At 65.1% G+C, this 57,671-nt stretch carries 51 protein-coding genes (2 of these 51 running past the window's edge); 34 read left to right on the forward strand and 17 right to left on the reverse strand.

Going from position 1 to position 57,671, the window contains the following annotated elements; all coding sequences use genetic code 11:
• Both eccCa and ACIBG0_RS11355 read left to right on the forward strand, forming a co-directional pair.
• Positions 1-1,839, forward strand: partial view of a type VII secretion protein EccCa gene (gene eccCa, locus ACIBG0_RS11350; protein ID WP_397031551.1) — the end only. Its footprint begins 2,202 nt before the window's first position; only the last 1,839 of its 4,041 coding nucleotides appear in the window; its start codon lies off the left edge, out of view; the stop codon is at positions 1,837-1,839.
• Complete coding sequence (locus ACIBG0_RS11355; RefSeq protein WP_397031989.1) at positions 1,839-3,284, forward strand: type VII secretion-associated protein; 1,446 nt, start codon at positions 1,839-1,841, stop codon at positions 3,282-3,284. The genes eccCa and ACIBG0_RS11355 overlap by 1 nt, the downstream gene beginning before the upstream one ends.
• Before the next feature lie 70 nt (positions 3,285-3,354).
• Here ACIBG0_RS11355 and ACIBG0_RS11360 read toward each other — a convergent pair whose 3' ends face one another.
• The 7 genes from ACIBG0_RS11360 to ACIBG0_RS11390 form a co-directional block, all read right to left on the reverse strand.
• Positions 3,355-3,648, reverse strand: coding sequence for a WXG100 family type VII secretion target (locus ACIBG0_RS11360; protein ID WP_397031552.1), 294 nt, complete (start codon positions 3,646-3,648; stop codon positions 3,355-3,357).
• 33 nt (positions 3,649-3,681) lie between these two features.
• Entirely contained in the window at positions 3,682-4,017 is a 336-nt protein-coding gene (locus ACIBG0_RS11365) for a WXG100 family type VII secretion target (RefSeq protein ID WP_397031554.1), read from the reverse strand.
• Between the two features lie 377 nt (positions 4,018-4,394).
• Positions 4,395-5,987, reverse strand: a complete 1,593-nt coding sequence (locus ACIBG0_RS11370) for a serine/threonine-protein kinase (RefSeq protein ID WP_397031555.1) — start codon at positions 5,985-5,987, stop codon at positions 4,395-4,397.
• 98 nt (positions 5,988-6,085) lie between these two features.
• On the reverse strand, positions 6,086-7,168 hold the full coding sequence (locus ACIBG0_RS11375; RefSeq protein ID WP_397031557.1) for a hypothetical protein: 1,083 nt from the start codon (positions 7,166-7,168) through the stop codon (positions 6,086-6,088).
• A 124-nt stretch (positions 7,169-7,292) separates the two neighbouring features.
• Entirely contained in the window at positions 7,293-8,486 is a 1,194-nt protein-coding gene (locus tag ACIBG0_RS11380) for a hypothetical protein (RefSeq protein WP_397031558.1), read from the reverse strand.
• Positions 8,487-8,494: 8 nt separating this feature from the next.
• The gene (locus tag ACIBG0_RS11385) at positions 8,495-9,697 is read right to left on the reverse strand and encodes a hypothetical protein (protein ID WP_397031560.1); all 1,203 of its coding nucleotides are present in this window, start codon (positions 9,695-9,697) and stop codon (positions 8,495-8,497) included.
• A 238-nt stretch (positions 9,698-9,935) separates the two neighbouring features.
• Entirely contained in the window at positions 9,936-11,141 is a 1,206-nt protein-coding gene (locus ACIBG0_RS11390; protein ID WP_397031562.1) for a hypothetical protein, read from the reverse strand.
• Between the two features lie 115 nt (positions 11,142-11,256).
• On the opposite strand from ACIBG0_RS11390, the gene ACIBG0_RS11395 reads away from it, so the two are divergent.
• The 3 genes from ACIBG0_RS11395 to ACIBG0_RS11405 all read left to right on the forward strand — a co-directional run bounded on the left by ACIBG0_RS11395 (position 11,257) and on the right by ACIBG0_RS11405 (position 14,336).
• Entirely contained in the window at positions 11,257-12,573 is a 1,317-nt protein-coding gene (locus ACIBG0_RS11395) for an FHA domain-containing protein (RefSeq protein ID WP_397031564.1), read from the forward strand.
• 153 nt (positions 12,574-12,726) lie between these two features.
• Positions 12,727-13,491 (forward strand): PIG-L deacetylase family protein, encoded by a 765-nt coding sequence (locus ACIBG0_RS11400; RefSeq protein ID WP_397031566.1) that lies wholly within the window; start codon positions 12,727-12,729, stop codon positions 13,489-13,491.
• Positions 13,491-14,336, forward strand: coding sequence for an alpha/beta fold hydrolase (locus ACIBG0_RS11405; protein WP_397031567.1), 846 nt, complete (start codon positions 13,491-13,493; stop codon positions 14,334-14,336). Before ACIBG0_RS11400 ends, ACIBG0_RS11405 begins: the two co-directional genes overlap by 1 nt.
• A 357-nt stretch (positions 14,337-14,693) precedes the next feature.
• Here ACIBG0_RS11405 and ACIBG0_RS11410 read toward each other — a convergent pair whose 3' ends face one another.
• Complete coding sequence (locus tag ACIBG0_RS11410; RefSeq protein WP_397031569.1) at positions 14,694-16,139, reverse strand: metallopeptidase; 1,446 nt, start codon at positions 16,137-16,139, stop codon at positions 14,694-14,696.
• A gap of 107 nt (positions 16,140-16,246) precedes the next feature.
• Here ACIBG0_RS11410 and ACIBG0_RS11415 point away from each other — a divergent pair, with 107 nt between their 5' ends.
• From ACIBG0_RS11415 to ACIBG0_RS11440, 6 genes are all read left to right on the forward strand, one after another.
• Positions 16,247-18,853: an FHA domain-containing protein gene (locus ACIBG0_RS11415; RefSeq protein WP_397031571.1), complete on the forward strand. Its 2,607-nt coding sequence runs from the start codon at positions 16,247-16,249 to the stop codon at positions 18,851-18,853.
• A gap of 70 nt (positions 18,854-18,923) precedes the next feature.
• The gene (locus ACIBG0_RS11420) at positions 18,924-20,813 is read left to right on the forward strand and encodes a hypothetical protein (RefSeq protein ID WP_397031573.1); all 1,890 of its coding nucleotides are present in this window, start codon (positions 18,924-18,926) and stop codon (positions 20,811-20,813) included.
• Positions 20,814-20,958: 145 nt separating this feature from the next.
• Positions 20,959-21,402 (forward strand): 50S ribosomal protein L13, encoded by a 444-nt coding sequence (gene rplM, locus ACIBG0_RS11425; protein WP_040686710.1) that lies wholly within the window; start codon positions 20,959-20,961, stop codon positions 21,400-21,402.
• Positions 21,399-21,899, forward strand: coding sequence for a 30S ribosomal protein S9 (gene rpsI / locus ACIBG0_RS11430; protein WP_364346242.1), 501 nt, complete (start codon positions 21,399-21,401; stop codon positions 21,897-21,899). Before rplM ends, rpsI begins: the two co-directional genes overlap by 4 nt.
• 217 nt (positions 21,900-22,116) lie before the next feature.
• Positions 22,117-23,493, forward strand: coding sequence for a phosphoglucosamine mutase (gene glmM, locus ACIBG0_RS11435; RefSeq protein ID WP_397031574.1), 1,377 nt, complete (start codon positions 22,117-22,119; stop codon positions 23,491-23,493).
• A 466-nt stretch (positions 23,494-23,959) separates the two neighbouring features.
• The gene (locus tag ACIBG0_RS11440; protein ID WP_397031575.1) at positions 23,960-24,583 is read left to right on the forward strand and encodes a hypothetical protein; all 624 of its coding nucleotides are present in this window, start codon (positions 23,960-23,962) and stop codon (positions 24,581-24,583) included.
• A gap of 232 nt (positions 24,584-24,815) precedes the next feature.
• Here ACIBG0_RS11440 and ACIBG0_RS11445 read toward each other — a convergent pair whose 3' ends face one another.
• Positions 24,816-26,474 (reverse strand): ABC-F family ATP-binding cassette domain-containing protein, encoded by a 1,659-nt coding sequence (locus ACIBG0_RS11445; RefSeq protein ID WP_397031577.1) that lies wholly within the window; start codon positions 26,472-26,474, stop codon positions 24,816-24,818.
• Positions 26,475-26,648: 174 nt separating this feature from the next.
• Here ACIBG0_RS11445 and ACIBG0_RS11450 point away from each other — a divergent pair, with 174 nt between their 5' ends.
• The 7 genes from ACIBG0_RS11450 (at position 26,649) to ACIBG0_RS11480 (ending at position 31,588) form a co-directional block, all read left to right on the forward strand.
• Positions 26,649-26,846 carry a PspC domain-containing protein gene (locus ACIBG0_RS11450; RefSeq protein WP_397031579.1) on the forward strand — a complete coding sequence of 66 codons (198 nt, stop codon included), beginning with the start codon at positions 26,649-26,651 and terminating at the stop codon, positions 26,844-26,846.
• 113 nt (positions 26,847-26,959) lie between these two features.
• On the forward strand, positions 26,960-27,265 hold the full coding sequence (locus ACIBG0_RS11455) for a DUF6802 family protein (protein WP_397031580.1): 306 nt from the start codon (positions 26,960-26,962) through the stop codon (positions 27,263-27,265).
• 438 nt (positions 27,266-27,703) lie between these two features.
• Complete coding sequence (locus ACIBG0_RS11460) at positions 27,704-28,018, forward strand: hypothetical protein (protein ID WP_397031582.1); 315 nt, start codon at positions 27,704-27,706, stop codon at positions 28,016-28,018.
• A gap of 58 nt (positions 28,019-28,076) precedes the next feature.
• On the forward strand, positions 28,077-29,702 hold the full coding sequence (locus tag ACIBG0_RS11465; RefSeq protein WP_397031584.1) for a hypothetical protein: 1,626 nt from the start codon (positions 28,077-28,079) through the stop codon (positions 29,700-29,702).
• Between the two features lie 49 nt (positions 29,703-29,751).
• A complete protein-coding gene (locus tag ACIBG0_RS11470; protein ID WP_397031586.1) occupies positions 29,752-30,138 on the forward strand; it encodes a hypothetical protein in 387 nt (128 codons plus the stop codon).
• A gap of 423 nt (positions 30,139-30,561) precedes the next feature.
• A complete protein-coding gene (locus tag ACIBG0_RS11475; RefSeq protein WP_397031588.1) occupies positions 30,562-31,011 on the forward strand; it encodes a DUF6640 family protein in 450 nt (149 codons plus the stop codon).
• Between the two features lie 25 nt (positions 31,012-31,036).
• Positions 31,037-31,588 carry a TetR/AcrR family transcriptional regulator gene (locus ACIBG0_RS11480; protein WP_397031590.1) on the forward strand — a complete coding sequence of 184 codons (552 nt, stop codon included), beginning with the start codon at positions 31,037-31,039 and terminating at the stop codon, positions 31,586-31,588.
• Here ACIBG0_RS11480 and ACIBG0_RS11485 read toward each other — a convergent pair whose 3' ends face one another.
• On the reverse strand, positions 31,589-32,446 hold the full coding sequence (locus tag ACIBG0_RS11485) for a dienelactone hydrolase family protein (protein WP_397031592.1): 858 nt from the start codon (positions 32,444-32,446) through the stop codon (positions 31,589-31,591).
• 36 nt (positions 32,447-32,482) lie between these two features.
• Here ACIBG0_RS11485 and glmS point away from each other — a divergent pair, with 36 nt between their 5' ends.
• A complete protein-coding gene (gene glmS / locus ACIBG0_RS11490) occupies positions 32,483-34,363 on the forward strand; it encodes a glutamine--fructose-6-phosphate transaminase (isomerizing) (protein WP_397031594.1) in 1,881 nt (626 codons plus the stop codon).
• 197 nt (positions 34,364-34,560) lie between these two features.
• Here glmS and ACIBG0_RS11495 read toward each other — a convergent pair whose 3' ends face one another.
• Positions 34,561-35,757 (reverse strand): MFS transporter, encoded by a 1,197-nt coding sequence (locus tag ACIBG0_RS11495; protein WP_397031596.1) that lies wholly within the window; start codon positions 35,755-35,757, stop codon positions 34,561-34,563.
• Between the two features lie 138 nt (positions 35,758-35,895).
• Between ACIBG0_RS11495 and ACIBG0_RS11500 the strand changes: the two genes are divergently transcribed.
• Positions 35,896-36,369, forward strand: a complete 474-nt coding sequence (locus ACIBG0_RS11500; RefSeq protein ID WP_397031598.1) for a MarR family winged helix-turn-helix transcriptional regulator — start codon at positions 35,896-35,898, stop codon at positions 36,367-36,369.
• A gap of 467 nt (positions 36,370-36,836) precedes the next feature.
• Here the strand turns inward: ACIBG0_RS11500 and ACIBG0_RS11505 are convergent, their stop codons facing one another.
• Complete coding sequence (locus tag ACIBG0_RS11505) at positions 36,837-37,262, reverse strand: plastocyanin/azurin family copper-binding protein (protein ID WP_397031599.1); 426 nt, start codon at positions 37,260-37,262, stop codon at positions 36,837-36,839.
• A gap of 119 nt (positions 37,263-37,381) precedes the next feature.
• Between ACIBG0_RS11505 and ACIBG0_RS11510 the strand changes: the two genes are divergently transcribed.
• The 7 genes from ACIBG0_RS11510 to tsaD all read left to right on the forward strand — a co-directional run bounded on the left by ACIBG0_RS11510 (position 37,382) and on the right by tsaD (position 44,161).
• Positions 37,382-38,866: an NAD(P)H-hydrate dehydratase gene (locus ACIBG0_RS11510; RefSeq protein WP_397031600.1), complete on the forward strand. Its 1,485-nt coding sequence runs from the start codon at positions 37,382-37,384 to the stop codon at positions 38,864-38,866.
• Between the two features lie 253 nt (positions 38,867-39,119).
• Positions 39,120-40,259: an alanine racemase gene (alr, locus tag ACIBG0_RS11515; RefSeq protein ID WP_397031601.1), complete on the forward strand. Its 1,140-nt coding sequence runs from the start codon at positions 39,120-39,122 to the stop codon at positions 40,257-40,259.
• Positions 40,256-41,329, forward strand: coding sequence for an alpha/beta fold hydrolase (locus ACIBG0_RS11520; RefSeq protein ID WP_397031603.1), 1,074 nt, complete (start codon positions 40,256-40,258; stop codon positions 41,327-41,329). Before alr ends, ACIBG0_RS11520 begins: the two co-directional genes overlap by 4 nt.
• Positions 41,322-41,774 (forward strand): tRNA (adenosine(37)-N6)-threonylcarbamoyltransferase complex ATPase subunit type 1 TsaE, encoded by a 453-nt coding sequence (gene tsaE / locus ACIBG0_RS11525; RefSeq protein WP_397031604.1) that lies wholly within the window; start codon positions 41,322-41,324, stop codon positions 41,772-41,774. Before ACIBG0_RS11520 ends, tsaE begins: the two co-directional genes overlap by 8 nt.
• 88 nt (positions 41,775-41,862) lie before the next feature.
• The gene (gene tsaB, locus ACIBG0_RS11530) at positions 41,863-42,576 is read left to right on the forward strand and encodes a tRNA (adenosine(37)-N6)-threonylcarbamoyltransferase complex dimerization subunit type 1 TsaB (protein ID WP_397031605.1); all 714 of its coding nucleotides are present in this window, start codon (positions 41,863-41,865) and stop codon (positions 42,574-42,576) included.
• A gap of 41 nt (positions 42,577-42,617) precedes the next feature.
• On the forward strand, positions 42,618-43,121 hold the full coding sequence (rimI, locus tag ACIBG0_RS11535) for a ribosomal protein S18-alanine N-acetyltransferase (protein WP_397031606.1): 504 nt from the start codon (positions 42,618-42,620) through the stop codon (positions 43,119-43,121).
• Complete coding sequence (gene tsaD, locus ACIBG0_RS11540) at positions 43,118-44,161, forward strand: tRNA (adenosine(37)-N6)-threonylcarbamoyltransferase complex transferase subunit TsaD (RefSeq protein ID WP_397031608.1); 1,044 nt, start codon at positions 43,118-43,120, stop codon at positions 44,159-44,161. Before rimI ends, tsaD begins: the two co-directional genes overlap by 4 nt.
• 422 nt (positions 44,162-44,583) lie before the next feature.
• Here tsaD and ACIBG0_RS11545 read toward each other — a convergent pair whose 3' ends face one another.
• Positions 44,584-46,119, reverse strand: coding sequence for an Hsp70 family protein (locus ACIBG0_RS11545; RefSeq protein WP_397031610.1), 1,536 nt, complete (start codon positions 46,117-46,119; stop codon positions 44,584-44,586).
• A gap of 714 nt (positions 46,120-46,833) precedes the next feature.
• Here ACIBG0_RS11545 and groES point away from each other — a divergent pair.
• Positions 46,834-47,133: a co-chaperone GroES gene (groES, locus tag ACIBG0_RS11550; RefSeq protein WP_040686722.1), complete on the forward strand. Its 300-nt coding sequence runs from the start codon at positions 46,834-46,836 to the stop codon at positions 47,131-47,133.
• Between the two features lie 88 nt (positions 47,134-47,221).
• A complete protein-coding gene (gene groL, locus ACIBG0_RS11555; protein WP_397031611.1) occupies positions 47,222-48,832 on the forward strand; it encodes a chaperonin GroEL in 1,611 nt (536 codons plus the stop codon).
• 270 nt (positions 48,833-49,102) lie between these two features.
• On the opposite strand, the gene ACIBG0_RS11560 is transcribed toward groL, so the two are convergent.
• The 3 genes from ACIBG0_RS11560 to ACIBG0_RS11570 form a co-directional block, all read right to left on the reverse strand.
• A complete protein-coding gene (locus tag ACIBG0_RS11560; RefSeq protein ID WP_397031613.1) occupies positions 49,103-49,354 on the reverse strand; it encodes a hypothetical protein in 252 nt (83 codons plus the stop codon).
• Position 49,355: 1 nt separating this feature from the next.
• The gene (locus ACIBG0_RS11565) at positions 49,356-49,931 is read right to left on the reverse strand and encodes a sigma-70 family RNA polymerase sigma factor (RefSeq protein ID WP_397031990.1); all 576 of its coding nucleotides are present in this window, start codon (positions 49,929-49,931) and stop codon (positions 49,356-49,358) included.
• 338 nt (positions 49,932-50,269) lie between these two features.
• Entirely contained in the window at positions 50,270-50,563 is a 294-nt protein-coding gene (locus ACIBG0_RS11570) for a WhiB family transcriptional regulator (RefSeq protein ID WP_014981828.1), read from the reverse strand.
• A gap of 624 nt (positions 50,564-51,187) precedes the next feature.
• Here ACIBG0_RS11570 and ACIBG0_RS11575 point away from each other — a divergent pair.
• The 3 genes from ACIBG0_RS11575 to ACIBG0_RS11585 all read left to right on the forward strand — a co-directional run bounded on the left by ACIBG0_RS11575 (position 51,188) and on the right by ACIBG0_RS11585 (position 53,829).
• Positions 51,188-52,051, forward strand: a complete 864-nt coding sequence (locus ACIBG0_RS11575) for a hypothetical protein (RefSeq protein ID WP_397031615.1) — start codon at positions 51,188-51,190, stop codon at positions 52,049-52,051.
• 127 nt (positions 52,052-52,178) lie between these two features.
• A complete protein-coding gene (locus tag ACIBG0_RS11580) occupies positions 52,179-52,757 on the forward strand; it encodes a sigma-70 family RNA polymerase sigma factor (protein ID WP_040686727.1) in 579 nt (192 codons plus the stop codon).
• Complete coding sequence (locus tag ACIBG0_RS11585) at positions 52,750-53,829, forward strand: anti-sigma-D factor RsdA (protein WP_397031617.1); 1,080 nt, start codon at positions 52,750-52,752, stop codon at positions 53,827-53,829. Before ACIBG0_RS11580 ends, ACIBG0_RS11585 begins: the two co-directional genes overlap by 8 nt.
• 217 nt (positions 53,830-54,046) lie before the next feature.
• On the opposite strand, the gene ACIBG0_RS11590 is transcribed toward ACIBG0_RS11585, so the two are convergent.
• Positions 54,047-54,460, reverse strand: coding sequence for a DUF5319 domain-containing protein (locus ACIBG0_RS11590; protein WP_397031619.1), 414 nt, complete (start codon positions 54,458-54,460; stop codon positions 54,047-54,049).
• A 384-nt stretch (positions 54,461-54,844) separates the two neighbouring features.
• Between ACIBG0_RS11590 and guaB the strand changes: the two genes are divergently transcribed.
• Together guaB and ACIBG0_RS11600 are read left to right on the forward strand one after the other, a co-directional pair.
• Entirely contained in the window at positions 54,845-56,389 is a 1,545-nt protein-coding gene (gene guaB, locus ACIBG0_RS11595) for an IMP dehydrogenase (protein ID WP_397031621.1), read from the forward strand.
• Positions 56,390-56,792: 403 nt separating this feature from the next.
• Positions 56,793-57,671 carry the 5' portion of a GuaB3 family IMP dehydrogenase-related protein gene (locus ACIBG0_RS11600; RefSeq protein WP_397031623.1) on the forward strand. Its footprint extends 294 nt past the window's final position, so the window shows 879 of its 1,173 coding nt (coding positions 1-879); its start codon is at positions 56,793-56,795; its stop codon lies off the right edge, out of view.

Consider the following 57,671-nt stretch of genomic DNA (forward strand, 5'->3'; position numbering starts at 1 on the left):
GCCATCGACCGCATCCCGCTGCCGTCCGAGCCGACCCACGATCCCGAACCGCAGTCCGACGACGGCGAACAGATCTCCAACCTCAATATGCTGGCCTCCCGCATCCGCGGCCACGGCCGCCCGGCGCACGAGATCTGGCTCCCGCCCCTGGACGAGGCCCCCACCCTCGACCAACTCATCCCGCGCAGCGTGCTCACCGGCGAATACTCCGCCATCGCCACCCTGCGCGCCCCCATGGGCATTGTCGACCGACCCTACGACCAGCGCCGCGATCCCTTCGTGGTGGACCTGTCGGGCTCACGAGGCAATGTCGCCGTTGTCGGCGGTCCCCAGTCGGGCAAGTCAACGGCTCTGCGCACCATGATCATGGCCCTGTCCCTCACCCACACAGCCGAACAGGTGCAGTTCTATTGCCTCGACTTCGGTGGCGGTACTCTGGCCAGCCTCGAAGGCCTGCCGCATGTGGGTTCGGTGGCGAGCCGTCTCGATGAGGACAAGGTCCGCCGCACAATTGCCGAAATGACCACGGTCGTCCGTCAACGCGAGGCGCGATTCCGTCAACTCGGCATCGAATCGATGATCGAGTTCCGCCGTCTGCGCGCCATGGACCCGGCGAGCAGTCCGGCCGCGGCCGGTGCCCACGAGGATCCATTCGGCGATGTCTTCCTGGTGATCGACGGGTTCAGCTCGATCCGCCAAGACTTCGACCCGCTCGAGCAGCCGATCATGAACCTTGCGGTACAGGGCCTTTCCTATGGCGTGCACGTCGTCATCGCCCTCAACCGCTGGGCCGAGGCGCGACCTGCCCTGAAAGACCAGATCGGCACCCGCATCGAACTCCGCCTCGGTGACCCCATGGACTCCGACCTCGGCCGCAAGTTCGCTTCGCTTGTGCCGCAGGGTCGTCCGGGCCGCGGTATGACGCCCGAGTGCCTGCACATGCTGACCGGTCTGCCGCGCATCGATGGCAGCGCGAATCAGGACAACCTCGGCCAAGCCGTCGCCGATGCGGTGGCAACCATTGCCCGCCTGACCCCGGGCCGACCCGCGCCCGCGGCCAGAATGCTGCCGGAAATGCTGCCGCGCGAGCAGTTGCTGCAACTCGCGGGCAATTGGCCGTCACAGGTCGACCCGGAAGCCAAGTGCATGCGAATTCCGCTCGGCATCAATGAATCCGAGCTGGCACCGGTCTACCTCGACTTCAACGAGAGTCCGCACTTCATCGTCATCGGTGATACCGAAAGCGGTAAGACGACATTGCTCCGGTCGATCATCGAGAGCATCGCGGCCTCGAATACACCGGATCAGGCACGTTTCATCCTCGGTGACTACCGACGGTCGATGCTGGGACTCGTGCCCGACGGATACCTCGCCGGATACGGTTCCACGGCACCGCAGTTCACCCAGAACATGGCTGATCTCGCCGCCTATGTCGCGCAGCGCACACCGGGCACTGACGTCACGCCGCAGCAACTGCGTGACCGCTCCTGGTGGCGGGGTCCGGAACTGTACGTCATCGTCGATGATTACGACTTGGTAGCGTCCTCCAGCGGCAACCCGGTGTCGGCACTGGTCGACCACCTGCCGCATGCACGCGACCTTGGTTTCCACGTGATCATCGCTCGCCGCTCCGGTGGTGCCAGCCGGGCCATGTACGAAGCGACGGTAGCGCGCATGAAGGATCTCGGTTCGGCCGCGCTGGTTATGAGTTGCAATAAGGACGAGGGTGTGTTGTTCGGTAACACCCGACCGGGTATCAAGCCGCCCGGGCGCGGTACCTACGTCACGCGTAACAGCGAAGGTCTGATCCAGTTGGCCTGGATGCCGCCGGCCGAGTGATGTCGAACATCGATCTGGTGGTGACGGACACCCGCGTCTGGGCACGGGGTCCGGCCACTCATTGGGATGCACCGCCCTCGGTGGTACTCGGAAGCGATGGGGATCTCGTTGTCGGAGAGCCGCTTACGCCGCCGACACAGGTGAGTTCCGCGGTCCAGTATGTCGGCGGGGACCGGATAGCTCTGCTGCCGCGCGTACCCGCGGTTGCCGAAACGATGACCGCGGTGGTCGGTACCGTCCTGCGCAACCTCGGTGCCGCGATTCCGTGCGAACAGGTCACCGTCGTGTGCCCGACCGAATGGGGCAGGCGGCGACGTGCGGTCATCGACGATGCCGTGCGGCGCTTCGCGACCAATATTGTGTTCGAGGACATGGCAATACGCGCCGTCGTCGCCGATGCCGGTACCGCGCGCAGCAGGCGCACGGTCGTGTTGGAGTTCGGCCCGCTCTCGACCACAGCGACCGCTGTCGTGCGTAGCCATCAGGGCGTGCACATCGAATCGTGTGAGCACGAACCGAATCTCGCGATATCCGATATCGCACCGGATGCGGCCGGGGTCGACGAGTTGGCCGCACTCCTCGATCGCCTGCTCGGGGGGCACCCCGCCGATGTCGTTCAGGCGGTGGGTGTTTCGGATCCGCCGAAGCTGGATCTGATCAGGTCAGTGGCGCAGCAACTCCGTGGACCGGAGGTCGAGGTCCGTCCGGTAACGGGCGGGGACCTAGTGCGCGGACCGCGCTCGGAACCGGAGTATCAGCCCGAGGTCGCGCCATTGCCGACCGAGGAGTGGATGCAGCCGCTGCGGCAGCGGGCAGCCGCAATGCAGCCGCGTCGGCGCAATACGAAGGTGTACGTCGTGAGTGCCGTGGCTGCGGTTGCGGTGGTGGCGGCCGGGGCCGTCGGTGCGGTGTTCGCGTTCGGCGGCTCGGAGGACCACCCAACCGCCGCACCAGCGAGCACAGCTGTCTCCGCGCGTCCCACGGCGCCGTCGATCAGCGCGCCGCCGTCGACTACGGCCAAAGCAGCGGAAACCGTTGGGCACGTACGCTTTCAGATACCGGCCGGATGGCGATTCGCGCAGGCGCCTGACCCGAGTAAGTCGCGGGTTGATCTCGTCCCGTCGGACGGAACTCGGATGCGCGTCACCCTGATCCAGACGCCAGTCGCAACGGGCACCGGATACGAGCAGGTCGCGGCGAATCTCGAGGCCCAGATGAAGCAGCGGCCGAGTGGTACGGTCAGCGAGCTGAAGCGCGACATCGTATTCGGCGGTAAATCGGGCCTGGCCTACACCGAACAGCCGGGCGACGGCTCAACCGTGAGCTGGCATGTATTGGTGGAGCATGGACTTCAGGTGAGCACCGGATGCCAGTACTTCGGTAGCGGGGACTCGATCGCGCAGACCTGTGAGCAGTTCGCGGCATCCATTCAGACCACGCCGTAATCGCTGTTCCCCAAAAGTAATTCGTGCCCCCGACCAAATGCCGGGGGCACGAATGGTTCCGAGTCGAATCTCAGAAGAGGCCCGCGAGCGCGGTGTCCGTGCCCTGAAGCTCGGAGTTGCCCTTGTCGACGAGCTGAGCGGCGCCCTGCAGGGTCGTGTTCAGCTGAACGACATGCTGGTTCCAGGTCGTCTGGTACTGGTCGAACGCTTCCTTCGCCTGACCACCCTGGGTGTCGAAGAACGCCTTGACCTTCTTCTCGAACGCCTCGAGCTCGTTGCGAATGGTCTCGGCGCGGTTGATGATCTGACGGGCACCGTCGGCGACACCGTCGAAATTGGCTGAGATCGGCTTGCTGCTGCTCATTGTTCAGGCTCCTATGCTGCGTGATTCTGGAATTTAGACCGCAGGCAGGTCGAGGCTGGAAACCTGAGCCTGCACCTTGGAGGCGAAGTCGTTGGTCTGATCGGAGAACGAGTTGCTCATCTTGAGCAGCTTCTCGGAGGTCTCCATCAGCTGGTCGTTCATCTTGTCAGCCTGGAAGTAGTAGCGCTCCATGAAGGCGTTGAACGCGTCGCGAGCCGCACCCTGCCAGTTGGCGCCGTTCGTGATGTTGTCTTCATCGGTCTTCAACTGCCGGATGGCGAGCATCAGGCTGTTGTGCTGCTCCTGGAACTCCTTCGCCTTTGCATTGATACCCTCGGTATCCGCAGCGAAATTCCCTGGTGAAGTCATCGCTTCTGCTCCTGGTTCTGGTTCTGGTCAACGTCCCAAGTGCTAGTTGACCTCTTCATATGGTTGGACGCGTCCTGGGCCCGTTCGGTTCCATCCAGTTCGAAAGAATTCTGGCAGATACACCGCGTCGCACGGGCGCTGTAGCGTTGTCGACCGGCTTCATCACGGTCGGAGGGCCTCAGAGATCCCCCCGGATGTCTCGGACCGCAATGTCGTCGTCTCGGTCGCCACCAGCACACCGATCCCCTCCTTCCCCCTGTTCGCGGCCACTTGAACTGGCGAGTGGGCTGGCTGCGATCACCCTACCGAACAGCGCGCTCTCGCGTCTACAAGACGGATCCCAGTTCGATAAGAGCTGTGGATCACCTCGCGTTGCGCTACTTCACGACCTTGGCGATTGTCGGAACCATCTTGTCCGCCAGCGTGTCCTGCGACTGTGCGGTCCACACCTGGAACGCCTGCACTGTCGTAGGGTCATCGACCACCACGATCTTCGCGTTGCTGGACAGAATGCTCCCCGGCAAGCCACGCAGGCCACCATTCCCGGCTTGGCTATCGGTCCGCAGCACGATAACCACCTCGGAATCGATGTCCGCCGAATAACTAGCGGCCGAAAGTGCACGTGGCGACTTCTCATCGCCGACGGCCTTGTACTTGGTGCTGTAGACGAAGCCCAGGTTCTGCAGGAACTTGGATTGGTCGCTGGGGTTGAGCACCACAGACAGCGTCGAGTTGCCGAAATTGAATGCGGTGACGGTCTTTCCCGAGAATTGCGGGTTGGCGCTGCGCGCTTCGGCCACCTTGTCGCCACTGGCCCCGGAATTAGATCCACCGTTGGTGAGGAAAAATGTTCCAGCCGCGACGGCGGCGATAACAACCACGGCGAGAGCCGCTGGTATCAGGAAGCGGCGGATGGCAGACCGTGGTGCGTGATTTCGCTGCGTCGCGATCAGGCTTTGGTCCGTATCCTCCTGCGGCGCGAATCCGGTAGCAGGTGTTCGGGTTCGAAGGTGGTGGCCGGAGGAGTACGGGTCCCCGGTGACCGGCATCGTCGGGTTGGTCGAATATCCGGCGACAGGCATGCGGTTATCGGTCGAGTACCCGACTTCCGGGGCTCGGAATTGCGCGCCGTAGAGGGCGGCCTCGGCGGCTTGGGTGAACTCGCGACACGTCGCGTAGCGCTGCGTCGGGTCCTTGGCCATCACCTTCTCGATCACCGCATCCAACCCGGGCGGCAGACCCGGTCGAACCGCGCTCAATTTCGGCGGCGGCTCATGGAGGTGGCCCATCATGACCACGGCGGGCATGGTCGACGGATATGGGTTCTGTCCGGTAAGCAGCTTGAAGAATGCGCAGCCAAGGCTGTAGATATCGGCGCGGTTGTCCAGGCTGGTTCCGACCAATTGCTCGGGCGGGGCATAGGCGACGGTGGCCATGAAATTGCCTGTCGCGGTGAGGTCTTGGCCGTCCTCGGAGGATTTCGCGACACCGAAGTCGGTGAGCAGCACTCGTTCCTCATCGCCCTCTTCGGCGGCGGAGAGCAAGAAGTTCGCCGGTTTCACATCTCGGTGCAGCAGCCCGCGTCGATGCGCGTAGTCGAGCCCTTTGCCCACCTCGGAAACGATCCGCAGGGCGCGCTGCGGTGTCATCACGGAGGGGCCCTTCTTAGCCTCGTCCGCGGCATCGACACCGTCGACGTACTGCATGGCGATCCACAGCTGGCCGTTCTCCTCGCCGCGGTTGTACACCGCGACGATATTCGGATGATCGAGTCCGGCAGCCAGATTCGCTTCGCGCTCGAAGCGGGCGCGGAATTCGTCATCGGTGGACAGATCGGCGCTGAGAACCTTCAATGCGTCACGACGGGGAAGGATCGGGTTCTGGGCCAGGTACACCGTGCCCATCCCGCCGCTGCCGAGAACTTGAAGTACCCGGTAGCCGCCTACGATTGCGCCGGGCCGCAACGCCATTCGGTCCTCCTCGATGATGTCGAACGCCCGGACACACGAGCCTTCGTCAGAAATCTAGCAAGTCGTCGGTTGGTATTCGAGTCGCATCCGAACCGCCCTCAGCGGCTCTGCAGCAGGACATACTGCGCGGAGACCTTCTGGTGCAGATCCTGCAGCTGTTTCCCGAACGCCTGCACGACGTACCGATCGACCTGGAACATACACAGATTCATCGAGCCGGTCGGATTCTTGTCGGTTACGCCATCGGCGAAACATTGCACATGTTCGCCGAGTCCGGCCGGTGCGCCGATCATCTTCTGATCGGGCTTCAATGGTTGCCACTTCGTCCAGAGATCGTCGGCATCCTTCCGTGATTTGGTGCGGAAGACAACGGCATCACCGAAGGACACCAGATCGACGCCGTGCTTCTCCAATTCCGGCAGTGTTGTTTGGCTTGCGTTCATCAACGACACGGTCCCGCGGCCGCTGAAAACACCATCGGGCTCCGCGCGGATGGGTCTTTCCGGATTGCTGGGTATGGTTCGGCCGAGCAAACCCTGTGGGTCGAGCGGTATACGGGAGAGTTCGCCGGCCGGAGTCGGCTGGAACTTGTCGAGCAGCGGCAGTTGCACACCGAGCATCTTCTCGACCTGCGATGTCAACGCGGGCAGATCGGGTGCCGAGGTATCGTCCACCACCTTGATGTAGACGACGTACCGGTCGCGCACCGTCCACGAGCCGATAGAGGAAATGCCCGGCCGCCAATGGGCGTACGTATTCGGCTGCTCGATCCCAACAGGCTGATTGTCGGCATTGTAGGTGAAGTCGTCGTGTTCGAGCGTCGGTCCGACTGCTGACGCGGTTTGCGCATCTGGGAACATCAGCACAGCGACACTCAGTGTTCGTCGCTTGTCCTCCTGCGCACCTCCGGTTCGCCACGCGTTGACCCAACCCGCGACCAAATCCTTTGCGACATCATCGAAGGTGTCGTTGATGACGAGGCTGCCGAGCGTCTTGCGGTTGAGGACAATATGCGTCGCGATGCCCCAGGCATCCTCGACGTAGGACGGATCGGCTTCGTAGGGCAACGCTACGTAGTCGGCCAGTCGTTGTGCCTCCCGTGTTCGAGCTTGTTTGTTGCTCTTGGCATTACCCATTTGGCGCGGCTTGGTCTGATAGTTGCCGACATCGAGCTTCGACACGTCCGGCTCCACGCGGACCGGCTGCCCGGTCACCTGCGCGCCACACCCTGCTAATGCCGCGGCCGTGCACAGGGCCACCACTATTCGAACGGCCGTCGGCCTGGTAGCGAGCTTCATGCCTCCCCTAACGCCCGTAAGCAAGTAACTTGTATTGCGCAGCGGCTTTTTGATACGCCTCTTGCACATTGGTTCCCTGTACCTTCGCGACGTATCGGTCGTAGGCGAGATAGCACACCGGCGGATAACTGAGTTCAGAGGTCTTCTTATCCTTGGTGTCGAAACACTTGGCATCCGGCAAGTTCGGTGGCGCGTCGATCGAACGGTATCCATCCGAACGCTGATCGATAAGCGCGGCGATCAGGCGGACGGTGCTGCTGACATCACGAGTGCGGAATACCTTTTCGCCGGAGTATGCGACGAGATCGACGCCGGCGTCATCGAAGGCGGCTTTGGACAGTGCCGGGAAGGTCTCGGAAGGCAGCGCACTGCGGGCGGTCATGAGCCTCGTCCGATCGATCCCGGAAATGCTCATTTGCCGATCTTCGAGCGGCAGAGTCCGGCCGAGTAGGCCGTCCGTATCCAGCGGAAGGGACCCGAGCTGCTCGATCGGCGTCGGCGAATAGTTCTTCAGTGCCTCGATACTCTTGGTAAAAGCGGCCTGGGTGAAAGCAATCAGCGGCGCGGTGTCGACAGGTTCGCTGACCGGATCGGTGATGTACACGTAGAGCAGCATGCTGTCATGCGCGAGGAATGAATCCAGGGTCCGCTTGACTGGCGACCATTTCGCACGGGCGCTCGGGTGCCCAGGGATCGTCACGGTCTCGCCGGGATCCACCTCCGCCTGGCGGTTCGCAAGGCGACGGGCGGCTGTCTCGGCCTTGGTCGCGTCGGAGAATCGAAGCGTATCAATGATTACCGAGCTGCCGACCCACGGGTTTTTGCGTCGCTCGCCAGATGATTCCCACCCGGCGACGAGCCCTTGTGCGAGGTCGGGGAACTCCTTACTCGCGATCGACGTCATGGTTGCTGGGGATTTCAGGGTAGTTCGCCCATCAACGGACGCCAGGCGCTGGAAAGCGAACTTCCCGTCTATTTCGAAAGGCAGCGGTACCGAGTTTCCGATCCGCACCGACTCCAGATTGGCTCCGGAATCCGTTGTGCGCGTGGATTCCATATCGCGTGGCGTTGTCGGATAGTTCCCGGAATCCAGTTTGGATATGTCGATGGTCGGGGTAGTTGTGTCCTTGCTGTCACCGCAGGCGGTGCTCGCCGCAAGGGCCACAGCGATTATCGCGTACAGGCTGTTTCGGAATCGCATAGTCGGACTCATTCGCTCTTGGCCAGGATTGCGTACTGAGCGGCGGCGCGCTGATACAGCACCGGATCCAGGTTTCCGGTGAACGTGCTCCCGATGACGACGGCCGCGTACCTCCCATAGACCACGACGCAATATTGATCGTAATTCCTTGTGTCGTCCCTGGTATCGAGCTTGACGCAGGTAACATCGGGCAGGCCCGGTGGCGACGCGATGATCTCGTCGTTCTTGCCGGTCTTGGCCAGCACGGATTGCAGGTGGAAGGCGCCGGACAGGTCACGCGCGCGATAGAGGATCGCGCCACGACGGCCGACCAGATCGACTCCGCTCTCATCGAATGCCTTGCGCACCTCGATCGGATTGCGTTCGAAGTGCAGTTCGCCGGACGGTTCGAAATAGCCGAAATCACGTTTGCCGATGAACGGGTCGCTGAAGTCCGGGGCCTCGGGAAGGGCGCGGCGCATGATGTTGTCCGGATCCGTCGGCAGGTCGAGCAGATCGTCGAGTGGTACGGGTTGCTGCTGGTCCAATCGAGCGGTCTGCAGGTCGATGGCCTTAGCGATATTGCTGGCGACCATTGTCTGATCCGGTTGGGGTAGAGCAGCATTCGCGACGATCACGTATGGACCGCGCGCGACGAATGAGGTTACCGTCTTGTCGTCGGCCGAGGAGGCCCGCGCATCCGGATGTCCCGGAATGGCCACCGGATGACGGCCCGGATTGCTGTTGGTGAGGTGATCGAACTGGTCGGCGGCGGCTCGCCCGGCCGTGTCGGTCGGGAAACGCAGTACCGAGATGATCAGCTTCTTACGAGTGCGGAGATTACCGTTGGTGCCGGAGACATAAACTCCCGCAAGGAGATTGTTGTCCGTCGCGACGGGACGATATAGTTCGGGAAAGGATTTCTCGCTGATCATCGAATCGGCGTTCGTCATGAACGTCTGATTTGTTGTCTCGCTGATTTCGCTATCGATCTCGAACGGATGAACCAGGTAGTTGAGCATCCGGCGCGCTTCGATCAGCCGCAGGTCGGGGATGCTGGTGATGTCCGGGGCGTAGGCAGTTGGCTCGGGGGCATATGCCCCGGTCTTCAATGCCGCCACATCGACCCGAGCCAGCCCGGGCCCTGGTTGTCCTGTCACAGTCGTCGAACAACTCACGCTCGCTGCGGCTATCACGGCGAGCACCGCGACGAAACCGCCTCGGTACCTCATACTTCCCCCGTTCAGGATGCATTCTCCCCGTTCGTACTCCTCGCGGGATCCTACTTCACACTTGTCGCCAGCGCCGGGGCCATTTCGGGAAGGACATCGACTCGCCGCCACCTCGACCTGGGATTCGAGTATCGGTGCCAGCCTCCCAGCGAGGACCGCTTCCAGCCCGCGGGCCAGTTGCCAACGGCGCGAGCCGGTTAGGGATCGTCCTCCACCGATCCCTCAGACCCGCTGTATATCAGAGACTATTGGCCAGCAGCGCGTACTGCGCCGTCACCTTTTGTCGCACATCCGGTTCCTTATCGCTGGTGACTACACCGACATACCGCTTGTACGGGACATAGCAGCGATACTTGTACTGTCGCTCCGGATCGCCTTTGCTGTTGAGCTGCAAGCACTTCGCGCCCGGAACGTCCTTGGGTGCGTCGATCGGGTCGAAGGTGTCGCGCACCTCGTCGATCAGCCCGTCGATGAATTTCCGCGCGGCCGGATAGTCCCGCACACGGGTGACCGAACCGTTGTCGACGATGGCGAACCGCTCGACTCCGGCCTCGTCCACCAGCTTCTGGGTTTTGCTCTCGTCCTCGGCCGACTGCACGAAGTAACTCGGTCCGTAGACCGCGAAGTTATCGGCATTCGGGGTGTGCCCACGGCGATCGGCGACCACCACGCGCGCCAGCATGCCTTCCGGATCGACCTCGAGGCTGCTGAATTCGTCCTTCGGCGTGGCCTGGAATTTGTCCAATGCGGGGACCTGGGCATCGAGTGTCTTCTCGACCCAGCCCACCAGGTCCGAACTCTCCGCCCGGGGCCGCCCGACGAACAGCGAGATGACGAACTCCTTGTGCGCCATGAAGGTTCCGATATTGGCAATGCCAGGACGCCAGTGGATAAAGGCATCCGGATATTTGTTCGACGTGAGTTTGCGGTTGTCGGGGGAGACGTTGATATCGGCGTCCTCGAGTTCGCGCGCCGCGATCTTCGCGGTGGCCTCGTCCGGGAACCGGAACACGACGTTGGTGATCGCGGTGGTGTCGGCCGACGGCCGGGTCTGACCGGGCGGATCGGGCTTGTCCGAACCGCTGGTGGCGTACCCGGTGAGGTAGTTGCGGTTCACCAGCACCGGCTTGGACGCGGCCGCCACGTGTTCGACGGCATCGTCGATGCTGCTGAGCACCTTGCCTTCACGTCCATAGGTGAGCGACGGGTCGATCTTCGAACTGGCGACCACGGCCTCCGACATCCGCATACCCTCGACCAGCGCCCCATTCGAGCCCGCCGCCTGGTCGTATTTGTGTCGATCGACCGGATAGGTGCCGACCTCGAGTTTGCGCACGTCTTGCTCGGCCGCCAGCGGCGTACCCTGCACCCCGCTGCACCCGGCCAGCACCCCGGTCACCGCGATACATGCCACGGCGAGCGCGATCCGCGAAGTCCTAACCATGACAGGCCCCTCGTTCCTCCCGATGTGCATTCGAAGTTACCGGACGGACGCCGCGGACGGGGACCCCTCAGGGCTTGGTTTGCAATACCCTTGTCGATGTGGCGACGACCCCGCGATGCGCACCTCTGGAAGGCCGATTCCGTTGAAGGATCGGCAGGTTGAGGTCGTTGTCGGAGGTCACGCCGTCGCTCGGGTCGCGGGTGCGGTGGTGGTCGTCGCACATCGCGGGCACGGGCGCCCCACTGCGGACGCACCCGCCGTCATCGCGCTGGAATCGCTGGCCGAACTCGTGCGCGACGCCGCCGAACAGCATCCCGAAGGACCGGGTGCACTGGTCGCGCGCGCGGCAACGCGCTGGCTGATGACGCATGCCGAGCGGATCAGTCCAGGTGAGCCGATCGATTTCGGCATCCTGTCCGCTGCCGAGACCGGCGGGGTGGCGATCTTCCTGCACGGTGGGGTTACCGCGGTGCTCGCCGATGACGGCACAATCGAGCGCTATCGGGGCAGCGATGCTGCCTTCACGGTGGACCGGGTCGCATCGTTGCCCACACGAGCGGTCGCGCTCTTCGTCGACGACCTCGATGGCCGCATTCCGGAGCTGCCAGCTGATCGCGGAATCGGCTGGTTGGTCGAGGGAATCGCACAGGCGGGCGGTGCGATCGTTTGGTCCGATGCGGTGCGTGGTCGATCCGAATCGTCGCGGCCCGAGAGACCACCGACCGCGCGCATCGACTCGGGACCGACCCAGCGTCGCGCGCCCGAACCGCACCCCGTGCCCGAACCACAGCTGACCGAAACCCGCGCCTCGACCGCGATGCTCGATTCGGTCCAGGAACAGGAACCGGTCGACCCGCATCACGCACCGACCCAAATGGGCGGCACCAATCCGGCCCCGCGCCCGGATCCGGATCTGCAACGCAGGCTGGAGGCCACCGCGAAGTCCACTGCACTGACCGTCAAGGTGATGGGATTCAAGTGCGCGCGTGCGCATCCGAGTGATCCGCGCTCGGCGTTCTGCACGGTCTGCGGGATGCCGGTGGATCAAACGCAGCAGCTGATCGAAGTGGTTCGACCGCCGCTGGGCATGCTGGTCCTCGACGACGGCATGACCTACATGCTGGCCGCGGACGCGGTCCTCGGCCGCGATCCGGAACATTCCGAACAGGCCCGCCGCGGCATGGTGCCGTTGAAGGTCGAGGACTCCTCGGGCGGCATGTCCCGCGCGCACGCCGAGGTGGTGCTGGTGAATTGGGATGTGTCCCTGGTGGATCGGGGTTCTACCAATGGCACCCGCACCCGCCTACCCGGTTACCGCGACTGGATCCGCCTACCACCCAACCAGCCGATGGGCCTGATACCCGGCACCGAAATCATGATCGGCAACCGGGTGCTGCGCTTCGAGCCGGCCGCGCCCCCACCGTTCGGCTGAGGGTTGTCCCGCGCATCTGCCCAGCGCGGCAACTGATTTCGTGCGGACATGGGTAACAGGGCACGGCGCCCGGCTCGCCGTTCGCCGCCCGAGCATCGTCGGGCGCGTCTGAAACGCAGGACAGCGGGCCCGCGACGCGCGACGATGGCCGACATGACATTGCCTGCCCTCCCGGAGGAGTCCTTCCAGCGTGTGCTCTGTGTCGTCGCGCATCCTGACGACATGGAGTACGGCACGTCCGCGGCTGTCGCTCGCTGGACCGCGCGTGGCATCGAGGTCGGTTATCTGCTGCTCACCCGCGGCGAGGCCGGCATGCCGAACCGTCCCGAGGAGACCGCTCGCCTGCGCGTCGCCGAGCAGCGAGCCGCCTGCGCCGTCGTCGGCGTCGAGCACCTGACCGTCCTCGAACATCCGGACGGCGTGCTCGTCTACGGCCTCGACCTGCGCCGGGATATCTGCCGGGAGATCCGCCGGTTCAAGCCCGACGTCGTACTCGGCGCCGGTTACGAAATCGAGACGCCCTATGGCTTCGACCAGGCCGACCACCGCGCGGCCGGGCTCGCGACGCTCGACGCGGTGCGCGACGCGGGCAACCGGTGGGTCTTCCCGGAGCAGATCGACGACGACCTCGAACCGCACTCCGTGCGCTGGTACATCGTCCCCGGACTCGCCGGCACCGCGACCCACGGCGTCGAGGTCACCGGTGAGCCGCTGCGCCGCGGCGTCGCCTCCCTCGAGGCGCACGCCGCGTACCTGGCCGCGCTCCCGGACCACCCCGCCCCCGAGGACTTCATCCCGCGGTTCACCGCGCTGAGCGGTAAGGCCATGGGCGTGGAGCACGCTGTCTTGTTCCGCGCCCATGACCTGCAAGCACCACCGGAATTCGCCACCGAAGACACGCAGGACTCGTCGAAGTGATGGCAACGCAGCCTTCGAGCAACGGTCATCTGCCACTCAACGGTCTGAGCATCTATTACGAAGTGTATGGCGAGCTCGGCACGTCGAAGACGTCTCCGTTGCTGCTCATTCCCGGCGGTTTCATGTCCACCGACTCGATGAAGTCGTGGGTGTCCGCCTTCGCGAGCACGCGCACCGTCATCGTCTTCGATCAGCAAGGGCACGGCCGCACCCCGGACACTTCACGCGAGATGTCCTACGAGCAGTTCGCCGATGACGCCGCGGCGCTGCTGCGCGCGTTGCAGGTCGAGCGCGCGGATGCGCTGGGCTACTCGCAAGGCGGCGGGGTCGCGCTGCAGCTCGCGCTCCGTCACCCGAGGCTCGTCGACAAACTGGTCTCGGTGTCGGCCACCTACCGCCAGGACGGCTGGTACGCGTCGGTGCTAGAGGGCATCAGGGGTCTCAGCGCCGCAGCCTTTGCCGGAACATCCGTCGAGAAGGCGTTCAGGGAGCACACCCCGGACGGCGCGGCGTTCGACGCCTATCTCGAAAAGATGAAGATCTTGGGGGTCAATGACCAGAACATCAGCGACGCGCAGATGCGTTCGATTTCCGCGAAGACGATGGTCGTCGCCGGTGATGCGGATGCACTGAAGCCCGAGCATGCGCTGGCAATGTTCGAACTACGCGGTGGCGGCGATGAGGAAGCGGCGGCGTCAGGGGCGCTGCTGAGGGTTCCGCCCGCGCGCTTGGTGATTCTGCCGGCGACGTCGCATCTCGGTATCTTCGGCGAGTCAGCCGTACTGGCGCCGATGGTGACCGCATTTCTCGATGATGTGCTGCCGACGACGCCGAATCTCTTCTAGCCTCCGCCCGCACGGGCGAGCTAGGTCGCCCACACCGGCCCGACATATTGCCGCAGCGCCACGATGACCGTGCCGGGCGAAAGCCGTTCATCTGCCGGGTCATTCCTACATGTATGTCGCCGAGATCGCCCGACCGCGGACTATCCGAGTAGAACAGATTCGACTGCCGATGGACTCAGCGTCACCGCATCCGGAAAGAGCGGAGGCGTCCGGCGCGCACTCGACCACAGGGCAGCGTCGAACTCGCCTGGTATCCCGTGCAACTGGCAGGTCACATCGCACCACTCGCGCGCGGCAGCAAACGCTACTGGCCAGACACATGAGTCCGGCGCCTGAAGGTGCGCAGAGCCGGGGAGCTTATGAATACCGTGACGTGCAGGTGTGCTCGCCGTTGAGCACCCCGGCGCGGAACGCGTCGACCCTGGAGAACCCACTCGGTACGGTCTTGCCCTCGATATCGCTGGCCGCGAGTCCGTCGGCGAGCAGTCCGGAGACCGCCTCGTCGAGATCGCCTGCGGCCAAGACGATATCGCCTTGTGCCTGGGTCCGGCCCGGTTGCGCGAGCTTGCCGGTGACCACACCCGAGAGGCACGCCGCGCGCAATCCGGTCTTCGCACCGACGAGCTGCTGACCGTTGGCCTGCTGCACGGCGAGGGTGTAGCGCGAAATGAAGACGACATAGCCGTTGTAATCGCCGGTCACCTTGACCGGCAACGGATCATTGTCATCGGCATCGGATGTGCCGCGCTGCGCGAGCGCGGGCACATCGGTCGCGATGGTGTTCTTGGCCGGACAATACGAAACCGGCGGTGTGGCAACACCGTTCTTGCAGTCGATCTTCGCGCCGGAGTAGTTGAAGGTCGGCGCCTGTTTCAGCGGCAGGATCACCGCGAGTGCCTTACTGAGCTCGATCAGACTGTCCTTGTCGATCGGATTCTCGCCGTGGCCGGGATCATCCTTGAAGCTCTGCGGCAAGTTGCCGCGGCGGCGGTCTATCTCGTGCATATCTATGGCTTTGCACGCCTTCGGGCCATCGGTGAAGCCGATCTGCACGGCAGTGACCCGCTCGAATGCCGAACCGTGCACGCTCTCGGGATCGTCGGGATTGGAGTCGCGAATGGCGACGGTCGCGGCCAGCACCGAGTTCAGGCCGTCGGAGGTATTGATGGTGAAGTGCTTGGATTTGCCTTCGGCCACATGGCGAATGAACGCACCGGAGAAGCAGTCGGCCTGCTGTTCTTTGACGATCACCGGATCCTTGGGCTGTACGATTTTCGCCAGTGTCTGGATGGCGTGTCCGTATTCATGGGCGAGCACCATGATCACGGCCATCTTGCCGAAGGTGTCCTCGATGGTGGGCAACAGCACCGAGCGATCCCACCCGATCGAGTTGTCCAGTCGGCAGTAGGCGGCGTTCACCAGGTGATAAGTGGATTCCTTACAGAATTCGAGTGCCTGGCTGCGCGGCGCCTTCGCGCTCCATGAGATCAGCTTGTCGACCGGCTTGAATTCCCCTTCGAAATCCTTGCTGTATTCGGCGCGCCAATATGCCTGAATATCATCGATCGCGTTGAGCGCCAGCGCATCCACCTCGCCGCTGTCGCCGTTCACCGCGGTGAGCGAGCTGTCGGGAACGCCTTCACGCGGCCCGTTCGGACCGCTCGTGGTGGGTAGTCCGGCGACCTTGAACGGATCGTCGTAGACCGAAACCGCTCGACCGTGCACCGCACGGGTACAGCCCGCCAACATCGCGATTACGCAGAGGGCTACGGCAATGACTGCGGTCGCTCGGAGTTTCGGCAAGGCTCCCCCTAGTCGGCCGGTCGCACGTTCGTAACGGTCTCCGGATCGGGGCAAAAGGCGCATCGGGGGCACCGCCGAAGTCCGGGTGATGGAATAGTATCCGCTGCATGTCTTCACCGGGGGCGCAGACCATCACCGTGCGCCATGATGGAACCGAACGGGTCTTCGATTCGAATCAACAGGTCACGATGGGTCGCGCACCGGAAGTGACGCTCTTCGTGGACAGTCCGCTGGTCTCACGGGTGCATGCGACGCTCGCCTGGCAGGGCAACAGCTGGGTACTCACCGATAACGGCAGTACCAACGGCGTTTTCGTGGATGCGCGGCGGTTGAATCAGCCGGTGCCGATCAATCGGCCAACGCAGGTGCGCCTCGGTGATGCGATCAGTGGTCCGCTACTGCATCTGCTGCCCGCGACGCCGGCGGCCCGGCCGCCTGCGGCGCAACCGCCGTCCCAACCGCAGTCGTCGGTGCCGCCGGGGTACCAGCATCCGCGACGGACACCGCAGGCGCCACCGCCGTCCCAGCAGCGTCCGGAATACCCGCCACAACCATTTTCACAGCCGCCGTCCCAGCAGCGTCCGCAACAGCAACGCCCAGAACAGCAACCCGCACAAGCACGTTCGCAGCCGCAACCCCAGCAGCCACCGCCCTCCCAACCGCAGCAGCCGAACGTCAATATGACCTTCAAGGCCGACAGTTCGATGTTGCCGCCGGTCCGCACGCGCCCGTCCACAGCGCCGATCGCCAGGGCTGATCGCCTGCCGCCGGGCGGACTCAATATCGGTCGTACCTCCGACAATCAGATCGTCGTCAACGATCCGCTGGCCTCGCGCAAGCACGCCCGCTTGGTCGCGGCGTCCGAGGGCCTGACCATCGAGGACCTCGGCTCGGCCAACGGCACCTTCGTCAACGGACATCGCGAGCAGCGCACGGTGCTGCGCGAGCGCGACATCATCACCATCGGCAATATCGACTTCGTCGTTCAGCAGGGCACACTGGTACATCGGCAGAAGCCGGTCGCCGAACAGGGGCTGCACGTGCACGGCGTCGGGTTCACCGTCGAAGGCAATAAGCAGTTGCTCGTCGATGTGAATATGCAGGCGGGGCGGGGCACCCTCACCGCACTCATCGGACCTTCCGGCGCTGGCAAATCGACGCTGTCGAAGTTGATCGCGGGCAGCACACACCCCTCCGGCGGTGTGGTCACCTTCGAAGGCCGCAACCTGCACGCCGAATACGAGGCGCTGCGTTCCCGCATCGGCATGGTGCCGCAGGATGATGTGCTGCACCGTCAGCTCACCGTGCGTCAGGCCCTCGGCTACGCGGCTGAGCTGCGACTGCCGCCGGACAACTCCAAGGCCGACCGTCAGAAGGTGATCGACGGTGTCCTGCAAGAACTTTCGCTCAACGAACATGCCGACACCAGGGTCGATCGGCTCTCCGGTGGTCAGCGCAAGCGCGCGTCGGTGGCGCTGGAACTGCTCACCGGTCCGTCCCTGCTGATCTTGGACGAACCGACCTCGGGTCTGGATCCGGCACTGGATCGTCAGGTGATGACGATGCTGCGCGAACTGGCCGACGCCGGGCGCACCGTCATCGTGGTCACCCACTCGGTGGCCTGCCTGGACATGTGTGATCAGGTGCTGTTGCTCGCGCCCGGTGGCAAGACCGCCTTCTGCGGTCATCCGGCCAGCGTCGGCGCGGCCATGGGCACCAGCGACTGGGCCGAGATCTTCGGGCGGGTGGCCGCGAATCCCGATCAGGCATTCGCCGCGTATCGGTCCAGGCTGGCCTTCGCGCCACCGCCGCCACCGCCCGCACCGCCGCGGCAGGGGTCCGCGGGCAGTCCGCCGCAATCCGGGCGTGCCAAGCAGTTCTCCACGCTGGCGCGACGGCAGGTGCGGTTGATCTTCGCCGACCGCGGTTATCTGGCGTTCCTGGTGATCCTGCCCTTTATCCTCGGTGCCCTTTCGCTGGTAGTGCCGGGCAGTAACGGTTTCCAGAGCGGTCCGCTGGAGCAAGTACAGAGCGGTAATGAGGTGCTGTTCGTCCCGTCCGGGGGCAGCGAGACGCAGCAGCTGCTCGTCGTATTGATCCTGGGCGCCTGCTTCATGGGATCAACACTGTCCGTGCGCGATCTGGTCGGCGAGCGCACGATCTTCTATCGCGAGCGCGCGGTCGGGCTGCTGCCTTCGGCATATTTGCTCGCCAAGATCGCGATATTCAGCATTACGGCATTCCTGCAGGCGGCGGTGCTGGTCGGCATCACACTGGTCGGTAAGAAGCCGCCGCTGGAGGGCTCGGTGATCCCGAACGGCCCCGCTGAGCTCTATCTCGATATCGCGTTGACCGCGGTGTGCTGTGTGGTCTTCGGCCTGCTGCTGTCCAGTCTGGCGAGGTCCAACGAGCAGGTCATGCCGATGCTCGTGGTGATGATCATGGTCCAGCTGGTGATGGCGGGCGGTCTGATTCCGGTGACCAACCGAGTGGTGCTCGAACAGATCTCGTGGCTGTTCCCGTCACGGTGGGGGTATGCGGCCGGTGCGTCGACGGTGGATATTCGGACACTGTTCGCCAACGCGCAACCCGATGCGCTGTGGAAGCACGAGCCGAATATCTGGTATCTCGATATCGGCCTGCTCGTCGCGATAACCGCGGTGTTGGCGATTATCACCTGGCGCCGGTTGCGGTTGCGGAAGTCGAACGCGTGACGGGCTGCTCAGGCGGGTTCTCACCGGATGCGGTAAGCACGGCGCTCGCGCAACAGGCACACTTATGCCTGTGACGGTGCGAGTTGGGGCAGTACATCTCGGGTGGGATGTGGTGTCCGTTGCCGCGGGCGGCGGCGGGACACCTATCCGCCCCGTGCAAGTAGAAGGTACGTACACGCCGCCGGCATATCTGCTGGCGGATTCGTCGGGTCGGCTGCATACCGCAGGAGTGGAGCGGCAGCGGCCGGATCTGGGGATGGCGATCGCCGATGTGCGCGACATCCTCGGCCATCCGCAGATCGTGGTGGCCGGTGCGACCTGGCCCGCCGAACTGGTCTTCCGTGCCCGCATGTACAACCCGCTCGCGGCCGTCGGCAAATATCTGCGCGGTAAACCGGATCTGGTCGCGCTGCCGTTTCCGGACGGCTGGCCGGACGCCAAGGTCGATGTCTACGTCGACCTGGTCGAGCGGCTGGACGTCACGGTCGAACCGCTGCCGGAAAGCGTCGCGCTGTCGGGATATGTGCGTGCGCTCGGCCTGGTGCGGTCCCCGGACGATCGCAATCCACACGGCATCGGCGCGACAGGGGTGTACTCCGACGGGCGGACCATGCTGGTCGTCGCGGTGCACGGCGACGATGAGCAGCCGACCGAATCGGTCGACGTGCCGGTCACCGCGGAGGCCATGCGCGATGCGCGTTCGGCCGACAATGTGGTGATCGAGGTGATGGCCGCGGCCCGCTCGATCGGCGCGGACACCTCGACGGTGCTGCTGTCCGGCAATGTCTGCTTCAACGACGCACTGCGGTTGGCCTTCCAGAACCACCTCGGGCACCGGCTGCACGTGGCCGATCACCCGATGCACGCGCTGGTGCTCGGGGCCTCACACCTGCTGGTGACCGACAACGAGAACGGTGAGCCGGAGTCGGCGGGGCGCCATGCCGAGCCGGCACCGCCGCCGCGGGCGCGGCAGGTGGACTCGGCGCAGTATCAGGCCGACTCGGCGCAGCAGCAGGCGTTTTCGCCGCAGCAGCAGGAGTTTTCGGCGCAGCAGCAGGCGGAGGCCGCGCAGGCATCGTCGGCGCAGTATCAGGCGGAGGCGTTGCAGGGGCGGGAGGTGTCGTCTCGTTCGGAGCAGGGCAAGCCGGAACAGGGGCGTCCCGACCAAGGGCCGGTGCATTCTGATCAGGGGCAGGTGCGTCCGGAGCAAGGGCAGGGCCCTCCCGATCAGGGGCAAGTCCGGCCCGACCAGGGGCAGGGGCAGGGGCATCATGACACCGGTCGGACACATCCGCCGGTCGTGCAGTACGGGCCCGGATATCCGACGGTGCGGCCGGCGACCGAGCCGACTGGGGAAGAGCCGACCACTCGGGTCACCCGGGAGTCTTTGCCACCGAACCTCGCCGAGTTGGGTAGCCGATTCACCCGCCCGCCCGGGCAGTATCAGGAAGAACAGCGGCCTACCGTCATCGGTCGCCCGCCCACGCCCCAGGGTCCGCCGTCGCAAGGGCCGGTGCCGCCGCTAGGGCCGCGAGGCCCCTACCAGCCGCCGCAGGGCCAACCACCGCAGAGCGGTTCGGAATGGCACCCCCGCGAATCGGACGACGACGACAAACCGCGCAAGGGCAAGCGCTGGGGCAAGTTGTTCGGCGCGCAGGCGGTGGCCGGCGCCGCCGCATTGGCCGCGATGGCCATCCCGTCCGGTGGTGACCGCGTCGAACTGGCCGCTTCGGTCGCCGGGGCCCCGGTCTCCTGCCCGTTGACCCCATACGTCACCAATGAGCAGCGTGCGGGCATTGCCGCGGCTCGCGGATACGATCCGGGTCTGGTGTCGCAACAGGCCGACCCCGGATTCGATGCCGCCGGCGCGGAGTGCGCGCAGCCGAGCATCGACGTCCCCCGCTACGTCGTCCCTGGGCCGCCCGGTGCGATCGACCACGGTCCACCGATCGAGATTTGACCGGTTTCATACCGCTGGGGCATGGCTGGTATCGTTGCCCGTTGGCGTGTGGCACTACGTCGAGCCCCGGGTCTCCACCGGCCGCCGGGAACTCACTCGACTGCACGCCGTGGCTGGCAACACCGACTACAGACAGGGAACCACTGTGCCTACGTACAGCCCCAAGGCGGGTGACGTGACCCGTAAGTGGTACGTCATCGACGCCACTGACGTAGTGCTCGGCCGTCTCGCCGTCCAGGCAGCGAATCTGCTGCGCGGCAAGACCAAGCCGACCTACGCGCCGAACTTCGATGGTGGCGACTTCGTCATCATCATCAACGCCGACAAGGTTGCCATCTCCGGCAACAAGAAGGCCGACAAGCTGATCCACCACCACAGCGGACACCCGGGCGGCCTCAAGTCGCGCACTGTCGGTCAGGTGTTGGAGTCGCGCCCCGATCGTCTCGTGGAGAAGGCCGTCAAGGGCATGATCCCGAAGAACAAGCTCGGCAACGCCATCGCGGGCAAGCTGAAGGTCTACGCGGGCCCGACGCATCCGCACGCCGCTCAGCAGCCCATTCCGTTCGAGATCAAGCAGGTGGCCCAGTGACCGCTCCTGAGGAATTCAACGAGGACTACACCGAGGACGCCAACGTCGAGGTCGTCGAGGAGGACTACGGCTACGAGGCCGAGCCCGCCAGCTACGCCCCTGTCGTGATCGACCGTCCGGTGCAGACCGTCGGTCGCCGTAAGGAAGCCGTCGTTCGCGTGCGCCTGCTGCCGGGTTCCGGCAACTTCGTGCTGAACGGCCGCACCATCGAGGACTACTTCCCGAACAAGGTGCACCAGCAGCTGGTCAAGTCGCCGCTGGTGACCGTCGAGCGGACCGAGTCCTTCGACATCCACGCGCGTCTTGTCGGCGGTGGCCCCTCGGGCCAGGCCGGTGCGCTGCGTCTTGCCATTGCCCGTGCGCTCATCGAGGTCACCCCGGATGACCGTCCCGCCCTGAAGCGGGCCGGCTTCCTGACACGTGACCCGCGTGCCACCGAGCGTAAGAAGTACGGCCTCAAGAAGGCCCGCAAGGCGCCGCAGTACTCGAAGCGCTGATTTTGGCTACGTCGGCCACCGTCATCCGACACCGTGCAGGTGTCGGAGACGGTACGGTCGGCGGGGCACCTGTGCGAGAGCAGGCTTCCAGCACAGCTGGGCGCCTGCTCTCGTGCTGTATCTATTTGCGGCGTTTGCGGGGCCCTGCGTGGTTACGCGGGCTGCCGCCTCCGTGCCCGTCGCGCACGCCGCAGATCTACGATGAGGGGCGAGGGTAGTGGGACGTTTGTTCGGCACCGACGGAGTCCGTGGGCTTGCCAATGAATCGCTGAGTCCGGAACTGGCGCTGCGGGTTTCCGGTGCCGCCGCGCAGATCCTGAGTCGCGGCAAAGAGCGCGCGCTCGCTGTGGTCGGTCGCGATCCACGCGCCAGCGGTGAGATGCTCGAAGCCGCGGTCACCGCCGGCCTGACCGCCGCGGGTGTGAATGTGCTTTCGGTCGGCGTTCTTCCGACTCCCGCTGTGGCTTATCTGACCGGTCTGTACGACGCATGCCTCGGCGTAATGATCTCGGCTTCGCACAATCCCATGCCGGACAACGGAATCAAAATCTTCGCGGCCGGCGGCCACAAGCTCGACGACGCGGTGGAGGACCGGATCGAGGCGTTGATCGCCGAAGGCGCCACGCTGCGGCCGATCGGGGCGGGGATCGGTCGTGTGCTGAACGCTTCCGGCGCCCGCGATCACGGCCTGGTGATCTCGGATCAGTACAGCGAGTCGGGCACGCACGAGCGGTACGTCGAGCATCTGGTCGAGGCGACCGGACAGGATCTGTCCGGGCTGACCGTCGTCGTGGATTGTGCGAACGGCGCGGCCTCCGAGGTCGGACCCGCGGCCTACCGCGCGGCCGGTGCGACGGTCATCGCGATCAATGCCGAACCGGACGGCCTCAATATCAATGACGGTTGCGGCTCAACACATCTCGAACACATCCAGCACGCGGTGCGCGAACACGGCGCTGACCTCGGCATAGCACACGACGGCGATGCGGACCGCACGTTGGCCGTCGATGCCGACGGCGCCGTCGTCGACGGTGACGCGATCCTGGCCATCCTCGCCCTGGCCATGTACGAGACCGGTTCGCTCGTCCAGAACACCCTGGTCGCCACGGTCATGAGCAACCTGGGCCTGCATATCGCGATGCGCGAAGCCGGAATCGCCTTGCGTACCACCGCTGTCGGCGACCGGTACGTCCTCGAGGAGTTGCGCCGCGGCGGCTACAACCTCGGCGGCGAACAATCCGGCCACGTAGTCTTCCCCGATTACGGCACCACCGGCGACGGCATCCTCACCGGGTTGAAACTGATGGCCCGCATGGCGCAGACGCGCCGCACGCTGGCCGATTTGGCTTCAGTACTGCAGACGGTGCCGCAGGTTCTGGTGAACGTTCCGGTCACCGACAAGGCGACGGTCGCCGCGGCCACCGAGATCCGCGAGGCGGTAGCGGAAGCCGAACGCGTGCTCGGGGATTCCGGCCGAATCCTTTTGCGCCCCAGCGGAACCGAGCAACTGGTCCGGGTGATGGTCGAGGCCACCGACCTCGTCCAAGCCCAGCAACTGGCCGACGATCTGGCCAAGCGCGTCGCTGCGGTATAGCCGCGTCAGCGGTAAGGTCGGCCAACCGTACTCCTGATCGCTGGTGCGTGCTCGGTATGGCGGTCGGGTGGGTTTGATGGTTGCATGCGCTGGTCACTGCTGCGGTTCGGTGGGGCAGTCGCACGGTAGCTGGTGCGCGTGGCAGCCGCGCACTGTCGTCTCAGCTGGCAAACCCTGGGCTCGCACCGGGGCGTGCGCCTGAACAGCGCTCATGGGAATCGGGGATGTTTGCTGCGCTGGCTATGGAGGGTAAGCCACGAGTCGGATGATTCTCAGCCCAGCTCGAGCGACCCATCGGCTGGCCGGAATGGTCACCTGGCTGCCTCGCGTGGTCGACCGACAGCACGAGGCTCGAAAGTTCTCTGGCGGCGTGGCGATTTGTCCACAGGAATCCGGTTATCCACAGACTTTCTGTTTGCGCTGGTCGGGCATCGAGGTCGGGTTCGGGATCGCCCATAGTCGGCGTATGCGACCAGGTCTGGAAGAAGTACGGGACAAGCAATTCGGAGTCTTCACCTCATGGCAGGTGCTGTGCGAGTACACCCGCGCGGAAATGCGAACCTTGCTCGACCGAGGCGAATGGGTCCGTGTCTTCCGCGGCGTCTTCCGCGAGTCAACCACCCCACCCTCGGCCCAACTCCGCGTCGAAGCAGCCCGACTATCCATGGGAGTACCAACGTTGATCGCCGCCTATCACACCGCCGCCGAACTACACGGTCTGGTAATACCGCCCAGCCAACCCACCCACGTACTGGGCCGTCAGGATTCGCGCTCCTGCCGCCTGGTCGTGCACCGCGACCGCATCGACAAGGCCGAACTAGAACTAACCCACGGCATTGCGGCCACCAATCCCACCCGAACCACAATCGACGTAGCTCGCACCGCCCCTCGCCCCGAAGCCCTGGCAACGCTGGAATCCGCACTGCGCCTCGGCATCCCCCGCACAGCCCTGACCACCGAACTGCAGCGCCACCACAGACGCCGCGGCTACACCCAAGCCGCCGAACTGATCTCCCTGGCCGACACCCGCGCGCAATCCACGCTTCGCACCCGCCTATCTTGCTCCGTCGCAGCGCTACCAGAATCCTGAGGGTTTGCAGACGCACGTCGGCCATCGGCTCGACATGTGAATTCGTCCCAGATGCGGCAGTTCGGGCCCGCACCGAATGACTCCTGAGGCGTGCTGTCTCGGGCTGCGGTATCACGTTCTGGCGTCACGCCTTCTCATGGCGAGTCCAGGTGGTTCCGTGTCTTCCCGAACCGGTACTCCGCTGCTTCCAGAATCGGGATCAGAGCAGCGCCAGCGCGCGGAAGGAGGTGACCTAGCTTTCGGTGAGGCGGCCGTTGTTCATGTGCCAGCGGCGGGTTGCGGTGATCGAGTCGAGCATACGGCGATCGTGGGTGATCAGAAGCATTGTGCCTTCGAAGGATTCGATTGCCTGCTCGAGTTGTTCGATGGCGGGCAGGTCGAGGTGGTTGGTTGGTTCGTCGAGGACCAGCAGGTTGACGCCGCGGGCTTGGAGTAGGGCAAGTGCGGCGCGGGTGCGTTCGCCAGGGGAGAGGCTTTCGCAGGGGCGCAGAACATGTGGGCCGCGGAGGCCGAATTTGGCCAGCAGGGTGCGGACCTCGGCGTCAGGCCAGTCGGGCATTTCGACGCTGAACGTATCCGCGAGGGCGGCACTGCCGCGGAAAAGTCCGCGTGCCTGATCGACCTCGCCGATTTCGACGCCGGAGCCGAGTGTGGCAGTTCCGTTGTCGGGCTGGATTTTTCCGAGCAGCAGGGCCAAGAGTGTGGACTTACCCGAACCATTGGCGCCGGTCAGCACGATACGGTCGGCCCAGTCGACCTGGGTGGTGATCGGGCCGAGCTCGAACTCGCCCCGGGTGAGCGTCGCATTCGCCACCGTGGCGACCACCGAGCCGCTGCGTGGCGCGGCCGCGATGGACATGCGCAACTCCCACTCCTTGCGCGGCTCCTCGACCACATCCAGACGTTCGATGCGTCGTTGGGTCTGGCGGGCCTTGGCGGCCTGCTTTTCGGTGGATTCGGCGCGCATCTTGCGGCCCGCTTTGTCGGAGTCGAGCTTGCGGGGGTCGCGCGCCTTACGGCGAGCATTGCGGACGCCGTGTTCGAGCCAGTTGCGCTGCATTTGGGCGCGGGTCTCGAGTCCAGCCTTGGTCTCGGCGTACTCCTCGTAGGCCGCGCGGGCGTGCTGGCGGGCGATCTCGCGCTCCATCAGATACGCCTCGTAGCCGCCGTCGTAGATCCCGACCCGCTGCTGTGCGAGATCGAGTTCGACAATGCGATTCACCGTGCGCGCCAAGAACTCTCGGTCGTGACTGATCACCATCAGCGGCACCCGCACGCCGGTCACGAACTGTTCCAGCCGAGCCAGGCCGTCGAGATCCAGATCGTTGGTGGGCTCATCGAGCAGCAGAATGTCGAAGCGGGACAACAGGACCGAAGCGAGTCCGGCGCGGGCTGCCTGGCCGCCGGAGAGTCCGGTCATCACGGTGTCGAGGCCGTTCGCCAGGCTTTTCGCGAGTCCGAGGTCCGCTGCGACCTCCTCGGCCCGCTGATCCAGATCAGCGCCACCGAGCGCGAGCCAGCGCTCCAGGGCCGGTGAATATTCGTCCTCCCCGCCATCGGCCAAACGTTCTGCCGCAGCGTCCATGATGCGTTGCGCTTCGGCGACACCTGTTCGGCGGCAGAGGAATTCGAGCACCGTCTCGCCGGGAATCCGCTCGGGCTCCTGCGCCAAGTACCCGACCGTGGCATCGGGTGGGGACAGCGTGATGCTGCCGGTGGGTGTCGAGCGGTTCGCGAGCATGCGCAGCAGCGTCGACTTCCCCGCACCATTCATGCCGACCAAACCGATCACATCACCCGGCGCAAGGGTGAAATCGAGGTCGTCGAATAGGGTGCGTTCGCCGTGGCCCGCGGACAGTCCGCGCGCGTGCAGAGTGGTGCTCACCAGCATGAGTCTGCCGTGTCCGTGCCGCACGTCGGCACCGAGGGGGCCGTGCTCGGGGTTGCACCCTGAGTCCATAGCCTGCGGAAATCAGGGTCGGGATAGGTCGTGCGACCGATGTGCGGCGCGGTTTTCCCCGGCAGAGTTGATGTCGTAGCCGAACATCATCAGAGAGGGACCACAATGACCGCCCCCGCGCCCACCCGCCGACTCACGCGCTCCAACAACGACAAGTGGATCGCCGGTGTCTGCGGCGGCATAGCCGAATACTTCGGCTGGAACGCCAACGTCGTCCGGTTGCTCTTCGTCCTGTCCTGCCTGCTCCCGGGACCGCAGTTCGTCGTGTATCTGGTTCTGTGGCTGATCATTCCGAAAAAGTGATCCCCGACAATTAGGGGCTGGGCGCTGCGTCCGGGACTCGCGGATGACACTATGGACCGGTACCCACCGATCGACCGCCGTGTCACCCACACGAGTCCCGAGCAGGAGGAGTCATGATCACCTCAGGTGAATTCCCGGGCATGGATCCCGGCATCGACGCATCCTCTTCGCTGGACGGGCTCGGTGAAGTGGAACTGCACCACCCGACCCAGGACATCGATGGCGACGGCACCCTCGACACCATCACCACCACCGGCCCCGAAGCCATGCAGGTGTGGACCGACTGGGACCACGATGGCATCGCCGACCAGGTCACCGTGGTCGAGAAGGACGGCGATTACTCCGCATGGGAGTTCCATCGGCATCCGGATGGGACGTCGGAGTGGGTGCGGACCGATCAGGGGAAGATCGGGCACTAGCCGCTGAGCAGCCTCGATTCAGCCCGGCCTCGCCCTCGGGGCCGGGCCGCGCTCGTCACATCGAGTAGCCACGGCTCCTGTCGACTGCATCTCGACGGGTTCCCCTCCACCCGACACCCAATTACACTGTCCGACAACGGCCCCCACAACCCAACCCCTTCGTGGGTACACCCGGCCGCAGGCTGCAATGATCCGCGCGACGCTCGTGCGGATCATTGGAACCTGCGGAATCACTCTTCGACCGCGATTGATGTCGTGTGCTGTGGCTGCCGGGTCGACGGCCGGTTGTAGCCGCCGGACCCACCCAGTAAATTTCTGCTGAAACCCCGTGCGATGGAACCGAACATGGACCAGCTGCGTCAGAAGAGATAAAGCGCTTGTCCGCGCGAATGAGTCGCCGATGGTCGTATCGGGTGCAGCAGGGATGGAGGGGATGGCGTGGCTGAGTCGGACAAGATGGGCGTCAAGACCGGTGAGCTGGGAGCGCTCGGCAGTGACTTCAGACGGTCTGCGAGTGCCGTAAAGGATCAGGCCAAGCGCGTAACTGATCACATGTTCGGTGTAGGCAACGATGAGGCAGGGCGAAACTACTCGCAAGAAGGCATTGCGGTGCACAGCGGGTTGGAGCGGATCGACGCATGGCTCGAGAATTGGAGCGCCGCGACTACAGCCCTCGGCAACGCGCTCGGTGCATCCGTGGTGATCTATTCCGAAATCGATCGGGCGCGTGCTTCAGAGACGGACAAGCAATGATCACGCGAGTAGTAGGCATTCGTACTGGCGACACAGTATTTCAGGGGGGTTCGGGGCTATGACAGTTCCTTGGCAGGGCAAGGAGATCGACGAGATCCTGGCCGAAGGTAATTATGGCCTTCAGTACTGGATAAAGTTCATGCCTCTTTATGAACGGGCGTTCGGCGGTAATGGCGGCAAGGGTGATGTCAGTACGATGTTGGCGCTGTATGACGAACAGAAGGGTATGAAGGTCTCGAAGCTGGAGCAGACCGGCGAAGCGTTGAAGACCGCCTTGGCGGAGGTGGACGCTCAGTGGGATGCCCAGCAGGGATACGCGCGTACACTGCCGACACTCTGGACGGGGACTGCTGCGAATTCCGCGATGGACATGCTGACCAAGCAGTTGGCCCAAGCCGACGAAGATCGAAAGCATGCCCGCACGGCCATGAATGTCATAGTGGAAATGACGAGCTCGCTTCGCACGTCGGTTGCCGTGAAGGCATATGTGACGAAGGAGCTGCTCGAAGGGCCAGTGGGTGGCAGTAAAGTCGTCAAGATTGATGGCAAGACACCGGAGGACGTCGAGCTCATTATCGATGTCCACGAGGCGCGCGAATGGATAAATGCCGATCAGGTTCGTGACTTGGGGCGGGTGTTCCCGGAAGTCGCTGTTCCCGAGGATAAGATCCATAAGAGTACGTTGGGTTTTATAAACTCTGATAGTCAGAATCTGATGACGGGGGAATACGGTAAAAAGGCTCATCAGGTGACGGATGACTGGCTTCAAAAGGTTTTCAAGCCAGATTTTGATCGCAAACTGAGTTCATACGTCGAAATCTGTAACACGGTCGATAGTTTCTTCAAGCAGCAGTACAAGAATCTGACCGATGCGATGGCGCAGGTATCCGAAAAGTCGTATCCAGCTCCGGAAGAACCGGCCAAGCCGAAGACGACAGAGTCGCCCACCAATAAAGAGACACCCACCAGCAAGGAAACGCCGACAACCACTGCATCCACTACGACGACGCAGTCGACTGCGACACCGTCCACCGCAACGATGCCGTCCACTACAACGACGCCCACGACCACGAACTCGACCTCCAGCAACCCCCTACAGGGGCTCGCCAGTCTCACGCAATCAGCTTCGCAACTGAGCTCGCTGGCGCAAACCATCGGTCAAGGACTTACTTCGCTCGGTACCTCGATAAAGTCGGGTGTTGACACCGCGATCGAGCAAGTGACCAAGTCTCCCGAGACGAAGACCGAAGATGAGAACGGCGACGACAGGAAGGACAAGTCGATTGTCGAGTTCGATCTCGGTGGGAAGCATATGAAGGTAGAGATCGGGGCGGATGGTCAGCCGAAATTCGTGGTAGTAGACGCGGACGGTAAGACCCATGAATACGGCGTGAAGCTGGATGACAAGGGGAATCCGATCATCTCCACCAATGAGCCCGAAGTTGAAGACCGCGAATCCGCCACACCCGGTGACCAGCTAGCGCCGGATTCCACCGACAAGCCCGATGAGGGCACTCCGGCGACGAATGAGAACTCTCCCGGTAGCCAAACCGTTCCTGGAGTCCCCTCCGCAGGTAAGCGCGAAGAAGACGGTGAGCACACCCCTCAACCGATGCCGGTCACTGGAAGTCAGGAGGAAGCGGCCGATAGCGGTGCCAGGTTGGCCGAGGCTGGCCCGCTGTGATCCGCTATCGCTGCACCGTCTCAGCTGTTGATGATCAGGGAGAGTCAACGTGGTGAATTACGTCGAAGAAGCCAGGCGTCTTGCCGAGGAGAATCAGCGGCGAATGGCGATACTGCTGGACGAGGTTCAGGAGATCCAAGCCGACACCGCCAGGGGTGGGCGTGAGTTCTCGGCACGGGCGACCGCCGAGATGGATCGATTCTGGGAGGACCACGCCGAAGAGATAGCGAAGGCTGAGGCAGAGGCAGCGGAGCGGGAGCGGCTCGAAGCTGAAGCGCGGGTCGAGCGGGAACGTCAGGAGACCGAAGCCCGCGAGCAGCGTGAAGCTATCGCGCGTTCGATCGCTGCCCGCAAAGCCCACGACATCGTCACTCCGATCGATGAGGACGATGATCCGGAGTCCGAGTACTACCGTCGCAAGAGTTGGCTGATCTGAGGGGGCGGTCCGTCGCACAGCGATTCGGCAAGCGCAACGCTACTTGCGTGCCGAGATCGCGTCGCTGTACGGCCGGAGAAAGTAATCGCTGAGGTTGTCGCGGGCGGGTCTGTCGCCTCCAAGCAGCGCCAAGGGCGGCATTGGCGCAAATCCATGAACACACCTGCGTCAGCCTGTCGAAACTCCCGGCATCCGGCAGGATGACACATCGGCCAACAGCCTTGCCGAGGTGATGTGAACGATCGCTTGCAGGATGACGCGAATGGCGAATGAGGTCGCGAGCCAGTGAGACCGGCTAGGCCGGTGCGGTCGCAACCCCGTTGAACACTCGAATACCAACGGCCCGTTGACAGTCCGCACCCAACAGTCCTACCGTCTAATCGGAATCGGATTCCGGTTCATCAATTGACCGATAGGACTCCCATGACCACCCACTGGACCCTCCCGCGAATCCTCGTCGGCGCCGTCCTGCTCAACACCCTCATCGGCCCCCTTCTCGCCGACTTGGTCATCCCTGACATCGCCGACCTCCACCTGCACAACCCCGCATGGCCTCCGCACGCCAAATTCCACGACGCTCAATACATCGGCATGGGCGCACTCATCGGCGCGATCGGACTGGTGGTCCTATGGCAGCGATCGGGGAACCTCCGCGCCCAGTTCTTTTTGGCTGCCGCACTCGGATCGGTCACCTGGCTGGCCATGTTCGGCGCGCTGCTGTTCCCCGGCACCGCAGCCCAGGACCCCGAGCACGCGGCCGACGCCACGAAGGTCATCGGTATGGACCCGCAACTATTCATTGCCTTGGTAATGCTGATCGTCTTGGCGCTGGCGATCGTCGTCGAGCGCACTCGCGCACCGATCCGGGGCTAACCTACGGCCAGCAGACAGGAAGATGATGACCGACCGAAAACTCCGCACCGACGCCGCCCGCAATCGTGACCAGGTCCTCGCGACCGCGTCTGCATTGTTCGCCGAACACGGTGACCAGGTGCAGATGGCCGATGTGGCACGCGCCGCAGGCGTCGGGGTCGGCACCATCTACCGGCATTTCCCGACCCGCCGGGCCTTGATCGAGGCAGCTGCGGAACAGCGCTTCGCCGGAATTCTCGAGCATGTGCGCCGCACCTGTCTCCCGAATCCGGATGCCAGGCAGGCGCTGGCTGGTTTCCTCAGTCATGTCGCCGAAGTGCATGAGCAGGGGCGTGCGCTGTCGGGCACCATCGAATCGGTACTCGGCGATACCGAACCACGCGGTACGGTACGCGACGATCTGGCCGAACTCGGCGCGGAACTGCTGGCCAGGGGGCGAGCCGATGGCAGCATTCGCGCGGATGCGACCGTCGCCGACCTTTATATGATCGTCGGCGCGGTCGCCACGGTCAGTCGCGACGGATTCGGCGATTGGCGGCGGTTCATCGAACTCGCGCTCGACGGCCTCCGGCCATGATCACCTACGCAACAGCTGTGCGAGCTGAAGGACCGGGAGCTTCGGCTTCTCCTGCTCGCGCGGCGCTTCCGGATCGACAGCAGTGGTGTGGGGGATAACCGCTTCCGGATCGGAAAACGCGGCATATGTCTTGTCGTGCAACAGTTTGTGCAGCAGATATCCGGTCAGCAGTGCCCGCGTAGTCCGCGCGGTCTTGGACTCGTGCTTGCCCGCACCCAACGCGGCCAGCGCGCGACGCCCTTCGACAATGCCGTTATGTGAGGCCCCGTCGACCGCCCGCAATACCGCCGGTCCGGCCCACGCGGCGGTCAGCGAGATCGCGTTCGAGCTCACCGATTCGATATCGGTCGCCCCCGCCACCACCAACGCCGGGGTGTCGATATCGGGGGCGATGGTCTCGGCGGACGGCGCGGTCGGCGCCGGGTAGAGCGCGGCCACTGCGGCGACGCGACGCTGTCCGGCCGCGAGCACCGCGGCGCCCGCACCCATGCCGTGCCCGGCCAACGCCAGCCGGTCCGGATGCACGCTGATCGCACCGTCGCCGAGCCGAACGCTGGTGCAGATATCGAGCGTGGTGAGCAGATCGGTGGCCAATCCGAGATGTGACGGAATCGGCCCGCGCTCGGTATCTGGGGCGGCGGCCACAAAACCCCAGGACGCGAGGTGTTCGAGCGTGGCGCGATAGTTGGCGGCGCTGGTCAGCCACCCGTGACCGAAGGCCACCGCGGGTAGATTCAGTCCGGACTCTGGGGTGAACACCACGCCGGGCTGACCGGCGATGGCGAGATTGCCGCGCAGTACGCGGTGGGGCCCCCGGCTGGTCAGGGTGCTCACGAGTGATTTCACAGACGCCGACACGACGTGAACGTTATCTGATAAGTACTCTGATGAGCCATGTGCGGAATCGTGGGATACGTCGGATACCGGGATGCCCTCGGCGTTGTCGTTGACGCGTTGCGCCGCATGGAATATCGAGGATACGACTCGGCGGGTGTCGCGATCCTGGATGGCGCGGGTGTGTTGGCGGTGGAACGCAAGGCGGGCAAACTGGCCAATCTCGAGGCCGAACTCACCGAAATCGGGACCGACCACTTCGCCGGTACCACCGGCATGGGGCATACCCGCTGGGCCACCCACGGCGCGCCGACCGACCGCAACGCCCATCCGCACCGCGACACCAGCAACAAGGTGGCCGTCGTGCACAACGGCATCATCGAGAACTTCGCGCCGCTGCGCCGGGAGCTCGAAGACGCCGGTGTCGAGCTGAGCAGTGACACCGACACCGAGGTCGCTGTGCACCTGGTGTCGCGCGCATACGCCAAGGGACCGACCGCGGGTGATTTCGCGGCTAGCGCACTGGCCGTGCTGCGTCGGCTGGAGGGTGCGTTCACACTGGTCTTCACCCATGCGGACCACCCGGACGTCATTGTCGCCGCGCGCCGCTCGACGCCGCTGGTTGTCGGTGTCGGCAAGGGCGAGATGTTCATCGCCTCCGATGTCACGGCCTTCATCGAGCACACCCGCGAGGCCGTCGAACTCGGCCAGGACCAGGCCGTCGTGATCACCGCCGATACCTATACGGTCACCGATTTCGCGGGCAACGACGCATCGGCACGGACCCGACCGTTCACCATCGACTGGGATCTGGCCGCCGCCGAGAAGGGCGGGCACGACTTCTTCATGCTGAAGGAGATCGAGGAGCAGCCCGCCGGCGTCGCCGACACGCTGATCGGCCACTTCACCCAGGACGAGGCCGGTGGCCGGATCGTGCTGGACGAGCAGCGCCTCGCCGATCAGGAACTGCGTGACTTCGACAAGGTATTCGTCGTCGCCTGCGGCAGCTCCTATCACGCCGGACTGTTGGCCAAGTACGCGATCGAGCACTGGACCCGGCTGCCTGTCGAAGTCGAGCTGGCCAGCGAATTCCGTTACCGCGACCCGGTGCTGGACCGGTCCACGCTGGTGGTGGCGATCTCCCAGTCGGGCGAGACCGCCGATACTCTCGAGGCGGTGCGGCACGCGAAGGAGCAGAAGGCGCGCGTGCTCGCCATCTGCAATACCAATGGCGCGCAGATTCCGCGCGAGTCCGATGCGGTCCTCTATACCCGGACCGGACCGGAGATCGGCGTCGCGTCCACCAAGGCATTCCTGGCGCAGGTGGCCGCGAACTACCTGGTCGGGCTGGCCTTGGCGCAGGCACGCGGCACTAAGTATCCGGATGAGGTCGCGCGCGAGTTCGCTGAACTCGAGGCGATGCCGCACCTGGTGCAGCAGGTGTTGGAGACCGCTCCGCAGGTGCGCGCGATCGCCAGGGAACTGGCGCATGTGCCGACTGTGCTGTTCCTCGGCCGTCACGTCGGCTATCCGGTGGCGTTGGAGGGTGCGCTCAAGCTCAAGGAACTCGCGTACATGCACGCCGAGGGTTTCGCGGCGGGTGAGCTCAAGCACGGTCCGATCGCGCTGATCGAGCAGGGGCTGCCGGTGATCGTCGTCATGCCCTCACCCAAGGGACGCGCGGTGCTGCATTCGAAGCTGCTCAGCAATATCCGTGAGATCCAGGCCCGCGGCGCCCGCACCATCGTCATCGCCGAGGAAGGCGATGACACAGTGCGCCCATTCGCCGACGACCTCATCGAAATCCCTTCGGCGCCAACCCTTTTCCAGCCGCTACTGTCGACTGTTCCGCTGCAGATCTTCGCTGCCGAAGTGGCGCAGGCCCGCGGGTACGACATCGACAAGCCGCGCAACCTGGCCAAGTCCGTCACCGTCGAATAGCGAGAAGGCTCGTCTATGTGCTGTCGGCGGGGGAGCTGCGGTGGCTTGCTCGACAGGACAGCGATGAAACCTTCGACAAGGGCGAGGACACGGCGGCGAGACCAGAAGTCTGTGCTGGGCCGTTGCGACCTGGATGTAGTTCGGCGTGGGCGGTCGTGACCGGCGACGATCGATCAGCGCCGCCGGTTACGAGCTCTTCAGGACCGGCCAGCCGCGACTAGAGTTTCGGTTGTCTCGCTTGGCGTTTCGGCACCGCGACGTTCGAGATTGCCCGACACGACCGCCAGACCCAGCGCGCTCACGACCAGGATGACTCCAATCCAGTTGGGTGAGGTGTACCCGTATCCCGCGGCGATGACGACGCCGCCGAGCCAGGCGGAGATCGCGTTGCCGAGGTTGAAGGCGCCGATATTGAGGGCCGAGGCCAGGGTCGGCGCATTGCCTGCCTGATCGAGGACGCGCTTCTGTAGCGGCGGGACGGTCGCGAAGCCAAGGGCGCCGATCAGGACGACTGTGATGGCGGCCGCGACCTTGTTGTGTGCGGTGAGCGTGAACAGTGCGAGCACCAGCGCGAGGCCGCCGAGGGTGGTGTAGAGCATCGGCATCAAATGGCGGTCGGCGAATTTGCCGCCGATCAGATTGCCGAGGAAGAAGCCGATGCCGAACAGGACAAGCAGCCAGGTGACCGAACTCTCCGCATAGCCGGTGACCTCGGTCATCATCGGCGCGAGGTAGGTGATCGCGGCGAAGACGCCGCCGAAGCCAAGCACGGTCATGGCCATTGCGAGCAGCACCTGCGGGTTGGTGAGCACGGCGAGTTCGTGACGAAGACGCGCGTCATGAGGTGCGGGCTGTTCGGGCACGAGCACGGTGACGCCGATCAGACCTGCCAGGCCGACCAGTGCGACGAGCAGGAAGGTGAGCCGCCAACCGAACTGCTGGCCGAGCAGCGTGCCCAGCGGCACGCCGACGATGGTCGCGACGGTCAGTCCGGTGAACATCATGGCGATCGCACCGGCCTTGCGATCCGGGCCGACCAGATTTCCGGCGACCACCGATCCGATGCCGAAGAAGGCGCCGTGTGCGAGCGAGGCGACGATGCGTCCGGTCAGCATGAGACCGAAAGTCGGTGCGAGCGCCGACAATATATTGCCCGCGATAAGCAGCAACAGGCTGACGAGCAGCATGCGCTTGCGGGATACCCGAGTGCCGAGCCCGGTCATCATCGGCGCGCCGACCAGCACGCCGAGCGCATAGCCGGTGACCAGCAGGCCTGCCGTGGGGATCGACACCGTGTAGGTGTCGGCGATATCGGGCAGCAGTCCGACGACAACGAATTCGGTGGTGCCGATTCCGAAGGCCCCGAGTGTCAGGGCGAGTAGTGCGAGCGGCATGAGCGCGAGCCTCCACGTGATGTTGCGCCTGAGCTTTACAGGCGTCAACAATAATTGCAGACGCGGGTTAATTGCAAACGCGGGCTATTGTTTGCTTCATCTATCCTGGACGTACGAGCCCCGACGCGAAGGAACGTCATGACCGCGGATGCCGCCCTGACCGGCCTGGCCGATGGTTGGTATGCACTGTCGCTGCTGCACGATCGGATCGAGGCGCATATCGAACGCGCCCTGCAATCCGGTCATGAGCTGAGCGTGCGCGAATTTTCGCTGCTCGTCGTGCTCAGCCGCCAGCACGAAGGACCCGGCGGTCACCTGCGCATGAATCAAGTCGCCGAAGCCGTGGTGCTCAGCCAGAGTGCGACGACCCGCCTGGTCACCCGCCTCGAAGACCGTGGCCTGCTACAGCGCTACCTTTGCCCCGACGATCGCCGCGGCATCTACACCGACGTCACCGCCGCGGGCCTGGAACTACTGACCCGCGCCCGCCCCACCCACGACACCGCCCTGTCCAGCGCTCTGGGCCAAGCCGCCGCCGACCCCGAACTCGCCCCGCTGGTCGCCGCCGTGGAAGCGATGAACACCAACGCTGCCCGGATCCCGCAGGCGTAATCTTTCGTCGGCGCGCCAGTGGACACACTGCCCCTCCCGCTGGTCGCATGCGCCTGCTGCCATGGGGACAAGTGGTCCGAACCGTTTCAACATGGTGCGCGGGGTTGAACGACGGATGATCCGACCCCGCGCTCGGCTCGGAACGAGTGTCATGTGCCAGCGGGGGCGTGATCGTGGCGGAGACTCCGGGGATCTGGCCCGGCTACTTCGATGGTGATAGTGCGGCTCAGGATGGGTCGTCTGCGCTCACGCCGGAACGTATATCGGGCGGCAGATGATGCCCTGCGGTGGTTGGGCCGTGATCGTCGCCGCTGGAGCTGTGCTTGTGGGCATCATCTGTTCAACTTCCCATCATCCAGCTGGGGAAGGCTGGCGCGACGCTGGTGTGCGGAATGCCTTCGTGCTCGATCCATACGAGCGCGATGACCCCTGCATCCGCGCTTTCTGGGAGCCGGAAGGAGGCTCTGCTATTCGACGGTGACGGTGCCGCGCATCTGGGGATGCAGGGAGCACAGGTAGCGGTAGGTGCCGGGGGCGAAAAACGTGTAGCTCCATTCGCCCTTGTCGAAGATCGGGCTATTGATGCCCATGGCCTTATCACCGATGCCTTGGACGGTGTGTGGGACGGAGTCCTTGAATTTCCAGGTCACGGTCTCGCCGACCTTGACGGTGACATCGGCGGGGGAGAACTTCATATCCGTGACATCGACGGTGACGGCAGCGGTTTTCGAATCGCCGGCCTTGGTGGTTGTCGTCGTGTGGCCGGACTTCGCGGTGGTCGATGTGGGGGTCGAGTTCGTACCGCCGGAGCCGCAGCCTGCCAGCAGTACTGTCGCGGCCAGGACGGATCCGGTTGCGATCCGGGTGGACATCGCGTGGCGCACGATCGGCATGACGGCCAAGCGTAGTCTGCTGACGGTGCGGGCCAGCACAGCGCATGACGTTGCGCTTCGGCGTATCCCCGTACCAGCGGAACCGCAGTGCCCGATCGACGCAGTGGAGGCGAGCGTTCATGTCCAGCCAGCGGGGCTATTTCACCGCAGATGAAGTGCGCGTGGCCGAGGCCGAGCTGTTCACCCGCGTCCCCGAGGGCATGCCGATGCATCGGGCGGCCTACGGATTGGCGACCGTGGTCGCGAGCGAGTTGCGCGCGCGGACCAGCGGCATCGCGGGCAGGTCGGTATTGCTGCTCGTCGGTTCCGGCGATAACGGCGGGGACGTGCTCTGGGCCGGATCGATGCTGCGCCGCCGCGGCGCCGCTGTCACCGCCGTACTGCTGAATCCGGAACGCGCGCACGCGAAAGGCCTTGCTGCCCTGCGCAAGGCAGGCGGTCGGATTCGAACTGCATCGGATGTTTTGCGTGCCGATGGCGCGAACTACGAAATCAATTCGGCTGCACCTGACCTCGTGATCGACGGTATCGTCGGCATCTCCGGCCGTGGCCCCCTCCGTCCAATTGCCGCGGAACTCGTTGCCGCTCTGGTTGTTCCGATCATCGCCGCCGATCTTCCGAGCGGAGTCGATCCGGACACCGGCGCGATCACCGGCCCTGCTGTCCGCGCTGAGGTCACGGTCGCATTCGGCGCTTATAAGCCGGTGCATGCCTTGGCCGCGCCCTACTGCGGCCGAATCGAATTGGTACCCATCGGTTTACGACTACCCGAACCGAATCTCGCGGCGCTGGAGCCAGCGGAGATCGGTGCGCGGTGGCCGATTCCGGGACCAACCGACGACAAGTACACCCAGGGTGTTACCGGTATCTGCGCGGGCAGCGCGACGTATCCCGGCGCCGCTGTACTGTGCACCGGCGCCGCCGTCGCGGCCACCTCCGGCATGGTTCGCTACGCCGGAACCGGCTCGGCCGAGGTCCTCGGCCATTTTCCCGAAGTAATTGCCGCCCAGACCATCGCGTCCACCGGCCGAGTGCAGTCCTGGGTTTTCGGCCCTGGCGCCGGTACCGATACCGACGCCCACAAACGACTTACCGAAATCCTCGCAACCGACCTTCCTGTCGTCGTCGACGCCGACGGCCTGACTTTGCTCGCCGGCGATCCCGACCTGGTCCGCGGCCGCACCGCCCCCACCGTATTGACCCCGCACGCAGGCGAATTCGCCCGCCTGACCGGACAAGAGCTCGGCCAGGATCGGGTAGCCGCCGTCCGCGACCTCGCCGAATCCTGGCAACTGACCGTCCTGCTCAAAGGCCGAGCCACCCTCATCGCCAGCCCCGGTCGCCCCGTACTCGTCAACGAAGCAGGTGGTTCCTGGGCCGCCACCGCCGGTGCGGGTGATGTCCTGTCCGGCATCATCGGCGCCCTCCTCGCCGCGGGCTACGACCCCGCCTGGTCCGCCGCCGCTGCCGCCCGCGTCCACGCCCTCGCCGCCAACCTCGCCGCCCATGAGAACCACCCATCCGCCGCCCCCACCTCCGCATCCCCTCTCCTCGACCACCTGCGCGCGGCAATCCGCACCTTGCGCACGGTTGCGGGGACGTGACGCGCGCCGGCCAACTCTCATTGCCGCCTCGATGGCCTCGCGGTATGCGCTGGTCCCGGGGACTCGGCGACTCGGCGACCGGGAACGGGACCACTTCGACGACCCACCAGACGCGCTCGTCTCGGTATCCGCGCGGCCGTTCGCTGTTCTACTTGCGCTCGCCGCCAACTGCGCTGCCGCCTCGTCATCACGCGTCGTGCGCGCTCTCCCCGCTTGGACATGAACCGACGCCCTCGCGCGAGCCAGGCACCGAATGGCAGGATCACTAAGCGTGGAGGCGCAAGTGGAGACGGTTATCGATCTGGATGCCATTGCCCACAACGTGCGGGTCCTGCGTGAGTATGCGGGGGATGCGGCGGTGATGGCGGTGGTCAAGGCCGACGGCTACAACCACGGCGCCGTCGAGGTGGGGCGGGCCGCGTTGGCGGCAGGGGCGGCCGAACTCGGGGTCACCACGGTCGCCGAGGCGGTGCAGTTGCGCACCGCCGGGATCACCGCGCCGATCCTGTGTTGGCTCAATAATTCCGATGCCGACTTCGGCGCGGCGATCGAGCACGATATCGAGATCGGTGTCTCCTCGCTTGATCATCTGCGTGCGATCGAGGCCGCGGCGCGCGCAACCGGCCGAACCGCGGTCGTCTCGCTCAAGGTCGACACCGGCCTCAACCGCAACGGCATAGCACCGACCGAGTACCCGGCGGTGCTGGCGGCCCTGCGCACGCTGGTGGACGAACAGGTGGTGCGGTTCCGCGCGATCTTCTCCCACCTCGCACACGCCGACGAGCCGGAACACCCCTTCCTCGACGTCCAGCGCGACCGATTCGTCGAGGCCATCGCCGCCGCCAAGGAGCACGGCCTCGAACCGGAACTGGTCCACCTCGCGAACTCGGCTGCCACAGTCACCCGCCCGGATTTGGCGTTCGACATGGTTCGGCCCGGTATCGCGATGTACGGACTGACCCCGATACCCGAACTCGGTGAGTTCGGTCTGCGCCCAGCGATGACTTTTCAAGCGCGAGTCGCCTTGGTCAAGCAGGTCGCTGCGGGTGAGGGCGTTTCCTACGGCCACAAGTGGATCGCTCCACACGACACCACCGTCGCCCTCATCCCCGCCGGATACGCCGACGGTGTGTTCCGCCCGTTGAGCAACCGCTTCGCGGTGTGGCTCGGCGGCGCGTTGCGACCCAACGTGGGGCGCATCTGCATGGACCAGTTCGTCGTCGATCTGGGTGACAATGCCGCGGGCGTCACTGAGGGCGACACCGCGATCATGTTCGGCGCGGACCAGCCGCGCGCCCAGGACTGGGCCGATCTGCTCGGCACCATCCACTACGAGATCGTGTGCTCTCCCCACGGCCGGGTGCTACGGCGCCACATAGGGGGAATCCGATGAGATCAGTCGTCCGCGGCGGACTGGCAACCGCTGGTGTGGTCGGCGCGCTGGCCGGTGCCCACGCTTTGCGCCGCGCCGGTGCCCGCGTGCTCTGGCCCGCTCGCGTCGATGAATACCGCGACGAGAACTTCGCCCTGTTGGACGAGGACCGCTCAGGTGCGGTGGTCACCGAAGACGGTGTGTGCCTGGCCACCCGGGAATGCGGTCCGCCCAATGCGCCCGTCACGGTGATCTTCGTGCACGGCTTCTGCAACACCATGGCGTCCTACCACTTCCAGCGCCGTGACTTGGAAAAGCGGTGGGGAACAAGCGCTCGCTTGGTCTTCTTCGACCTGCGCGGTCATGGCCGCTCCGGCACCCCCACCACCGACAGCTGCACCGTCGCCCAGCTCGGTCGCGATCTGGCGGCCGTCATCGAGGCGACCACTCCGACCGGTCCGGTGGTTCTGGTGGGTCATTCGCTCGGCGGCATGGCGGTACTTGCCGCGGCGGCACAGTTCCCGGAATTGTTCGCGGCGCGGGTGATCGGCGTCGGTCTGCTCTCGACCGCCGCCGCCGAGGTCACCTCGGCGGGCATCGCGCAGCTGCTGCGTAACCCGGCCGTCGACGGCTTCCGCTTGGCCGTGCATACCGCTCCGGCATTGGTTCAGGCCGGGCGCAGCACCGTCCGGCATGTGATCACGCCGATACTGCACGTCAGTTCGTTTCATGGGCACGTCAGCCCCACTCTTTCCCGCTTCACCACGCTCATGATCGACCGCACACCCGTCGAAACGATCGTGAAGTTCCTGAAGGCGATCGAACTGCATGATGAATCGGCCGCACTGCCGACGCTCGCGGGACTGCCGGTGCTGGTGATCGGTGGCGCGCACGATGTTGTCATCCCGTTCCGCAATTCACGGGCGCTGGCACGCGAATTGCCCGATAGCGAACTCGTCCGCCTCGATGAGGCCGCCCACATGCCGCATATGCAGTTCCCGGATATCGTCAACGACGCACTCGACCGCCTACTCATGCGGGCGGGCGTGATCGAGGACACCCCATCAATCGCGGAGGTCGCCGGTGGCTGAACGGCAGCAACGGACTCTGCCCACGGTCGCCGACACCGAGGCCTTCGGTCGCGAACTCGCCGCCGGACTGGGGGCGGGTGATCTGGTGGTACTCGATGGTCCGCTCGGTGCGGGTAAAACCGCCCTGACTCGCGGCATCGCCGAGGGCCTCGGTGTGCAGGGCCGGGTCAGTTCGCCGACCTTCATCATCGCCCGCCAGCACCGGGCCGGACAGCGCCACGGCGCCGCACCGGTGCCGCTGGTGCATGTGGATGCCTACCGACTCGCCGGTGATCTGGACGAACTGGACGCCCTGGACCTCGATACCGATCTGCATCAGGCGGTCGTGGTGGTCGAGTGGGGCAAGGGTGTCGTGGAACACCTCGCTGAGCGACACCTGTACGTGCTGCTCTCGCGCGAACCGAATTCCGAAGTCCGCACCGCGATCTGGGAATGGGTCGGTTAGCTCGCGAGATGGCGGATCGTCCGGGTGCCGTAACGACCGAGTAGCTCCGCACCGCGCGCAGGTACCACCCGGTATCGTTGGGCCAATCATGCTTGTACTAGCCGTCGACACCGCGACACCCGCCGTAACAGCGGGATTGGTGGAACTGGAGCAGGCCGCATCCGGCAACCTCGCCCCGGCGCGGGTACACACCGTCGCCGCTCGCGTCCGGGTCGACGCCCGCGCCCACGCCGAGGTGCTCACCCCGCAAATCCTCGAATGCCTCTCGGAGGCAGATCGTTCCAGAGCCGATATAGAGGCCGTCGTGGTCGGCATCGGGCCGGGTCCGTTCACCGGACTACGGGTCGGCATGGCGACCGCCGCCGCCTTCGGTGACGCGCTCGGCATCCCGGTCTATGGTGTCTGCAGCCTCGATGCGATCGCCGCCGACGCGGTGCTCGAACCCTCCCTGCTGCCCGACATCACACCCGAGAGCGAACTGCTCGTGGTCACCGACGCGCGCCGTCGCGAGGTGTACTGGGCTCGCTACCGTGACGGATATCGCATCGAGGGCCCGGAGGTGAGCAAGCCAGGTGACCTGGATCCCGTGCAGGCCACCATGGTCGCCGGATCCGCCTCGCACGTCGACCTGTTCGACCTGCCCGTGCTCCCGGTCGAGACTCCGTCGCCCGCCGGTCTGGTTCGGGTCGCGGCTGCCGAACTGCTGGCGCGCACCGCGCCGGAACCATTGATCCCGCTGTACTTGCGCAGACCGGATGCGGTCGAACGGAGTTATCGCACGCTCGACCGGACGGGAGCGTGACGGCCGTGCAGCCGAGCAGACCCGTGATTCGCATCGAGCCCATGGACGTTGCGGATATCGAGCGCTGTGTCCAACTCGAGCAGCTGTTGTTCCCGGAGGACGATCCGTGGCAGGCGGTGTCGTTCCGCTCGGAACTGGCCGGGCCGCACAACCGCTATATCGTCGCGCGCGACGAGGCCGGGCGGATGGTCGGCTATGCGGGTATCGCGCTGCTCGGTGATGCCGAACATCCCGAGGCTGAAGTGCACACCATCGGCGTCGATCCCGGCTGTCATCGCGGCGGTATCGGCACGATGTTGCTCGAGGCGCTACTCGCCGAGGCCGCTGAGCGCGGCGGTCCGGTCTTCCTCGAGGTGCGCACCGACAACGCCCCCGCCATCGCGCTCTACGCCAAGCACGGCTTCCACATCATCGGCCTGCGCAAAAACTACTACCACCCCAGCGGCGCCGACGCCTACACCATGCGCAGACCGGAACTAGCCGCAAACCCGGCCTGGGGCCCGCGGCCGGCCGAATCGGCACAACCGAACGAGGTGCTGTCGTGATCGTCATGGGCATCGAAAGTTCCTGCGACGAAACGGGAGTCGGCATTGTGCGCCGGCACCCCGACGGGACCTGCGAACTACTCGCCGACGAGGTCGCCTCCAGCGTCGAACAACACGCCCGCTTCGGCGGCGTAGTCCCGGAGATCGCGTCGCGCGCACACCTCGAGGCTATCGTGCCCGCGATGCGCCGAGCACTAGCCGCCGCGGGCATCAGCAAGCCCGACGCGCTCGCGGTGACAATCGGACCGGGGCTGGCCGGTGCGCTGCTGGTCGGCGTCGCGGCCGCGAAAGCCTATGCGGCAGCGTGGGATGTGCCGTTCTACGCACTGAATCATCTCGGCGGACACGTCGCGGTGGATACTCTGGAGCACGGCCCGATGCCGCCGTGCGTCGCGCTGCTGGTCTCCGGCGGGCACACCCATCTACTGCACGTTACGGATCTATCCGAGCCGATCGTCGAACTCGGCAGCACCGTCGACGACGCGGCGGGCGAAGCCTTCGACAAGGTCGCCCGGCTACTCGGCCTCGGCTTCCCGGGCGGACCCGCGCTGGATGCCGCTGCGGCACACGGCGATCCGAAGGCCATCGCCTTCCCACGCGGTATGACCGGCCCGCGCGACCCCCGCTACGACTTCTCCTTCTCCGGTCTCAAAACCGCCGTCGCCCGCTACGTCGAGGCGGCCCAGCGCAACGGCTTCACCGCCGATGAACTGCCGATACCGGATATCGCGGCATCGTTCCAGGAATCGGTCGCCGACGTACTCACCATGAAGGCAGTCCGCGCGGCCCAGGACGTCGGCGTCGACACCTTGGTCCTCGGCGGCGGTGCCACCGCCAACTCCCGGATCCGCTCGATGGCCGAAGACCGCTGCGCCGCAGCCGGATTGCGCCTGCGCGTCCCCAAACCCCGCCTATGCACCGACAACGGCGTTATGATCGCCGCCCTCGGCGCCCACGTAACCGCCGCCGACGCCCCCCCATCCCCCCTAACCGTCGCCACCGACCCCGGCCTCCCAGTCTCCGTCAGCCAACTCGCCTAACCCCCGGGCAATCAAGATCAGGTGGCACTGGTGGCGGGTCTACTCGCGTTTTGCCGCCATGGTTTCCTCGTGATCATTCGTCCAGCCAGACTCGACTGGTGCCTGGCTTGGTCTCTCGGCGCGGGTGGTCATTCCCTGCGGGCGGCGGGGCGCGTCCTCTGTCCTTGGACCGGACCTGTTGCCTGGCTTGGTTCCTGGAGCCGGATGATCTTGGCCCCTGCCCCACGGAGTGCGTCCTCTGTGGTCGGGTCCGACCTACTGGCTGGCATGGTCCCTGGGCTCGGATGGTCTTTCCTTGTGGCCGGCGGGGCGTGTTTTCTGTCCTTGGGCCTGGATGGTCTCTCCCCGCGTCCCACTGAGCGCGCCATCAGCCTCGTACCCTGGCTCGCTCCCTCGCCCCGGATCGTCCCGGAGTAGCGTCCTCAGTCCTCAGGCCTGACCAACAACCCGACCTGCCCCGCGCTCGATCCTGAATTCGCCTTGGGCGGGAACGGGATTCGGGACTGCGCCGGTGTCTGTGTCGGCCCCGATTGAGGCGCTGACGCCGGACCGCGGTCCTGGCCCGATGACCCCGCACCCGGCGAGTTCGGATTTCCGAACAGCGGCCCGAGTAACTCGGGGAACGGGATCGGCGGCAGGTTCGGATCCGGGCGCAGCGTCGGCGCGGAAGGGGTCCCGCCAGGTGACGTGGCGGTCGAGGTGGCCGGTTGGCTGCGGTCCGGGGTGAGCGAGGGGATAGTGGCGCCGGAGGGCCGGTTGGTGCTCTCCCGGTTCGGGCCGGTGGGCGATGTGCCCGTACTCGGTGGCGCCACGGTCACCGGCGCCGTGGGTAGTTGGGCACTGCTGGTGGTGCCCGCGGGGGAGATCTCGTTGTCTCCGGTCGGCGCGAAGGTCTTCACCCCATAGCCGATGACCAGCCCGACCACCACGATCGCACCCGCCAGCGTGCCGACGACCTTGGTGAAGGTACCGACCGGCGCGTCGGCGGCACCGACCACCGGAAAAACCGATGGCTGTACCGAATCCGCCACCAGCGCGGCGCCTTTCGCGATCACCGCCTCCGGATCGTCGATGGTGTGCACCGGAACGTCCAGATCGTGTTCGAGGGTGGATAGGACGGCCGGAATATTGGCCCCGCCGCCGATCACGATTACGGCCTCTGGTGATTTCGAGGCCCGCGCGAATACCGCGGCGGCGAAGACGGCGGTCTCGCGCAACAGCTCCGAGATCAGTTCCTCGAAGTCGGCCCTGGTCAGCTTGAGCGGTTGCCCGGCGACGTGATCGATGGTCACGGCGGGCGCGATCGATAGATGTTCCTTGGCGGCGCGGCCGCGATTGGTGAGCATGCCCCGGTTGGGTCGGGTGCCGCGCCGGGCGTAGTGCAAATCGACGAGATGGTGATAGATCAGCTCGTCGATGGCGTTGCCACTGACCGCGGCGGTGCGTTCGGTGCGCAGGATGGTGGAGTCGGCCTGGTCGGCCACGGTGATGCTGAGACCGGTCGCGCCGAGATCGACGATGGCGACGGTGTCGTAGCGATCCACGAGTCCGGTGTGCCGCAAATAGGTAAGTGCGGCAGTACCTTCCGGCACCAGCCGCAGATCGCGCTGTTTGCCGGTGGCCGCACGGATCACCTGCGCCTGCTCTTTGCTGCGGTAGGCGACCGCGACGCTGGTGGGCGGGCGACCGGCGGCGGAATCGACACCGACCGATTTCGCACCGGCGAAGCGCGCACCGACCGGTTGTGCCGGAAACGCCACGTCATAGGAGAGCTGCGTGGTCGGAAGTTGGGTGGTCATCAGCTCGATCGAGGACGCCACGAGATCGCCGAGATCGGAATGGGCCGCGTCCGCGGAAACGACTCGGTAATCGAAACTCTGCGCGCCGTTGGACGCGGTAGCGACCAGCGCCGAGCACACGACCTCGTTACCGGCCGATATGCCGAGGGATGTTCGCATGTCACCTCCCTTCGAGCGGATGGTCATGGTGTCGCCGACCATCTCGAATGGACAGCCGGACAGCTCGCGTGGATGGCGAGCGATCCGGACGCGGGACCGGGCCGACCCATTGTCCGGATGGGTCGCTGGGACGGCCTTGGATCACGTGTGGTCTTGCCCTCTGGTGAAGCTTCTTGTGGAAAACGCTGGTGTTGTGACGCTGGTTCGAACTCGGTACTGACGCTGATCTTGCTCTTGCGAGCGGGTATTGCTCTGTAGCGCTTGGTGTTTCGTGACGCTTGGTGCTCCCCCACGGCGCCGGTTCGTGACGAACACGGCGAGCGGAGCACGACCGTCGTCAATACTGTCACAATCCGTTATCCGAACGTTACAGATTTGCCGAAGTCTTGGGAAGCCCTCAGACATCTGGGCGTGGCGTGGCGCACGCGTGTCGGAAAAAACGACGCGAATGCCGGGAACCAACGGTTTTGGCACAGTCCAACCTTGAGCGCTGGCACTCTCATGTATAGAGTGCTAGTCGGCACTGTGTGATGTGCGTGTGCCAGTTCGACTACTGAGCAGGGGTCCCGGCACCCGCGACGACGGGGCTGATGCGCAGGGTCGAGTTCGAGTGGCCGGCGATTGCATGCGGGGCGCTCGATACAACACCGATACCGATGGTCCGGGACAACAGTTCCGGACGACCGTAAATCCCCTGAAAGTGGAGGGCTCAACGTGGCGAGCGTGAACATCAAGCCGCTCGAGGACAAGATCCTCGTCCAGGCCAACGAGGCCGAGACGACGACGGCCTCCGGCCTGGTCATCCCCGACACGGCGAAGGAGAAGCCGCAGGAGGGCACCGTCATCGCCGTCGGCGAAGGACGCGTCACCGACAAGGGTGACCGCATCCCGGTCGACGTCAAGGAAGGCGACGTCGTCATCTACAGCAAGTACGGCGGCACCGAGATCAAGTACCAGGGCGAGGAATACCTCATCCTGTCGGCGCGCGACATCCTGGCCGTCGTCACCAAGTAGCCGATAGGCACATGCGTTCCGCCCCGGTGTCTTTCGCGACCCGGGGCGGAGTGCGTTCGGCCCAGAACACACAGGAGCTGACAAACACATGGCAAAGCAGATCGAGTTCGACGAGAAGGCTCGTCGTGCTCTCGAGCGCGGCGTCGACAAGCTCGCCGACGCGGTGAAGGTCACCCTCGGGCCGCGTGGTCGCCACGTCGTGCTCGCGAAGGCTTTCGGCGGCCCGACAGTAACCAACGACGGTGTCACCATCGCGCGCGATATCGACCTCGAGGACCCCTTCGAGAACCTCGGCGCGCAGCTGGTCAAGAGCGTCGCGACCAAGACCAACGATGTCGCCGGTGACGGCACGACCACCGCCACCGTGCTGGCCCAGGCGCTGGTGCGTGCGGGTTTGAAGAACGTTGCGGCTGGCGCGAATCCGATCGCGGTCGGTTCGGGCATCGCCAAGGCCGCCGACGCGGTCTCCGAGGCGCTGCTCGCGCTGGCCACCCCGGTCTCCGGTGAGCAGGCCATCGCACAGGTCGCCACCGTCTCCTCGCGGGACGAGGAGATCGGTGAAATGGTCGGCAAGGCGCTGACCACCGTCGGCAAGGACGGCGTCGTCACCGTCGAGGAGTCCTCGACGCTGCAGACCGAACTCGTCGTCACCGAGGGCGTGCAGTTCGACAAGGGCTACCTCTCGCCCTACTTCGTCACCGATGCCGACAGCCAGCAGGCTGTGCTCGAGGACGCCTACATCCTGCTGAACCGGGAGAAGATCAGCTCGCTGCCCGATCTGCTTCCGTTGCTGGAGAAGATCGCCGAATCCGGCAAGCCGGTGCTGATCATCGCCGAGGACGTCGAGGGCGAGGCGCTGTCCACCTTGGTGGTCAACTCGATCCGCAAGACCCTCAAGGCAGTTGCGGTGAAGGCTCCGTTCTTCGGTGACCGGCGCAAGGCCTTCCTCGACGACCTCGCCGTCGTCACCGCGGGCACCGTGGTCAATCCGGATCTGGGTATCTCACTGCGCGAGGCGGGCATCGAGGTGCTCGGCAAGGCCCGTCGCGTGGTCGTCACCAAGGACGACACCACGATCATCGACGGGGCGGGCACCGCCGAGGACATCGCGGCCCGTGGCGCACAGCTGCGGCGCGAGATCGAGGCCACCGATTCGGATTGGGATCGGGAGAAGCTCGAGGAGCGTCTGGCCAAGCTGGCCGGCGGCGTCGCGGTGATCAAGGTCGGCGCGGCCACCGAGACCGCTCTCAAGGAGCGCAAGTACCGGGTCGAGGACGCGGTGAGCGCGGCCAAGGCCGCCGTCGACGAGGGCATCGTCCCCGGTGGTGGCACCGCCCTGGTGCACGCCGCTGCCAAGCTCGTCGAACTGCGCGACTCGCTCTCCGGTGACGAGGCGATCGGCGTGGAGGCGGTGCGTACCGCACTGCGGGCGCCGCTGTACTGGATCGCCACCAACGCGGGCGTGGACGGTTCCGTGGTGGTCAGCAAGGTGGCCGACGGCAAGGAGGGCTTCAATGCCGCCACCCTCACCTACGGTGATCTGCTCACCGCCGGTGTCGTCGACCCGGTGAAGGTGACCCGTTCCGCGGTCGTGAACGCCGCGTCGGTGGCCCGGATGATCCTCACCACCGAGAGCGCCGTGGTCGACAAGCCCGCCGAAGAGGAGCATGACCACAGCCACCACGGTCACGCGCACTGAGCGCAGGCCGAAGGCAAAAGGCCCCCGGGACCGCACGTCCCGGGGGCTTTCTTTGTGAACAATATGAACGCAATGCCGCGCAAGAAGTCGAAAAATATCAATCGCGGCTTCCTCTGACCTTGTGCCGATCGGCGGCTGCCGCCGAAGTTTCGTCGCGGACCGGCGGACTGTCTCGAGCCGATTCAGGGCGTACCCGACGAGTTACCCATGGGTCAGCGAATCGGTTGTTCCGTCGGCAGTGGTGACGTGAATCGGCCGTATGGGAGAAATCTACGAGGCGACCGGTGGCTGCTCGGCGGCGATGGCGGCGAGCAATCTGGTGCGCAGGGCGGCGGGCGGCTCGGCCGCCGTCGCCTCCGCGAGAGTAGCGAGGACTTCGGCCGTCTGCTGGACTTCGGTCACGAATTCCGCGTGTAGTGCGGGGTCCTCGCCGTCGAGCACTTCCTGTACCGCATTGTGGTCTTCGTCGTCGATCGATCCGAGCGCGACGGCGTGCGCGAGATCGATCCGGGCTTCGTTCATCTCACGTCACCCCCAAACTTTTCTTCAGTCGTGTCAATCCGTCCCGTATACGGGACTTAACGGTAGGTAACCCTACGCCGAGGAAGTCGGCGACTTCCGCGTAGGTTCGCCCGCCGTAATAGGCGAGCGAAATGGCTTCCCGCTGAGTCTGTGTCAATGTCCCTAGACCCCGCTGGACGGCCTGCTGCTCGAGCCTGCGCTCTACTTCTTCGGTGACCTCATCGAATTCGTTGCCGAGAACCCTTATCCCATAAGCGACTTCGCGCAGGGTATGGGCCTGTTCGGCGCGGACCCGGTCGACGGCCCGCCGATGTGCGAGGGTCATCAACCACGTCACCGCGGATCCTTTGGTCACGTCGAAACTGGACGCGGTCCGCCAGATCTGGAGATACACCTCCTGGGTGGTCTCCTCCGCGTAGCCGGGGTCGTGAAGGACGCGTAGCACCAGGCCGAAAACGCGCGCGCACGTTCGGTCGTAGAGCTCGGCGAATGCCTCCTGGTCCGACCGGCCGCAACGTTCGAGAAGTGCGGCGAGTTCGATACTTTCGGCGGCGCGTGCCGTTACCGCAGATTCCACCCCGTTGGAAGTAACGGCGGGTGGGATGGCTTCTCTTCGGAACGAGTCGCCCTCTGCGGCCGGCGGCCGCGTTGTCACAACGCTCCATTCTGTGTCATCGGTCACTACCGTAGCGGGCCGCTATCGGACCCCGCGCGGTGGGGTATCAGCGAACCGCGTGCGGATCAGCAACTTCTCTGTAAACCTCGACACGTCAGGCGTTTCTGGCGGGGACACCCCGTGACACGCCGATGGTTTCGCGAAACGCCGTATGCACAACCGACTTCGGCTTGTGGCCATCGCCGGGTGTTTGCTAGGCATTCGGCGCGCCGCGCCACACGGATGGGAAGAAGTTGGGTTCACACGGCCATGCGACGACGGTTGCGCCGGGCGTGCATCTCGCGTTCGGTTTCGGACATACCGCCCCAGATGCCATAGGGCTCGCTGACCTTGAGCGCGTGACTGCGGCACTGCATGAGCACCGGGCAGGCCCGGCAGATCTCCTTGGCGCGCATCTCGCGTGCGGTACGGGCGCGGCCGCGTTCACCGTCCGGGTGGAAAAACACCGCGGAATCCTGGCCTCGGCAGGATCCCCGCATCTGCCAGTCCCAGACGTCCGCGTTCGGTCCGGGAAGGTGGGTCGGCATGGGCATGGTGAACTCCTCGTGGTGCGAGCTCGTCAGCGTTGTCGAGCAGTTGTTCTGCAACAGTTGTGGCCACGGCGCTGGGTCGGCGGCGTGCCATGGGCTCGCCTATTGCGGTCGCTGCAATTTCGCGCGGCGCCGACCGTGGCGATGAGCTACGTTAGGTCCAGCCGCGAAATTCCGTCAATAGTTCGATGCAGCAGTTTTCTAAATCTTAAGCTGCGAAATTTAACCTCGAAGCTGTTTACTTTTTGGATCGGTCCGGTAATACTGATCGGTTGACCAGAGGCCGAGCGGTCTTCGCATGGCGTCAGTATTCCGCATTCCCGCAGGTGGGAACGGGTTGGCGGTTGCATCCCCGAGTGGTAGCGAGTAGTCGCGGACGTGGGTCCTATCACATCGCCGACCGACCGCTGCGATGTCCGCTCGATCGGAGATGGCAGAAACGGGGCGCTCAGGTTAATTGCGCGAAACGCATGTGAATTCCGGTCACACACGCTATGTGATTGCCGGAAGTACTTTTACTTGATGGAAACATGGCTACGGCGATGAAATGCTCAATATTAGCCGGAAGTACCTGGCGGACGGTTTCTCGCGCGGGGTCGCATGCGGCACTCGGGTTAGAGTTCGGCCGTGCTCGTGCCCGCTTCCCCTATATATATCGAGTCCGCCATGCTTGCCGACGCGGCCTTCGGTACCCGCCCCGGCCGTGCCGCTACCGAGTTGCCAGCCGCCGCGAACCCGCTCGATTGCTGGTACCGGGCGGTGATTCTCGGTGGTCAGGGACGGTATGCCGCGGCACGCGAAGAGTTGCGCACGTTGCGCGAGCGCACCACCGATCCGGTGTTGCTGTCGCTGGCGGCAAGTACCGAAGGCTCGTTCCTGCGTCAGCTCGGCTGGCATGCCCGCGCGGCCGGCTATGACGGTCGCGCGGTCGCGCTGATCCTGCCGACCGAGGATGCGGTGGGTCCCGCTCGCGTGGACGCGATCTGTGACGCGCTGACCGGTCTCGCGGCCGATGCGCTCGGCATCGGCCGCTCGGCGCTCGCCACCCGCCTGCTTCGGCGCAGCCATGACGCGATGGCCCGGACGCAGTCACCGCACGGCTGGCGAACGCTGATCCGCTGGCATTGGGTCTGTGCGGAGACCGCACTCGCTTCCGGCGCCGCCGACGCTGCCGCACCCCACGCCGCGACAGCCCTCGCGCTGGCCGAGGACGCACCGTCGGTTCGGCACCGGGTCAAGTCCCGGCTCTTGGTGGCCGCGACCGCTGCGGCATCCGGTGATGTCGAACGCGCGCGCACGCTCGCCGATGCGGTTGCCGAGCAGTGCCACGAGCATGAGTTGCTCCCATTGCGTTGGGCCAGTTCGATGTTGCGCTCCGGGGTGTGCACGGGGACTCGCGCGGACGCGGCCGCGATCGATGCGCAGGAGTGCGCGCAGACCATCGGCCGTCGTGGCGGCCACTTTCGTCCCATGAGTGATTCCCGAGTCTGATCAAGACACCACCGTGTTGCCCGGATCCACGCGCTGTATCGCTATTGTTAGACCCGTTCCGCCCCTTCGGTGGAAGCACTGGTCATCACCGCCGGTGCCACTTGTAACGCCAGGAAATTCTCTGACGATGACGAACACGGGCGAAGAGTTGGACCTCGCCGTCGCTGCCGCTGCGCAGGGCGACAGATCCGCTTTAGCCCAGGTACTCGAATTGGTCCGCCCGTTGGTGGTGCGCTATTGCCGCGCGCGGATCGGCGCCGCGGAGCGTGGACAGCTCTCCGCGGACGACGTTGCGCAGGAGGTATGTCTGGCCGTGATGACAGCTCTGCCCCGGTATCAGGACCAGGGCAGGCCCTTCATGGCCTTCGTATACGGAATCGCTTCGCACAAGGTTGCCGACGCTCATCGCAACGCCGCCCGTAACAAGGCGGAGGCAATGGCCGAAGTACCAGATGTCATATCCACCGACCAGGGGCCGGAACAGCGAGCTCTCGAGTCCGAAACGAGCAGGCAGATGAATAGCTTGCTCGCGACGCTTCCTGAGAAGCATCGAGAGATTCTGATCCTGCGTTTGGTCATGGGTTTGTCAGCAGAAGAAACCGCAGTCGCCGTGGGCAGTACGGCGGGTGCGATACGCGTCGCCCAACACCGGGCGCTCGCGAAACTGAAGTCACAAGTGGCGAGGGCAGGTGAAATGTATGGCTAGGGATGGCGAGCGCGGTCGGGGCGACTGGAAGGCGCGACGTGGATCGCGAAATAGCGGTCCCTACGCCGGGAGTGGTGACACCGGTCCGGTGGACATCGCGGCGGTGCGCAGAGACGATGCGCTGATCGATGCCATTGCTAGCAACGGCCCGGTACAGACCGACAGCGCGGAGGAGTTTCAGCTCGCCTCGCTGCTCGCGGACTGGCGCGCGGAGCTGATTTCTCCGCCGCTGCCTGGGGGACCGAACCTCGATGAGATCGTCGCGGCGGTCAACCAGGAGATCGGTGCCCGGCAGGTCCGTATCGGTGCGCAGTCCGGTGGGCGACTACGGCTTATCCGTCCGATTCTCGGGACGGCTGCCGCGCTGGCTCTGGTCTTCGGTGGTCTGTCGGCGTTCTCCTATGGCGCCGCTCCGGGCGATCCGCTCTGGCGGGTCAAAGAAGTCGTGTTCAGTGAGCAGGCGCAGTCGACCGTGGTGCAGCGCGCCGACAGCGATCTGGCCAATGCGAAAGTGATGCTCGCTCAGGATAATCCGGAGCAGGCGAGGGCAAGGCTGGAGGGCGCGAAGGCGAATGCCGAGCTGATCGACGATCCGGTCAAGCGGGACAAGCGAATCAACGAATTCAACCTCTTGCTTGCGGAGTTGAACAAGATCGCTCCGGAGATCGGGAAGTCACTCGCGGCGAGCACGACACCGACGACGACATCCAACCCGGCGACAACCGACGGCACCAACCCGTCGACCACCAAGCCGTCCGGCGATGCTGGTTCGACCTCTTCGGTGGTTCCGCCGGTCGATACGAAGGTGCCGACTACGGACACGCATACTCCGGGCACGTCGACACCGTCGACAACAGTGCCGCCGGTGACCACTCCCGAACAGTCCACCCAGCCCAATCAACCGCCCCAGGCTCCGCCGACCACCCTGGTACCCAAGCCAACGGGGGTCGTGCCGAGCGCGGATTCCGGCCCACCCGTGCAACCGCCGACACATCAGCAGACGCCGCCCTTCGTGGTTCCCACGGGGTTGCCATCTTTGCCGGGGTTGCCCGGGTCGGGACCGACCACTTAATCGGAGTCGATACTCCAACAGCGCTTTGGTTCGTGAGAAGCGCTCGATCCAGCAGAAGCGCTGTGGCGGATGCATATCCGCCACTTCCGCGCGTACGTGGGTGCGCGGACATCCGAATAATCGTGCATGAACCGATCGCCGACCGGCGGTCGGCTTCTTGTATGTCAGCTATTTCACATCGCGCCCGCGCGTCAGCGCGCTGTGTGGGCGCGCGATGTCAGCTGTCGAACCCGTCGAATCCGTCGCCGTGGAAGGCCTCGTTCATCGAGGCGTCCGCGTACCCCCGGCAGTAGTCCCAGGTGACATACGCTTCCGGCATCGGGTCGTAGGCGGGTTCGTGCGGGCGCACCGTGCCGTCGACCAGCAGTTGAAGCAAATTGGCGCGCAGCATATCCCAGTCGTGGTAGTGATCTTGTCTGCAGTCTTCGCAGCTGACCACGAGTCCTCGGATGCCACGGTGCGCTAGTAGTGCCTCATACACCGCAAGGTCGGCGAGATCCTCCTCGACCGCAAGGCGCTCGTGGGGATCCAGCGGTTCGCCGGGCTCGATGGCATCGAGCGCGGCGGTCGGGTCGGAGGGGTCTCCGGCGAACGGATCCGGCGGCAAGCCAGGTGGTAGATGGTCACGCACACCCCCACGGTACGCAGAACAGGGGGCTCTTCGCCAGCTATGTGGCGCGCCAGTTTCGGTGGTGGGCTCAGTTCCGTGAGCGAGCGCAGCGGGTGAACCATAGGCACAGGCGCCCACGCGCACGACGGAGCCGAGCGTGAGCGAGGCGCAGTCGTGAGCGAGCGCAGCGAGTGAACCAAAGGCACAGGCGCCCACGCGCACGACGGAGCCGAGCGTGAGCGAGGCGCAGTCGTGAGCGTGTTTGCGGGACAGATACCATGGGTGACAGGCCCCGGCCAGTATCCGACAGCGCTGGCGGAGCCGTCACCGTCCATCCCATCAGCTTCCACGACGCCGGCCACCCCGGCGTTCGTTGCTTTCGACGTCCAGGAGGGGTCGATCCGAATGAGTAATCCCGTATCGGGCGAACGAACCACGGTCCGCCCTCCTACGGGTGGTGACGATCCGAACAAGATCGCCATGCTCGGCCTCACGTTCGACGATGTGCTGTTGCTGCCGGCCGCTTCGGATCTCATCCCGAGCACGGTGGAAACCTCCAGCCAGCTGACCCGCGAGATCCGGTTGCGCACCCCGCTCTGCAGCTCCGCCATGGACACCGTGACCGAGGCGCGGATGGCCATCTCCATGGCGCGCGCGGGCGGCATGGGTGTGCTGCACCGCAATCTGGCCGTCGCGGATCAGGCCGCACAGGTCGAGACCGTCAAGCGGTCCGAGGCGGGCATGGTCACCGACCCGGTGACCTGTCGCCCCACCGACACCCTGGCCGAGGTCGACGCGATGTGCGCCCGCTTCCGCATTTCCGGTCTGCCGGTGGTGGATGAGACCGGTGCACTTGTGGGCATTATCACCAACCGCGATATGCGCTTCGAGGTGGATCAGAACCGGCGGGTCGCCGATGTGATGACCAAGGCGCCGTTGATCACCGCGCAGGAGGGCGTCACCGCCGAGGCCGCACTCGGTCTGCTGCGCCGCCACAAGATCGAGAAGCTGCCGATCGTCGACGGGAACGGCCGGCTGCGCGGACTCATCACCGTCAAGGACTTCGTCAAGACCGATCAGTACCCGAACGCCACCAAGGACCGTGATGGCCGCCTGCTCGTCGGCGCCGCGATCGGTGTCGGCGAGGACTCCTGGTCGCGCGCCATGACTTTGGCCGATGCCGGGGTGGATGTGCTCATCGTCGATACCGCGCACGGCCATCAGGCCGGTGTGCTGCAGATGGTGACCAAGGTCAAGGCCGAGGTCGGCGACCGCATCCAGATCGTCGGCGGCAATGTGGCAACCAGGGCCGGCGCGGCCGCGTTGGTCGAGGCGGGTGCGGATGCGGTGAAGGTCGGTGTCGGTCCCGGCTCCATCTGCACGACCCGCGTGGTCGCCGGTGTCGGCGCACCGCAGATCACCGCGATCCTCGAGGCCGTCGCCGCGTGCAAACCGCACGGTGTTCCGGTGATCGCCGACGGCGGCATCCAGTTCTCCGGTGATATCGCCAAGGCCATCGCGGCCGGCGCGTCCACCGTGATGCTGGGCTCGCTGTTGGCCGGCACCGCCGAGTCGCCGGGCGAGCTGATCCTGGTAGGCGGCAAGCAGTTCAAGAGCTACCGCGGCATGGGCTCGCTGGGTGCGATGCAGGGCCGCGGGCAGGCCAAGTCCTACTCGAAGGACCGCTACTTCCAGGACGACGTGCTCGCCGAGGACAAGCTGGTGCCCGAGGGCATCGAGGGCCGGGTACCGTTCCGCGGACCGGTCAACCAGGTCATCCATCAGCTCGTCGGCGGATTGCGCGCGGCCATGGGCTACACCGGCTCGCAGTCCATCGCGGAGCTGCAGGAGGCGCAGTTCGTGCAGATCACCGCGGCCGGGCTCAAGGAGAGCCACCCGCACGACATCACGATGACCGTCGAGGCGCCCAACTACACTGGTCGCGGCTAGCCTGCTCGAGGGGTTGTGTACTGGACGGGATGTTCCGTGCATGATTGACCGTATTCGCGGTCTTCGAGGTGCATAACCCACGGCCTCGCGCAGCGTAGGGACGGGACCACGAGTCCCGGCCCGAGCTCCCGGACGTAGTCGCCTGTTCACGATCGACGGCTCGATATGCGACTACGAGGGAGCGAGTCCGTGCGAGCGGCGCTCGCGGCGTGGCAGCCGGATCGTCGAAGCGTATGCGACGCAGTCGCGAGTCTCGACGGCTCGGACGCCAGCGACTGCATGCAGGTCGCTCGACCGGGTCAGCGGGACCACGGGCGAAGCGACCACGCAGTGCTGCGGGCGCTGCTAATCCAACAGAGCCGTGAACATGCCGCGCCGGCGCGGCCGAAACTAAGGAGCACGCGTGCGCGACATGGTCGAGATCGGTATGGGTCGGACCGCCCGGCGTACCTATGAACTGGACGATGTCGATATCGTCCCGTCGCGGCGGACCCGTTCGTCGAAGCAGGTATCGCTGGCGTGGCAGTTGGACGCCTACCGGTTCGAGATCCCGTTCCTGGCGCACCCGACCGATGCGCTGGTCTCGCCGGAGTTCGCCATCGAACTCGGCAGGCACGGCGGACTCGGCGTCATCAACGGTGAGGGGCTTTGGGCCCGGCATGCCGATGTCGCCGCCAAGGTCGACCAGCTGCTCGAACTCGTCGCCAAGGGCGGTTACGAGCGTGCCGTCGGGCTGCTGCAGGAATTGCATGCCGCGCCGATGCAGCCGGATCTGCTGGCCGCCGCGGTCGCGCAGGTGCGGGCCGCCGGTGTGACGGTGGCGGTGCGGGTGAGCCCGCAGAACGCACGCGCGCTGACCCCGGCGCTGGTGCAGGCCGGGATCGACCTGCTGGTGGTGCACGGCACCATCATCTCCGCCGAACACGTCGGCGATGGTGAGCCGTTGAACCTCAAGACCTTCATCGCCGAGCTGGATGTGCCGGTGGTGGCCGGCGGCGTGAGCGACCACAAGACCGCGCTGCATCTGATGCGCACCGGCGCCGCGGGCGTCATCGTCGGCTACGGCTCCTATCCGGGCGCGACCACCACCGGTGAGGTGCTCGGCATCGGGGTGCCGATGGCGACGGCCATCGCTGATGCCGCCGCCGCGCGTCGCGACTACCTGGACGAGACGGGCGGACGCTATGTGCACGTGATCGCCGACGGTGATATCGCCACCTCGGGGCAGCTGGCCAAAGCCATCGCCTGTGGCGCCGATGCCGCCATGCTCGGCGTGCCGCTT

The organism is Nocardia sp. NPDC050630 (genome assembly GCF_044457245.1).
GTDB lineage: Bacteria > Actinomycetota > Actinomycetes > Mycobacteriales > Mycobacteriaceae > Nocardia.

Excerpts from the sequence above, each read along its gene's own strand:
- ACIBG0_RS11400 (WP_397031566.1), top strand. The coding sequence starts at position 12,727 with ATGACATTGCCTGCCCTCCCGGAGGAGTCCTTCCAGCGTGTGCTCTGT.
- ACIBG0_RS11580 (WP_040686727.1), top strand. The coding sequence starts at position 52,179 with ATGACGAACACGGGCGAAGAGTTGGACCTCGCCGTCGCTGCCGCTGCG.
- ACIBG0_RS11445 (WP_397031577.1), bottom strand. The coding sequence starts at position 26,474 with ATGCTGGTGAGCACCACTCTGCACGCGCGCGGACTGTCCGCGGGCCAC.
- groL (WP_397031611.1), top strand. The coding sequence starts at position 47,222 with ATGGCAAAGCAGATCGAGTTCGACGAGAAGGCTCGTCGTGCTCTCGAG.
- ACIBG0_RS11495 (WP_397031596.1), bottom strand. The coding sequence starts at position 35,757 with ATGCCGCTCGCACTACTCGCCCTGACACTCGGGGCCTTCGGAATCGGC.
- ACIBG0_RS11545 (WP_397031610.1), bottom strand. The coding sequence starts at position 46,119 with ATGCGAACATCCCTCGGCATATCGGCCGGTAACGAGGTCGTGTGCTCG.
- ACIBG0_RS11380 (WP_397031558.1), bottom strand. The coding sequence starts at position 8,486 with ATGCGATTCCGAAACAGCCTGTACGCGATAATCGCTGTGGCCCTTGCG.
- ACIBG0_RS11455 (WP_397031580.1), top strand. The coding sequence starts at position 26,960 with ATGATCACCTCAGGTGAATTCCCGGGCATGGATCCCGGCATCGACGCA.
- ACIBG0_RS11570 (WP_014981828.1), bottom strand. The coding sequence starts at position 50,563 with ATGCCCATGCCGACCCACCTTCCCGGACCGAACGCGGACGTCTGGGAC.
- ACIBG0_RS11440 (WP_397031575.1), top strand. The coding sequence starts at position 23,960 with ATGCGACCAGGTCTGGAAGAAGTACGGGACAAGCAATTCGGAGTCTTC.
- rimI (WP_397031606.1), top strand. The coding sequence starts at position 42,618 with ATGGACGTTGCGGATATCGAGCGCTGTGTCCAACTCGAGCAGCTGTTG.
- ACIBG0_RS11480 (WP_397031590.1), top strand. The coding sequence starts at position 31,037 with ATGACCGACCGAAAACTCCGCACCGACGCCGCCCGCAATCGTGACCAG.
- ACIBG0_RS11475 (WP_397031588.1), top strand. The coding sequence starts at position 30,562 with ATGACCACCCACTGGACCCTCCCGCGAATCCTCGTCGGCGCCGTCCTG.
- ACIBG0_RS11500 (WP_397031598.1), top strand. The coding sequence starts at position 35,896 with ATGACCGCGGATGCCGCCCTGACCGGCCTGGCCGATGGTTGGTATGCA.
- ACIBG0_RS11370 (WP_397031555.1), bottom strand. The coding sequence starts at position 5,987 with ATGGCGTTGCGGCCCGGCGCAATCGTAGGCGGCTACCGGGTACTTCAA.
- ACIBG0_RS11510 (WP_397031600.1), top strand. The coding sequence starts at position 37,382 with ATGTCCAGCCAGCGGGGCTATTTCACCGCAGATGAAGTGCGCGTGGCC.
- ACIBG0_RS11520 (WP_397031603.1), top strand. The coding sequence starts at position 40,256 with ATGAGATCAGTCGTCCGCGGCGGACTGGCAACCGCTGGTGTGGTCGGC.
- ACIBG0_RS11585 (WP_397031617.1), top strand. The coding sequence starts at position 52,750 with ATGGCTAGGGATGGCGAGCGCGGTCGGGGCGACTGGAAGGCGCGACGT.
- alr (WP_397031601.1), top strand. The coding sequence starts at position 39,120 with ATGGCAGGATCACTAAGCGTGGAGGCGCAAGTGGAGACGGTTATCGAT.
- ACIBG0_RS11360 (WP_397031552.1), bottom strand. The coding sequence starts at position 3,648 with ATGAGCAGCAGCAAGCCGATCTCAGCCAATTTCGACGGTGTCGCCGAC.
- ACIBG0_RS11415 (WP_397031571.1), top strand. The coding sequence starts at position 16,247 with ATGTCTTCACCGGGGGCGCAGACCATCACCGTGCGCCATGATGGAACC.
- ACIBG0_RS11465 (WP_397031584.1), top strand. The coding sequence starts at position 28,077 with ATGACAGTTCCTTGGCAGGGCAAGGAGATCGACGAGATCCTGGCCGAA.
- glmS (WP_397031594.1), top strand. The coding sequence starts at position 32,483 with ATGTGCGGAATCGTGGGATACGTCGGATACCGGGATGCCCTCGGCGTT.
- ACIBG0_RS11450 (WP_397031579.1), top strand. The coding sequence starts at position 26,649 with ATGACCGCCCCCGCGCCCACCCGCCGACTCACGCGCTCCAACAACGAC.
- ACIBG0_RS11355 (WP_397031989.1), top strand. The coding sequence starts at position 1,839 with ATGTCGAACATCGATCTGGTGGTGACGGACACCCGCGTCTGGGCACGG.
- ACIBG0_RS11405 (WP_397031567.1), top strand. The coding sequence starts at position 13,491 with ATGGCAACGCAGCCTTCGAGCAACGGTCATCTGCCACTCAACGGTCTG.
- ACIBG0_RS11395 (WP_397031564.1), top strand. The coding sequence starts at position 11,257 with ATGCGCACCTCTGGAAGGCCGATTCCGTTGAAGGATCGGCAGGTTGAG.
- ACIBG0_RS11385 (WP_397031560.1), bottom strand. The coding sequence starts at position 9,697 with ATGAGGTACCGAGGCGGTTTCGTCGCGGTGCTCGCCGTGATAGCCGCA.
- ACIBG0_RS11390 (WP_397031562.1), bottom strand. The coding sequence starts at position 11,141 with ATGGTTAGGACTTCGCGGATCGCGCTCGCCGTGGCATGTATCGCGGTG.
- ACIBG0_RS11560 (WP_397031613.1), bottom strand. The coding sequence starts at position 49,354 with ATGAACGAAGCCCGGATCGATCTCGCGCACGCCGTCGCGCTCGGATCG.
- ACIBG0_RS11505 (WP_397031599.1), bottom strand. The coding sequence starts at position 37,262 with ATGCCGATCGTGCGCCACGCGATGTCCACCCGGATCGCAACCGGATCC.
- guaB (WP_397031621.1), top strand. The coding sequence starts at position 54,845 with ATGAGTAATCCCGTATCGGGCGAACGAACCACGGTCCGCCCTCCTACG.
- tsaB (WP_397031605.1), top strand. The coding sequence starts at position 41,863 with ATGCTTGTACTAGCCGTCGACACCGCGACACCCGCCGTAACAGCGGGA.
- ACIBG0_RS11365 (WP_397031554.1), bottom strand. The coding sequence starts at position 4,017 with ATGACTTCACCAGGGAATTTCGCTGCGGATACCGAGGGTATCAATGCA.